This is a genomic window from Streptomyces harbinensis (assembly GCF_900116145.1).
GTDB classification, from domain to species: Bacteria; Actinomycetota; Actinomycetes; order Streptomycetales; family Streptomycetaceae; genus Streptomyces; species Streptomyces carpaticus.
The window spans coordinates 112,426-168,929 of sequence record NZ_FPAB01000009.1; the positions used below are offsets into that span (position 1 = coordinate 112,426).

Below are 56,504 nucleotides of genomic sequence, written 5' to 3' on the forward strand. Positions count from 1 at the left end.
AGCTGTGGAAGGACCTGGTGGACGACGGGTCCGCCTCCCGATCCGTCGTCAACTGGAACCAGCAGGACGTGAACGACCAGTTCGTCTCCGGGCGGGCCGCGATGATGGTGAACGGGCCCTGGCAGGTGCCGGTGCTCAGCGCGCAGGACGCGGTGGACTGGGCGGTGGCCTCCATCCCGGTGCCGCAGGCCGGTCAGGACCCGGTGCCGCCGATCGGCGGCACCGTGATGACGGTGCCCAAGAACAGCGACACCGAGCGCGAGCGCAACGCCGGGGCGATCCTCAACTGCCTCAACTCGCAGGAGAACCAGCTGGCCTGGGGCGAGCGGGTGAACAACGTGCCGACCCGCGCCGAGGCCGCGCAGGCCTACCGCGAGCTGCATCCGAAGCTGGCGCCGTTCGCCGATCTGGTGGCCACGGCCCGCTCGCGGACCGCCGAGGTGGGAACGCGCTGGCCGATGGTGGGCGACGCGCTCGCGGGCGCGTTCCAGTCGGTGCTGACCGGCCGCGCCACCCCGGAACAGGCGCTGAACCGGGCCGCACAGCAGGCCGGGGAGTGAGGCCGTGATGACGACGACGACCGAGACGACCCCGGCGGGCGGGCCGGCCGCGACGGACGCGAGCCCCGTGCGGACCGCGCCCCGTTCGGCCGCCCGGCGGCGCCGGCTGTACCAGTGGCTGTTCGTGGCGCCCGCGGTGCTGTATCTCCTGGCGTTCTTCGGGTTCCCGCTGGTGCGCAACATCCTGATGAGCTTCCAGGAGTTCACGCCGACCACCTATTTCACCGGCGAGGCGCCGTTCAACGGCCTCGACAACTGGCGCGCGGTCTTCTCCAACGAGCTGTTCGGCGACGCGCTGTGGCAGACCGTGCTGTTCACCATCGGTTCGCTGGCCGGGCAGTTCACGATCGGACTGGCGCTCGCGGTGTTCTTCACCCGGCGTTTCCCGCTCTCCGGCGTGGTGCGTGCGGTGCTGCTGCTGCCGTGGCTGGTGCCGATGGTGGTGTCGGCCGTGGTGTGGCGGCGGATCATGGACGAGGACCACGGCGTCCTCAACAGTTTCCTGAAGACGCTGGGGCTCACCGGTGACGGGGTGCCGTGGCTGTCCAGCCCGAGCGTGGCGCTGCTGTCCGCGGTGCTGGTCAACATCTGGATCGGCATCCCCTTCAACATGGTGATCCTCTACGGCGGTCTCCAGGAGATCCCGCGGGAGGTGTACGAGGCGGCGGCGCTGGACGGCGCGGGCCCGTGGCGTACGTTCCGCAGCATCACCCTGCCCATGCTGCGTCCGGTGGTGACGGTGGTGCTGGTGCTGGGCTTCATGTCGACGATCAAGGTGCTGGATCTGATCCTGGCGCTGACCGGCGGCGGCCCGGCGGACTCCACCCAGACGCTGGGCACCATGACGTACCAGCTGTCCTTCATGCAGCTCGACTTCGGTCAGGGCGCCGTGGTGGGCAATGTCCTCATCCTCGTCAGTGCCGTGTTCGCGGTGCTGTATCTGCGGGTCAACCGGGCCCAGTCCGGTCAGGGGAAGTGATCGACGATGACGACGACCGAGACCGCGACGAAGCCGGTACGGATGCAGGCCGCGACGAAGACAGCGGGTGCGAAGCGGAGTTGGCGCTCCACCCTGGTGGCGCTGCTGATCCTGGCCGTGATGCTGTTCCCGGTGTACTGGATGATCTCCACGGCGCTCCAGCCGCACTCCAGCATCGCCGCCACCCAGTTGCTGCCGACCTCGCCCAGCCTGGAGAACTTCCGGGCCGCCTTCGACACCCAGGGCGGTTCCCTGCTGACCAGCCTGGTGGTGTCGCTGGGCGCGGTGGCGGTGTGTCTGGCGCTGGCCGCGCCGGCCGCCTACGGGCTGGCGCAGTTCGGGCTGCGCGGCAGCCGGGGCATCGTGTTCGGCACGCTGATCACCCAGATGGTGCCGGGCATCGTGGTGGCGAACGCCCTGTACAGCGCGTACGCCGAGCTGGGTCTGGTGAACTCCTACGCCGGGCTGATCCTGGCGGACGCCTCGCTGGGCCTGCCGTTCGCGATCGTGCTGCTGCGGGCGTTCATGGTGTCCATCCCGTCCGAGGTGATCGAGGCGGCGATGGTGGACGGTGCGAACCGGTTCACGGCCTTCGTGCGGATCGTGCTGCCGATGAGCCGCAACGCCCTGATCACCTCGGGCCTGTTCGCCTTCCTCTTCGCCTGGGCCGACTTCATCTTCGCGCTGACGCTGAACACCACCGACGACGTGAAGCCGGTGACGCTGGGCATCTATCAGTTCATCGGCGCCCATGTCAGTGACTGGGGCGCGGTGATGGCCACCGCCGTGCTGTCCGCGATCCCGGCCGCCATCCTGCTGGTGGTGGCGCAGAAGTACATCGCCGCCGGGATCTCCGGCGGATCGATCAAGTGAACCGGCCCGCCTCTTCTCTCCGTCCTGTCCGTTGCTCCTCCGTGAGGGATGTGCTCCGCCCATGACCGACACGCCCGCTTTCCCCGCCTTCCCGCCCGGCTTCTTCTTCGGCGCGGCGACCGCCAGCTACCAGATCGAGGGCGCCCACGACGTCGGCGGGCGCGGCCCGTCGATCTGGGACACCTACTCCCGTACCCCCGGCAAGGTCGCGAACGGCGACACCGGTGACGTCGCCTGCGACCACTACCACCGCTACCCGGAGGATGTGGCGCTGTTGAAGGAGCTGGGGGTGGACAGCTACCGCTTCTCCATCGCCTGGCCCCGGATCCAGCCCACCGGCAGCGGCCCGGCCAACGCCGAGGGCCTGGACTTCTACGACCGGCTGGTGGACGAGCTGCTGGCCTCCGGCATCGCGCCGGCCGCCACGCTGTACCACTGGGACCTGCCGCAGGCGCTGGAGGACACCGGCGGCTGGCGGGTGCGCGCGACGGCGGAGCGGTTCGCCGAGTACACGGCGCTGGTGGCGGAGCGGCTGGTGGACCGGGTGCCGCGCTGGATCACCCTGAACGAGCCGTTCTGCAGTGCCTTCGTCGGGTACGCGATCGGCCGGCACGCGCCCGGGGCGCGGGAGGGGGCCGGCGCGCTGGCGGCGGCCCACCATCTGCTGGTCGGCCACGGGCTCGCCGTGCAGGCGCTGCGCGCGGCCGGTGCCGGTGAGGTCGGTATCACGCTCAACCCGGACCGGCTGCTGCCGGCCACCGGCTCGGAGGCGGACGCCGGGGCGGTGCGCCGGGCGGAGACGCTGCACAACGAGGTCTGGTTCGACCCGCTGTTCGCCGGCCGCTACCCGCTGCACGAGGACGAGACGTGGGGGGAGCTGGCGCGGGAGGCCGCGGCGCACCGCCGCGAGGGCGATCTCGATCTCATCGCCGCCCCGCTGGACTTCACCGGCATCAACTACTACCGGCCGATCACGGTGACCGACGCCCCGTTCCGCGACCCGGAGCCGGCGACCAGGACGGCCGTGGACATCCGGGTGGAGGAGACCTGGCGCGACGACGTACGGCACACCACCATGGGCTGGCCGGTGGTGCCGCACACCTTCACCGATCTGCTGGTGGACCTGCGGCGGCGCTACCCCGCGATGCCGCCGCTGATCATCACGGAGAACGGCTCGGCGGAGGCCGACGTGGTCGCCGCGGACGGCCAGGTGCACGACAGCGACCGGGTGGAGTACCTGGCCGGGCACCTGGCGGCGGTGGCGGACGCCGTGGCGGCCGGGGTGGACGTCCGCGGCTACTACGTCTGGTCCCTGCTGGACAACTTCGAGTGGGCGTACGGCTACGAGCAGCGTTTCGGCATCGTCCGGGTCGACTACCAGACGCTGGAGCGGCTGCCGAAGGACAGCTACCACTGGTACCGGCAGCTGATCGCCGCGCACCGGGACCGTACCGCCGGCTGATCGCGCACCGCGCGGTGCGGCGGCACAGCCCCAGTACCACCAGCACCACGAGCACCAGCAATTCGCATTCCAAGGAGCAGGAGACGCAGTGAAGTTCACCGATGGCTACTGGCTGACGCGTGAGGGCGTGAAGCTGTCGTACGCCACCGAGGTCGCCGACGCTACGGTCGCGGACGGCAAGCTCACCCTCTACGCCCCCGTCCGGCAGGTGCGGACCCGGGGGAACACGCTCAACAGCGCGCTGCTGACCGTGGAGTGCTCGTCCCCCGCCGAGGGGGTGATCGCGGTGCGCTCCACCCATCACGCGGGCAAGGCCGAGCACGGGCCCGAGTTCGCGCTGCACGCGGACGAGGCGCGCAGCGCGGCGAAGGTGGCGCGGGACGGCTCGGTGCTGGAGCTGTCCAGCGGGCCGCTGGCCCTGCGGGTGGACACCGAGGGTCCCTGGCAGCTGGACTTCGTCGCCGACGGCCGGGTGCTGACCACGGCGGGCAAGCGCGGTACCGGCTTCGCGGAGCAGGAGGGGCGGCACTTCTCGCTGGGCCAGCTGTCGCTGGGGGTCGGCGAGCTGGTGTACGGGCTGGGTGAGCGGTTTACGCCGTTCACCAAGAACGGCCAGACGGTGGACATCTGGCAGGCGGACGGCGGCACCGCCAGCGAACAGGCGTACAAGAACATCCCGTTCTACCTCACCAACCGGGGCTACGGCGTCTTCGTGCGGCACCCCGGCAACGTCTCCTACGAGATCGCCTCCGAGTCGGTGGGGCAGATCCAGTTCAGCGTCGAGGACCAGTCGATCGAGTACCTGGTGGTGTACGGTCCGACGCCCAAGGAGATCCTGGACCGGTTCACCGCGCTGACCGGCCGCCCGGCGCTGCCGCCGGCCTGGTCGTTCGGGCTGTGGCTGTCGACGTCCTTCACCACCGACTACGACGAGGAGACGGTCAACCGCTTCGTCTCCGGCATGGCGGAGCGCGAGATCCCGCTGAGCGTCTTCCACTTCGACTGCTTCTGGATGAAGGAGTACCAGTGGTGCGACTTCACCTGGGACCCGGACGTCTTCCCGGACCCGGAGGGCATGCTGCGCCGGCTGAAGGAGGACCGGGGGCTGCGGATCTGCGTGTGGATCAACCCGTACATCGGGCAGAAGTCACCGCTGTTCGCCGAGGCCAAGCGGCTGGGCCATCTGGTGCGCACGGCGGGCGGGGACGTGTGGCAGTGGGATCTGTGGCAGGCCGGGATGGGGCTGGTGGACTTCACCAGCCCGGCGGCGCGCGCCTGGTACCAGGACAAGCTGCGCACGCTGCTGGGGCAGGGCGTGGACTGCTTCAAGACGGACTTCGGCGAGCGCATCCCCACCGACGTGGTGTGGCACGACGGCTCGGACCCGCAGCGCATGCACAACTACTACACGCAGCTGTACAACGAGGCCGTCTTCGAGGTGCTGACCGAGGCGCGCGGGGAGGGCGAGGCGGTGCTGTTCGCGCGCTCGGCCACGGCCGGCGGGCAGCAGTTCCCGGTGCACTGGGGCGGCGACTGCGAGTCGACGTTCACCGCGATGGCGGAGTCGCTGCGCGGCGGCCTGTCGCTGGGCCTGTCCGGGTTCGGGTTCTGGAGCCACGACATCGGCGGCTTCGAGGGCACCCCGACGCCGGAGGTCTTCAAGCGGTGGGTGCAGTTCGGGCTGCTGTCCTCGCACAGCCGGCTGCACGGCTCCAACTCCTACCGGGTCCCGTGGGACTACGACGAGGAGGCGGTGACCGTCACCCGCGACTTCACCCGGCTCAAGCACCGGCTGGCGCCGTACCTCTTCGAGGCGGGCCGGCAGGCGCGGCGGCACGGTACGCCGGTGATGCGGGCGATGGTGCTGGAGTTCCCGGAGGACCCGGGCACCCACACCCTGGACCGGCAGTACATGCTGGGCGGCGATCTGCTGGTGGCGCCGGTGTTCGAGACCGGCGGCGAGGTGGAGTACTACGTGCCGGCCGGCACCTGGACGCATCTGCTGAGCGGTGAGCCGGTCCAGGGCCCGGGCTGGCGCCGGGAGCACTTCGGCTTCGACTCGCTGCCGCTGCTGGCCCGGCCGGGCTCGGTGATCCCGCTGGGCGACCCGGAGCAGGCCGCCCAGGGCGTGGAGTACGCCTGGGCCGAGGGCGTCACCCTGCGGGTCCACGCCCCGGTGGACGGGACGGAGACGGTGACGGAGCTGCCGGCTCCGGACGGCTCCACCGCGGTCACCTTCCGTACCCGGCGGGACGGGCAGAGCGTGACGGTGCGCGCCGAGGCCGCGCCGGGCACCGGCCTGGGCGCCTGGCAGGTGCAGCTGGCCGGCCCGGCCGGCTACGCCGAGCCGGTGGCCGCCGACGGGGACACCGTGACGGTGACGCTTCCCGCGGCGGGCTGAGCGGTACGGGCCCCGTGACCCGGTGCGGGTCACGGGGCCCTGGCATGCATGGGCGGGCGCTCGGCGGGCACCCGGGAGCGGTGCGCGGCGCTGCCGCGTGCAGCCCGTGGTGCCGTCGTCGTCCGAGGAGTGGTTCCGGGTGAGTGCGAAGAGGGAAGCGCTGGCGCACGCCGTCGTGGAGCGCTGCGGCCAGACGTACGCGGAGCAGGCCGGTATCCGGCTGCGGGACACCCCGGCGGCGCTGTACCAGGTGCTGGTGCTGGCGCATCTGCTGTCGGCGCGGATCAAGGCGGATGTCGCCGTGGCGGCGGCCCGGGCGCTGTTCGACGCCGGGATGCGGACTCCGGCCAGGATGGCGGAGGCCACCTGGCAGCAGCGGGTGGACGCGCTGGGCGAGGGGCACTACCGGCGCTACGACGAGCGGACCGCGACCCAGCTCGGCGACGGGGCCCAATTGCTGCTCGACCGGTACGGCGGGGATCTGCGGCGGCTGCGCGAGGGCGCGGATCCGGGCGAGGTGGCCGACCGGCTGCGGGAGTTCCCCGGCATCGGGCCGCTGGGGGCGGCGATCTTCCTGCGCGAGGTGCAGGGCGTGTGGCCCCGGTACGCGCCGTACATCGACGGCAAGGCGCTGGACGGTGCGGAGCGGGTGGGGCTGCCGAGGTCGCCGAAGGCACTGGACCGGCTGGTGCGGCGGGGTGAACTGCCGCAGCTGACGGCCGGGTTGGTGCGGGTGGCGCTCGACAAGCGGCTGGCCGAGGATGTGCGCTCACTGGCGCGCGGGTGACCTCGTGCGCCGTCCGGGGGGTTTTCACGCTGAGTCATCCGGGGACAGCTTGCGGGGCATGGATGCCACGGTGTGCTGGAGGATGGATGAGCGGTATCGACACGGGTGAACTGGACCGGCTGTGGGCGGAGTTCCGCGGAGCGGTGAACATGACCTCGCACGAACTGGCCGCCTGGCTGCGTACGGCGGGCAGCGACCCGGCGCAGGACCGTGGCCGCCGGGTCCTGGCCATTCTGCGGAAGCGGCGGATCGATGTGACGGCCGATGACGCGCGGCTGATGCGGGAGGTCCTGGCGACGGTGCGCGCCGCCACCACCGCCCCGGGCGGGGCCACCGCGGGCGAGCGCCGCTACCGGCTGATGTCGCTGGGACACGACCCGCTGCGCTGAGCCGGCCGGGCGAAGGGGCGCGGGGGGGCATCGCGCGGGGGCCGAAGCCCCGGCCGGGACCGGCCGGGCGGGCCCGGCCCGCCGGCCGGACGCGCCGGCCGGGACGCGCGGCGTCCTCGCGGCCGGTGGCGGCGGGCCCGCCGGTGGTCACAGGCCGTACACGCGGGAGGCGGTGCCCCCAAGGACGGCGGCCCGTTCCGCCCGGCTCAGCCCGCCGGTCAGCGTGGCCGCCGTCTCCATCACCCGGCGGTAGCCGGCGGCCAGTGTGCACACCGGCCAGTCCGAGCCGGCCATCAGCCGGCCGGGGCCGAACGCCTCCAGCGCCACCTCCGCGTACGGGCGCAGGTCCGCCACCGTCCAGTGCCGCCAGTCGGCCTCGGTGACCAGCCCGGAGAGCTTGGCGGTGGTGTTCGGCAGCGCCGCGAACCTCCGCAGGTCCCGCGCCCACGGCTCCCGCTGCCCCGCCGCGATCGGCGGCTTGCCCAGATGGTCCAGGACGAAGGTGAGTTCGGGCCGCAGCGCGGCGGCCCGGGTGGCGGCGGGCAACTGGTGCGGCAGGATCACCAGGTCGTACACCAGCCCGGCCGCCGCGACGGCCGCCAGCCCCCGCTGGACGTCGGCGCGCAGCAGCCAGTGCGGGTCCGCCTCGCCCTGCACCTGATGGCGGATGCCGGACAGCCGTGCGCCGCCCGGCAGGGCGCGCAACGCCGCGAGGGTGTCGGCGATCGCCGGGTCCCGCAGCTCCGTCCAGCCGACGACCCCGGCGACCAGTCCCCCGGCCTCGCGTTCGGCCGCCAGCGCGAGCAGTTCCGGGGTCTCCTCCGGCACGGTGACGGTCTGCACCAGTACGGTGCCGTCCACCCCGGCCTCCCGGGCGTGCGGCAGCAGCTCGGCGAGGGCGAACCCGCGCCGGATCGGGGCCAGCTCCGGGGCGTCCAGCCACTCCTGCGGCCGGACGGCGAGGTCCCACACATGGTGGTGGGCGTCGATGACCCTCACCCCGGGGCCGCCTCTCCCCGGGACGGGACCGGTACGTGCGCCGGCAGCAGCCCCTCGGCCCGCAACTCCTCCCACAGGCCGTCCGGTATCGGATGCCGGAACATGGCCACCGCGTCCCGTACCTCGGCCGCCGAGCGGGCCCCGACCAGCACACTGGCGACGGCGGGGTGGCCCAGCGGGAAGCGCAGCGCGGCGGCGCGCAGCGGGACGCCGTGCCGGCCGGCGATCTCCTGGATCCGCAGCGCGCGGCGCACCAGTGGTGCGGGCGCCGGGCGGTAGTCGTAGGAGGCGCCGGGGCGCGGATCGGCGAGCAGCCCGCTGTTGAACACGCCGCCGATGACCACCGCTACGCCCCGCTCGGCGGCCAGCGGCAGCAGCTCGGTCAGTCCGTCCTGGTCCAGCAGCGTGTAGCGGCCGGCCAGCAGCACGGCGTCGATGTCGGTGTCGCGGACGAAGCGGGCGGGCATCGCGGACTGGTTCATGCCGACGCCGATGGCGCCGACCGTGCCCTCGGCGCGCAGCCGCTCCAGCGCGGGATACGCCTCGGTGAGGGCCTGCCGCTCGTGGTCGTCGGGGTCGTGGAGCAGGACGAGATCGGCGCGATCCAGGCCGAGCCGTTCCAGGCTGGATTCCAGCGAGCGGCGCACGCCGTCGGCGCTGAAGTCCCAGACGCGGCGGTGGGTGGCGGGCGCGCCGGGGAAGCCGTGGGCGCCGTCGTGGCCCGCCGCCGGGCCGCCGTCGGTGGGGACGAGCAGCCGGCCGACCTTGGTGGAGAGCGTCCAGTCGGCGCGGGGCCGCTCGGCCAGTGCGGCGCCGAGCCGCTGTTCGGAGAGGCCGAGGCCGTAGTGCGGGGCGGTGTCGAAGCCGCGGATGCCCGCGTCCCAGGCGGCGTCCACGGTCCGCCGGGCCGCCTCCGCGTCGACGGGGGCGCCGAGGCCGGCCAGTGGCGCGCCGCCGAGGGAGAGCGCGCCCAGGGTGACGGTGCTGCGGCCCAGGGTCCGCCGCGGCCACGTCATGCGGGCGGGTCGACGTGCGGTCGGGGCCGCAGACCGGCCATGCCGCCGTCGACGGCGAGCGCGGTGCCGGTGACGGAGGCGGCGGCGGGCGAGGCGAGATAGACGATGGCGGCGGCCACCTCGTCGGCGGTGACCAGGCGGCCCATCGGCTGACGGGCGGTCAGCGCGGCGCGTTCGGTCTCCGGGTCGTCGGCGGCGTCGAGCAGCCGGCCGACCCACGGGGTGTCGGCGGTGCCGGGGTTGACGCAGTTGACGCGGATGCCCTCGCCGAGGTGGTCGGTGGCCATCGCCAGGGTGAGCGACTGGACGGCGCCCTTGCTCGCCGAGTACAGGGCGCGCTGCGGCAGCCCGGCGGTGGCGGCCACCGAGCAGGTGTTGACGATCGCGGCGTGCCGGGAGGCGCGCAGCAGCGGCAGGGCGGCGCGGGTGGTGCGCACGATGCCCAGCACGTTGATGTCCAGGACGCGGTGCCATTCCTCGTCGCTGTTGTCCTCGACGGTGCCGGCGGCGCCGATGCCGGCGTTGTTGACGAGGATGTCGAGGCCGCCGAGTTCCGTGCCGGCGGCGGTGACGGCGGCGCGCACGGCGGCGTCGTCGGCGAGGTCGGCGCGGTGGCCGCGCAGCGGCGGGCCGGCGGACGCCGGGTCGAGGTCGAGTACGGCGACTGCGGCGCCGCGTGCGGCGAGCAGCCGGGCGGTGGCCAGGCCGATGCCGGAGCCGCCACCGGTGACCAGGGCGCGGAGCCCGGCGAGTTCACCGGTGGCGCTCATCGGGCGGCCCGCCGCTCGGTGCCGGGGCGGAGGCGGATACGGGCGGCGCGGGTGCGGGTGCTGGTTGGGGTGCGCGGGGCCGTGGCCTGGGGCATCGGCGGACCTTCCGGGTCGGCGGGGTCGGCTGGACGGGCAGCCGCGCTGAAACCCTAGGAGCCGGTCGGGGCCGGCACAAGATCCCCGGCCGGGGTCAGTCGCCGACCGCCCCGGTCGGCTTCGGCGCCGGGAGGGTGCCGGGGGCCGGGGTGGCCCGGGGCTCGGGCGCGGGTACCGGCGCGGGGCGGGCGATCGTCCGCCACCAGGTGTCGGACGGGGGCGGGGTGGCCGGTTCGAAGGAGGCGCCCGGCCGGGGCACCACCACCCGTACCCCGTCCCGCTCGCAGGCGGCGACGGTGCGCTCGGCCGGTTCGTCCCACGGGTGCAGGGCGAGGTTGAAGGTGCCCCAGTGGATGGGGAGCAGCACGCCGGGCTCGCCGTCCGGGCCGGCCAGGTCCCGGTGGGCCCGTACCCCTTCCTCGGGGGTCATGTGGATGTCCGGCCAGTACTCGCTGCTGTAGGCGCCGATCTGCATCATCGTGGCGTCGAACGGCCCGAGTTCGGCGCCGATGCGCGCGAAGCCGGGGAAGTAGCCGGTGTCGCCGCTGTGGAAGACGCGGTGCCGGGGGCCGGTGACCGCCCAGGAGGCCCACAGGGTGAGCCCGGTGTTGCGCATGCCCCGGCCGCAGAAGTGCTGCCCCGGGGTTGCGGTGAGGGTCAGCTCGCCGGCGGTGGTCGACTCCCACCAGTCGAGTTCGGTGATGCGGTCGGCGGGGACGCCCCAGTGCTCCAGATGGGCGCCCACGCCCAGCGGTACGGCGAAGGGCGCCCCGGTGGCGATCAGCGCCTTGACGGTGGGCATGTCGAGGTGGTCGTAGTGGTCGTGGGAGATGACCACGGCGTCCAGCCGGCCGAGTTCGGTGAGCGGCAGCGGCGCGGGGTGCAGCCGCCGGGGGCCGGCGAAGCCGACGGGCGAGCAGCGCTCGCCCCACACCGGATCGAAGAGCACCCGGTGGCCGTCGATCTCGGCGAGGACGGTGGCGTGCCCGAGCCAGGTCAGCCGCAGCCCGGAGGCGGGCTCCGGGCCGGCCGCGCCGGGGGCGGGGGCGAACGCGGGGCGCTCCAGCGGGGGCGCGGCGGTGGGCCGGCGGCGCAGCCGGTCGGCGCGGCGCAGGAAGTCGCGTGCCATGCGCAGCGGGGAGGTGGGGGTGGCGGCGCCGACGGGGGCCTCGTTGCGGAAGGCACCGTCGCGGAACTGCGGGGAGCGCCGGATTCTGGCGAGGCGTTCGCCGGTGGGGTCGGCGCCGAAGGAGTCGGGCCGCACCCGGCCGGCCAGAGAACCGCTCCCGGCCCCGGGCCCGGAACGGCGGGTGGGGGATGTGTCGGACACGGTGACCTCCTCGGCGAGCCTCCGGCCACTGTAACCCGAACGGGGTGTCGAACCCGTTGCCCTCCGTGGTGGCCGCGGGGGCCGGAAAATCGATCTCCCGGCCGACGGCGGCGACCGGGTGCGACCGTAGGGTGGCCCCCATGGATCGCATCCGGGCTGTGCAGCGCCGCTTTCCGATCAACGCCGATACCGGGTGGGCCGCGTTGCTGCTGCTGCTGTGCGGCTGGCACGTCATGGTGGATCCGGAGCTGCGGGGGGTGGTCGCGGCGGCGACGGCACTGGTGCTGGGGGTGATCATGTCGCTGGCCGTGGCGCTGCGCCGCCGCAGCCCGGAGAAGGTGCTGCTGCTGGCGCTGGTGGTGTGCGTGGCGCAGATCCTGGTGGGCTTCGGCCCGCTGACCACGCTCTTCGCGGTGTTCGCGGCGATAGCGACGGCGGCCAGCCGGGGCGCCCCGTGGGCCGCGCGGCTGGCTCTGCTGGGCGGGCTGGCGACCGCGCTGCTGGCGGCCGTGGTCGGCGCGGTGTCCCAGCCCGATCCGCTGCGGATGGCGATCGGCGCGGCGGTGTGGCTGTCGGTGCCCTTCACGCTGAGCTGGGCGCTGGGCAACCGGGCCCGGTTCCGCCGCCGTTACCGGCGGCAGCTGGACGCGCGCGCCGCCTCCCAGGCCCGGCTCGACGCCACCTGCCGGCGGGCGGCGCAGGTCACCTCGCGGGTGGAGATCTGCCGCGAGATGTACGACATCACCGGGCACCGGCTGGCGGGCATGGTGGTGCAGGCGGACGCGGCGGGGCGGGTACTCGACTCCTCGCCGGAGCGGGCCGGGCAGGCCCTGGAGGCGATAGCGGAGGCGGGCCACGCCGCGGAGGGCGAACTGCGCCAGGTGGGGGTGCTGCTGCGGCGGGCCGAGTGACCCGTGCGGCGCGGGCGGCCGGCCCTTGCGGGACCGGCCGCCGCAGGGGCCGGTCAGCGGGCCGGTGCGGCGGTGCCCAGGCCGTCCCGGGCGGGTTCGGGGCGGTGGACGCCCCGGGGGCGGTAGCCCAGTGCGTCGCAGTGGCCGGTGAGGTCGGCGAGCAGCCAGATGATGGCCAGCCACATCTCGGTGCCCTGGAGGCCCGGGGCCCGGCCGGGGCCGGTGCCGTCCGGGGCGGGTCCGAAGGCGAAGCCGTGGCCGGGGTGCCACCGGTCGAGAGCCGCCTCCAGTTGGCCGGTGGCCCAGCGGCGGATGTCCTCGGCGCGGTGGGTGCTGAGGCGGCCGGCGAGCCACAGCGGGTGGGCCACGTCGAGGACGTTGCAGGCGTTCTCGCGGTCCGCGCCGAAGTACCGGGGGTCGCGGGCGTGGTCGAGCACGGTGTCGATGACCCGTTCCGGGTGCGGTACGGGGACGCCGAACTGGGCGAACGAGCCGCGGGTCAGCCGGTAGTAGCCGTTGACGAGCTGGAGCCGCCCCTCCCGTGCCCGGGCGTCGCCCCACATGCCGGTCCACGGATCGGTGCGGGTGAGCAGCCAGCCGAACAGTGCCTCCAGCGCGCCGGGGCCGGCCGGCTGGCCGCCCAGCCCGAGGTTCCAGTGCGCGGCGGTGGCCACCGCGTCCACCCAGCTGCCGGCGTGCCAGGCGCGCTCGTGCCAGGGCTGGGCGGCCAGCCGGTCCAGGAGTTGCCCGGCGGAGAGACCGGCGACGGCGTGCACCGGGTGGGCGAAGGAGGAGCCGAGCAGGTCGAGCGCGTACCCGACCGACAGGATGTGGTACAGCGCCGCGCCGTCGTCGACGAAGCCGTCGGCGCCCGGTGCGGGCAGCTCCCGGCCGGTTTCGGGCACCAGCCCGGTGGCCGGGTCCTGGAGCGCGCGCAGCCGGGCGATGTGGGTGTCGGCGGGGAGCTGGGCGGGCGCGGTGCCCAGCAGCAGGGCGGCGATCTCGACGGCGTCGCAGTGGGCGCGTACGGTCGGCGCGGCGTCCGGCCGGTCGCGGTAGGCGGTGCCGTCCCAGGCGCGGTCCAGAAGGGCGGGGGCCTCGGCGCGGGCGGTGTCGGCGAAGCGGGCGAGCCGCTGGGCGAGGCCACCGTCCGGCCCCGTGCCGCCGGTGGCCGGGCCGTCCCCGGCGGGGACGGCGGTGCTGCCCTTGCTCTCGCCGCGCGGTGCGCGCCGGTCGCGGATGAAGCGGGCCGGGTTGCCGCCCACCATGGCCCAGTCCGGTACGTCCCGGGTGACCACCGCCCCGGCGCCGATGACGCAGTGGTCGCCGATGGTGACCCCGTCCAGGATCACCACCTGGGAGCCGATCCACACGTCGTCGCCGATGGTGATGCCCCGGCTGCTGGTGGGCTGGCGGTGGATGGGCCGGTCGGGGGCGGTGGAGTGGTTGAAGCCGAGCAGCGAGGTGTGGGCGCCGATGCGCACCGCCTCGCCGAGGGTCACGGTGCCGCGCACGGTGGTGAAGGGGTTGATGGTGCAGTCGGCGCCGGTGGTGACGGTGCCGGTGACGTAGGCGTGGGCGGCGATGTAGGAGCCGTCGCCGAGCCGCAGCCGGTCGGGGTGGACGGCGGCGCGCTCCGAGACGAAGCAGCGTTCGCCGATCTCGGCGGTGCCGGCGGCGGTCAGCCGCCGCTGTCGCTCGCGCTGGGCCGCGCGCTGTTCCCCGGTCGCCTCCGCCTCGAAGAACCAGGGGAGAAAGTCGAGCCTGTCGTCGCCAGTGTGGTCCATGAGGTTGCCTCACCAAGGGGTGCGCGGAGCGGATGAAACGACTCAAACGCTAGGCGCACCCCTCGGGACGGGCAAGAAGCAGCCGGAAAAACGGCCGCCGCGGGCCCTGCTCAGTCGCCGCTGCCGAACGCCGCGTCGAAGGAGGCGGCCGGCGGCGGGTAGTCGTACGCCCGCAGCCTGGCCAGCGCCTCGGGCGCACCGGCCAGCCGGTCCATCCCCGCGTCCTCCCACTCCACCGAGATGGGCCCCTCGTAACCGATGGCGCCCAGCATCCGGAACACGTCCTCCCACGCGACGTCACCGTGCCCGGCCGAGACGAAGTCCCAGCCGCGCCGCGGATCACCCCACGGCAGGTGCGAACCCAGCCGCCCGGTACGGCCGTCCAGCCGCGTGCGGGCCTCCTTGCAGTCCACGTGGTAGATGCGGTCCCGGAAGTCGTACAGGAACCCCGCCGGGTCCAGGTCCTGCCACACGAAGTGGCTCGGGTCGAAATTGAGGCCGAAGGCGGGCCGGTTGCCGATCGCCTCCAGCGTCTGCTTGGTGGTCCAGTAGTCGTAGGCGATCTCGCCCGGGTGCACCTCGTGGGCGAAGCGCACCCCCTCGGCGTCGAAGACGTCCAGGATCGGGTTCCAGCGCTCGGCGAACTCCGCGTAGCCGCGCTCGATCATGCCCGGCGGCACCGGCGGGAACATCGCCACCAGGTGCCAGATGGGCGAGCCGGTGAAGCCGATGACCGTCCGCACCCCGAAGGCGGCGGCGGCCCGCGCGGTGTCCGCGATCTCGGCGGCGGCGCGCTGCCGGACGCCCTCGGGCTCGCCGTCGCCCCAGATCCGGGCGGGCAGGATGTTCTGGTGGCGCTCGTCGATGATGGCGTCCGAGACGGCCTGGCCCACCAGGTGGTTCGATATCGCCCAGCACTTGAGGCCGTACTTGGCCAGCAGGGCGTGCCGGCCCTCGATGTACCCGGGCTCCTTCAGCGCCCGGTCCACCTCGAAGTGGTCGCCCCAGCAGGCGAGTTCCAGACCGTCGTAGCCGAAGTCGCGGGCCAGCGAACAGACCTCCTCCAGCGGGAGATCGGCCCACTGGCCGGTGAACAGGGTGAAGTCACGGGGCATGGTGGTAACTCCTACTCGACAGGGAAGGCGTACGGCGGCTCCGGTACGCCGGTGCGGTCGGCCGGTGGATCACCGGTGGATCGGTGGGGGGGTCGGGGGTCAGTGGGGGGCGGGCGGGTAGCTGAAGAGGTGGTCGCTGATGAGCCGGGCGGCGCCGATGACCCCGGCGACCGCGCCCAGTTCACCCAGCACGATGGGAAGGTTGCCGGTGGCCAGCGGCAGGGACTGCCGGTAGACCTGGGTACGGATGGCGGCCAGCAGGGTGTGGCCGAGCCCGGTCACCCCGCCGCCGATGACGACCAGGGCCGGATTGAAGAAACTCACCAGGGCCGCGATCACATCGCCGGTGCGCAGCCCGCCGAGCCGGATGAGTTCGATGGCGGCGGTGTCCCCCGCGCTCGCCGCCGCGGCCACATCCGCGGCGTCCAGGTGCCCGCGCCGCTCCAGCGCGGCGGCCAGCTCCGGGGAACGGCCGCCCCGGGCGGCGCTCTCGGCGTCCCGGGCGAGCGCGGCGCCGCCGAAGTACGCCTCCAGACAGCCCCGGTTGCCGCACGGGCAGGGCCGCCCGTCCTGCTCGACCTGGATGTGGCCGATGTCGCCGGCGCTGCCGGTGGCGCCGCGGTGCACCCGGCCGTCCACCACGATGCCGCAGCCGATGCCGGTGCCGATCTTGACGCAGATGAAATCCCCGACCGCGTGGGCCACTCCGGCGTGCCGCTCCCCCAGGGCCATCAGGTTCACATCGTTGTCGACCATCACCGGGCAGCCGAGTTCCTGGCCCAGCGCCTCACGGACCGGGAAGCCGTCCCAGCCCGGCATGATCGGCGGGGCCACCGGGGTGCCCTCGGGAAAGCGCACCGGGCCCGGCAGGCCGATCCCCGCGCCGTCGAAGGCCGCGCAGCCGGTGGCGGCGCGCAGTTCGGCGGCCATCGCCAGGATCTGCTCCAGGACGGCCACCGGCCCGTCGCGCACGTCGACCGGCCGGGTGCGGTGCTCCAGGATCTCCAGTTCGGGCCCGGTGACCGCGACATCGACCGAGGTGGCGCCGAGGTCCACACCGAGGAACCGCAATTGTGGGGTCAGCCGCACATTGTGTGAGGGACGGCCGCCCCGGGAGGCGGCGAGCCCGTCGGCTGCCACCAGGCCGGTGGCCAGCAGCCGGTCGAGCTCCACCGCGAGCCGGGAACGGGAGAGTTCCACCCGCTCCCCCAGCTGCGCCCGGGAGGCGGGGCCGCCGTCGCGCAGCAGCCGCAGCAGCCGCGCCTGGTGGGCGTTCGCGGGCCGGGCCGATATACGCCTCACACACCCTCCCGCCAACGCCGGCATCCGGTATCCCGGGCGGCGGCCGGCCGCCGGGCTTCGGTGGGGAACGTAACAGCGTGCCCGCCGCACGGGAAGAAGTCCGGCGAAAATCGGCCGGTCTTTTTCCTGTTTGCGGACAAAGTCGGGGCCCGCTGCCCGCCCCGGCCACCCGAACGGCCGGTACGGAACGCCTAGACTGCCCGTCCGGACCCATCCGAGCGACCCCCCTTTCGTCACATCTCCCGTCGGGACCGCCCCATGCGAAGCAGTACCCAGGTGCTCAAGCGCGCGGCCGGCGCGTGGAAGCGAGAGCCGACCGAGCCCGCCCCGCGCCCGCCGCTGATCCGGGAGCTGCTGCTCCTGACCGTGCTCTACGCGGGGTACAAGCTCGGCAGACGCGCGGCCAACGGTCAGTTCGGCGAGGCATACCGCAACGCGGAGCTGATCTGGGACTTCGAGCGGGCCGTGCGGATGCCCAGCGAGGCATGGGTGCAGGAGGTGATGATGCACTTCGAGCCGGTGATCCGGGCCATCAACATCTACTACGCCACGGTCCACTTCCCGGCCACCGTCGCCTTCATCGCCTGGATGTACTTCCGCCGTCCCGGCTTCTACGTGTGGATCCGCTGGGTCCTGGTGTGGCTCACCGGCGCCGGCCTCGTGCTGCATCTGCTGGTGCCGCTGGCACCGCCGCGGCTGTACAAGGTCACCGGTCTGGTGGACACCAGCGCGGTGTTCGGCCCCTCGGTGTACGCGAGCAAGCCCGACCCCGACTCGCTGGCCAACCAGTTCGCCGCGATGCCCTCGCTGCACGTGGGCTGGTCGATCGTGATCGCGGTGGGGCTGATCGTGGCCACCCGCGGCCGGTGGCGCTGGCTGTGGCTGGCCCATCCGGTCATCACCGTCACCGCGGTGGTGGCCACCGGCCACCACTACTGGATGGACGGCCTAGTGGTCGCCTTCTTCCTCGGCGTCATCCTGCTGGTGCTGCGCCCGCCGCGCGCCGCGGCGGCACGGGCGATCCGCACCCCGCTGACGCTGTGGCGGCCGGCGCCCTCGCCCACGCCCGGTGCGGCCCCGGCGTCCGGGGCCGCACCGGGGGGTCACGCCGGTACGGAGCCCCCCGCTCCGCGTCCGGCGGATCTGGCCCGCCGGGACGGCTGAGACCGCCCCGGCGGAAGCACCGGCGGCGGGTGCGGGGCGTCAGCCCTTGACGCACACCACCTGCCGCAGCCGCGCCACCACCTCGACGAGATCCCGCTGGGCGTCGATGACCTGCTCGATCGGCTTGTAGGCGCCGGGGATCTCGTCCACCACCCCGGCGTCCTTGCGGCACTCCACGCCCCGGGTCTGCTCGGCCAGGTCCCGGGTGGTGAACCGCTTCTTCGCCTGATTGCGGCTCATCCGCCGGCCCGCGCCGTGCGAGGCGGAGCGGAAGGAGTCGGTGTTGCCCAGGCCCTTGACGATGTACGAGCCGGTGCCCATCGATCCGGGGATGATCCCGTACTCGCCGCTGCCGGCCCGGATCGCTCCCTTGCGGGTGACCAGCAGGTCCACCCCCTCGTACCGCTCCTCGGCGACATAGTTGTGGTGGCAGGAGATGACCTCGCCGAAAGTGGGCCTGGCCTTCCCGAACTCCTTGATGATCACATTGCGCAGCAGCCCCATCATCACCTCCCGATTGCGCCGGGCGTATTCCTGCGCCCAGAACAGGTCGTGCCGGTAGGCGGCCATCTGCGGGGTGTCCGCGATGAAGACGGCCAGGTCGCGATCGACCAAGCCCTGATTGTGCGGCAGATTCTGGGCCACTCCGATGTGGAACTCGGCCAGTTCCTTACCGATATTGCGGGACCCCGAGTGCAGCATCAGCCAGACCGCGTCCTCGGTGTCCACGCATACTTCGATGAAATGATTGCCGCCACCCAGGGTTCCCATCTGGAGGCCGGCCCGCTCACGCCGGAAGCGCACCTGCTCCGCGATGCCCCCGAAACCGGACCAGAAGCCGTCCCAGCCGGCGCCCTTCAGGCCGTAGACGCGGGCCGGGTCCACCGGGTCCTTGTGCGTCCGGAAGCCGACCGGGATGGTCTCCTCGATGCGCGAGCGCAGCCGGGACAGGTCACCGGGCAGGTCCGAGGCGGTCAGGGAGGTCCGCACGGCGGTCATGCCGCAGCCGATGTCCACCCCGACGGCGGCCGGGCAGACCGCGCCGCGCATGGCGATCACCGAGCCGACCGTGGCACCTTTTCCGTAGTGCACATCGGGCATGACGGCCAGGCCCTCGACCCACGGAAGCGTCGTCACGTTCCGCAGCTGGCGCATGGCGCCGTCCTCGACGGTCGCGGGGTCCGCCCACATCCGGATCGGTACCCGTGCCCCGGGCACTTCGGTGTATCCCATGATTTCCTCAATCCCCCTGGTGATGATCGGATTTCATTGTGGCGTCAGTGCCCTGTGCGGCGGCAACCGGTTTTGTGGGCCCGAGGGCGGGGCAACAGACTCCCCTTGTGATGTCGGAGAGCGGCCCTCTATGGTTGAGCCGCTACAACCGCCTTGATCAGAAAGTGATCTGACGGCGCGTTTTTCGATCAGCAGGCCAAGGAGGGATCCGCCCATGGCCAGTCATGGACGTCATCGCCGCTACAAGCCCAGCACGGTCTCCCGCGCATCGCTGACGGTCACAGCGAGCGGCGCGGGGCTCGCGCTGCCGCTGATCAGCGTGGCGGGCGCCGAGGCCGCGTCGGTGGAGACCTGGGACAAGGTCGCCGAGTGCGAGAGCAGCGGCCGGTGGGACGTCGACACGGGCAACGGCTACTTCGGCGGTCTGCAGTTCAAGCAGAGCACCTGGGAGGCGTTCGGCGGAACCGCCTACGCGCCGCGGGCCGACCAGGCCACCAAGGACCAGCAGATAGCCGTGGCCGAGGAGGTCCTGGACGCCCAGGGGCCGGACGCCTGGCCCACCTGCTCCGGCCGTGCGGGGCTGACCCGGGACGGCGTCGAGCCGGCGCTCTCCCCGGACGGGGGCGCCGCCGAGCGCGCCGGGGAACGGACCGCGGCCGAGGCCGGGCCCGAGGCCGCCCCGGCCGGTGAGGTCCGCACCCAGGCGGCCGGGCTCACCCGTACCGAGGCGGCCGATCCGTACGAGGTGGTGCGCGGCGACACGCTCTCCGCGATCGCCCGCACCCACGAGGTGACCGGCGGCTGGCAGTCGCTGTACGACCTCAACCGCGAGGTGATCGGCGGCAACCCCGATCTGATCTTCCCGGGCCAGCGGCTCACCCTGGCCGGCGGCGGCGCGACCGACGCGCCCGAACGGGCCAGGGAGACCCCGCCCGCGCAGTCCGCCGACCCCGAGCCCGCACCGGAGCCCGCGCCCGCACCGGCCCCCGATCCGGAGCCGGAGCCGGCCCCCGAGGCGGCCGGCTACTCCGCGCCGGTGGACGCCTCGACCGGTACGGCCTACCGCACCACCGGCAGTCTGTGGTCGCGCGGCTACCACACCGGCGTCGACTTCCCCGTGTCCACCGGTACTTCGGTGAAATCGGTGTCCGCGGGCACGGTGGTTTCGGCCGGCTGGGCGGGGTCCTTCGGTTATGAAGTGATCGTCGAGCACACCGACGGCAAATACAGCCAGTACGCGCATCTGTCGCAGATCTCGGTCTCCGCCGGGCAGCCGGTCAGCGGCGGGCAGCAGGTGGGCCGGGCCGGGTCCACCGGCAATTCCACCGGCCCGCATCTGCACTTCGAGATCCGTACCGGTCAGGGCTTCGGCACCGATATCGATCCGGTGGCCTATCTGCGCGCCAACGGCGTCACCCTCTGAGGCATTCCGCAGGGCGCCGGTGTGTTCTCCCGCACCGGCGCCCTCCTGGAAACCGGACAGATGCTCCACTAACCACCCAGAATGAGGAAGTCACCGTTCCGTTTTCTTCCCTCCGCTGCCACCGGGTCAGTACCCTCGTCACCCCGAGGCCAATTCCGGCATATGCAGGAGACATTGGAGACGTCGATGGAACGACCCGCCTGGGCGCCGCAGGGCATCGATCTGTCCGTGCCGAGTGTTTCCCGCATGTATGACTTCTATCTCGGTGGTTCGCACAACTTCGAGGCGGACCGGATCGCCGCCCGGGCGGCGATCGAGGCGTTTCCAGGACTCCCCAAAATCATGCAGACCAATCGCGCCTTCATGCGCCGCGCCGTACGCCACGCCCGCGCCGCCGGAGTGACCCAGTTCCTCGACATCGGCTCCGGGATACCCACCTTCGGCGCCGTGCACGAGATCGCCCGGGAGGGCGGCGGCGACGCGCGGGTCGTCTACGTCGACAACGACCCGATCGCCGTCGCCCACGGCCGCGCCGTGCTGGAGAGCCAGGAGGGTACGGGGGTGGTCGCCGCCGACTTCCGCGACCCGGCGGCCATCCTGGGCAGCGAGCCGGTGCGCCGGCTGATCGACTTCGGCCGGCCGGTCGCCGTCCTGCTGGTGGCCCTGCTGCACTTCGTCGACGACAGCGACGAGCCGGCCGCGGCCCTGGCCCGGCTGCGCGAGGTGCTGGCCCCGGGCAGCCTGCTCGTGATCAGCCACGCCTCCATCGACACGGGCCCGCGCACCGCCGCCCAGGGCAGCCGGATCTCCGAGGTCTACCGGCGCGGCGGCGCCACCCTGGTGCTGCGCTCGCGCGCGGAGATACTGCCGTTCTTCGACGGGTTCGACCTGCTGGAGCCCGGTCTGGTGGCGCCGCCCGACTGGCGGCCCGAGGAGCCGGTGGACGAGGACGATCCGGTGGTCTACACGGGCCTCGTCGGGGTGGGGCGCGCCGCGTGAGCACCCCGCAGGCCGGTACGCCCGCCACCCCCGAACGCTCCGAGGTGCCCGCCGACGGGCTGCGCAGATTCGCCCGCATCTGGTGCCGGGCCGTCTATCCGGCCACCGCCACCTCGCTCACCCGCCCCGAGTTCGAGGAGTTGCTGCTGGGCCTGGCGGACACCCTGGCCACCGCGCTGCGCGCCCGGCCCTTCGACCCCTCCTCCGGCCGTGGGGTGGGCGAGGCGCTGGTCGCCGCGCACTGCACCGATCCGGACGCGCTGCCGCGGGTGCTGGGCGTGCTGGACGCGTATCTGCTGCTGTACTGCGTGGACGCGGCGGGGCTGCCGGCGGACGAGGCGCGGATCCGCTGCACCCGGCTCCAGCACGCGATGGCGGCCGGGTTCTCCCGGGCGCTGCAGGCGCGTACCCGGCACGAGCAGGAGTCGCTGTCGCGGGCGGCGGTCACCGCGCAGCGGGAGATCGGTGCGGCGCTGCACGAGAGCGAGGCCCGGTTCCGGGCGGTGTTCGCGGAGGCGGGCCTGGGGATCGGCATCGCCGACATGGAGGGCAACATCCTCGATGTCAACAGTGCGCTGGTGCGGATGTTCGGCGGCTCGGAGTACCAGGTGCGCAGCCGTAACGTGCTGGAGCTGGGGCATCCGGAGGACGCCCCCGAGGTGTGGCGGATGCAGGGTGAGCTGATGCGCGGCGAGCGCGAGCAGTACCAGGCGGAGAAGCCGTACCACCGCTCGGACGGCACGGTGCTGTGGACCAATCTGACGGTGTCGCTGCTGCGGGACGCGGAGGGGGAGCCGCAGTACATGCTGGCGATGCTGGAGGACGTGACCGAGCGCCGGCTGTTCCAGTTGCGGCTGCGGTATCAGGCCACCCATGACGCGCTGACGGATCTGCCCAATCGGGCGCTGTTCTTCGAGCGGCTGGAGCAGGCGCTGGCGCCGGGTTCGCCGGTGGGCCGGATCGGGCTGTGCTACCTGGATCTGGACGGGTTCAAGGCGGTGAACGACAGCCTGGGGCACGCGGTGGGCGATCAGCTGCTGATCGCGGTGGCCGAGCGGTTGCAGAGCCGGATCAGCGGCCCGGGGCGGCTGCTGGCGCGGATCGGCGGGGACGAGTTCGTGGCGCTGGTGACCGATCCGCGCTCGCCGGCGGCGGTCACCGAGGTGGCCGAGCAAGCGCTGGCGGCGCTGTCGGTGCCGGTGGAGGTGGCCGGGCGGGAGCTGCTGGTGCGGGCCAGTATCGGGGTGGTGGAGGGGGCCGCGGGTGAGCTGTCGTCCTCCGAGGTGCTGCGCAGCGCGGACATCACCATGTACCGGGCGAAGGCGCAGGGCGGCAACCGGTACGCGCTGGCCGACCCGGACCGGGACGCGCGAGCGATCAGCCGACACCATCTGACGCACCATCTGCCGGCGGCGCTCAAGGGCAGTGAGTTCTTCATCGAGTACCAGCCGCTGATCACGATGAGCGACGGGTCGCTGGAGGGTGCGGAGGCGCTGGTGCGCTGGAGTCATCCGCGGCACGGGGTGCTGGGTCCCGACCGGTTCATTCCGCTGGCGGAGCACACCGGGCTGATCGTGCCGCTGGGGCGCTGGGTGCTCCAGGAGGCGGTGCGGCAGGCGTGCGAGTGGCAGGTGCGGGGTATCGGCGGGCCCCGGCCGCTGCGGGTGAACGTGAATCTGTCGCCGCGTCAGCTGCACCATCCGGAGCTGGTGGAGGACACGGTGGCGGTGCTGGAGGAGGCCGGGCTGCCGCCGAGTTCGCTGTGTCTGGAGGTGACGGAGTCGGCGATGGTCTCGGCGGACGACCAGGAGCTGAAACCGCTGCGGCAGCTGGCGGAGCTGGGGGTGGGCATCGCGCTGGACGACTTCGGCACCGGCTACTCCAACCTGGCCAATCTGCGGTATCTGCCGGCCAGCACGCTGAAGCTGGACCGTTCCTTCACCCAGGGTCTGCAGCAGCAGCCGGCCGATCCGGTGGATCTGAAGATCGTGGAGTCGATCGTCTCGCTGGCGCACACCCTTCAGCTGTCGGTGACCGTGGAGGGCGTGGAGACGCAGGCCCAGGCGCGGCAGCTGCGGGAACTGGGCTGTGATTCGGCGCAGGGCTGGTACTACGCGCGCCCGGGTCCGCCGGAGCGGCTGCCGGAGGCCGTCTGAGGGCCGCCGCGCCCGGCGGGCGGGGCACGGTGCGGTCAGGGCTGTTCGATGATCAGCCTGCGCGGGGCGCCGGGGTGGGGCGGGGGCAGCCGCAGCGGGCCGGCGCCCGGGGTCCAGGAGCCGAGGACGGTGGGTGCGCCGGCTCCGGTGGCCGAGGGCAGGGTGCCGGGGAGGCCGTGGGCGCTGAGGTAGCCGAGGAGCGCGAAGAGGTAGGCCTCCTTGGCCGGGGCGGGCAGGCCGTGGGCGGCGCTGGTGACGACCCGGGCCGGGGCGGCGGCGGCCCGGACGCGGTCCAGGAGGACGGGGTTGCGTACGCCGCCGCCGGAGACGACGAGTTCGGTGAGCCGGTGGGTGCGGCAGGCGGTGCCCACCAGGTGGGCGGTGAGTTCGGTGAGGGTGGCCACCAGGTCGTCCCCGGTGGGGTCGCCGGGGCGCAGCACGGTGTCGAGGTAGCCGGGGTGGAAGAGTTCCTTGCCGGTGGATTTGGGCGGCGGGAGGCGGTAGTACGGTTCGGCGAGCAGCCGTCGCAGCAGTGCGGTGCCGGGCCGGCCGCGCGCGGCGCGTGCCCCGTCGGTGTCCATCCGTTCCGCTCCCCCGCTGGCGGCGGTGACGGCGGCGTCGATCAGCGCGTTCGCGGGGCCGAGGTCGTAGGCGAGGACGTCGCGCGGTGCGGTGCCCGGTCCCGGCACGGTGATGTTGGCGATGCCGCCGAGGTTGAGGGCGCCGCGCCGGGTGCCCTCGCCCAGCAGCCACAGCGCGTCCAGCAGGGAGACCAGCGGGGCGCCCTGGCCGCCGCGGGCGATGTCGGCGGTGCGCAGGTCGGAGAGCACGGGGAGTCCGGTGGCGCGGGCGATCCAGGCGGCGGCGCCCAGTTGCAGGGTGCCGCGGGCCCGGCCGCCGTCCACCCAGTGGTGGACGGTCTGGCCGTGCGAGGCGAGCAGTTCGGCGCGCCGGCCGGTGAGCGCGGTGTCGGCGCGGGCGGCGACGGCGCCGAAGAACTGTCCGAGTTCGGTGTCGAGCCGGCAGACCTCGGCCAACTCCACCCGGGCGGGCGGCAGGGCGGCGGCGATGCGCTCGCGCAGGGCGGCGGGGAAGGGTTCGCTGTGCAGGCCGAGCGGGCGCAGGGCGAGGGTGTGGGGGTCGGTGAAGCGCAGGTGGGCGGCGGCCACGTCGACGGCGTCGTGGGAGGTGCCGCTGAGCATGCCGAGGACGGTCTGCGGCCGGGCGGGGTCCATGGCGGTCATGGTGCCGGAAATCCGGTGCGGAGGGCAGTCCGGCCGTCGGTAGGATTGACGGGCCAAGACGCTCGACTTCGTCACGTTGTGTGACTGATCCACTTCTCACCATTGGAGCATCCGAGGATGACCCGACACCTCATCACCAGTGCGCTGCCGTACATCAACGGGATCAAGCACCTGGGGAACATGGTCGGCTCGATGCTCCCGGCGGATGTGTACGCCCGCTATCTGCGGCAGCGCGGCCACGACGTGCTGTACATCTGCGCCACCGACGAGCACGGCACCCCGGCGGAGCTGGCGGCCAAGGCGGCGGGGCTGCCGGTGGCCGAGTTCTGCGCCCGCGCGCACGACGCGCAGAAGGCGGTGTACGACGGTTTCGGTCTGTCCTTCGACTACTTCGGCCGCACGTCCTCGGCGCAGAACATCGAGATCACCCAGCACTTCGCGCGGCAGCTGAAGGCGAACGGTTTCATCGAGGAGCGCTCCACCCGCCAGGTGTACTCGCTGGCGGACGAGCGGTTCCTGCCCGACCGGTACATCGTGGGCACCTGCCCGTTCTGCGGGTACGAGGCGGCGCGCGGCGACCAGTGCGAGAACTGCACCCGGGTGCTGGACCCGACCGATCTGCTGAACCCGCGCTCGGCGGTCTCCGGCAGCACGGAGCTGGAGGTGCGCGAGACCACGCATCTCTTCCTGCTCCAGTCGAAGCTGGAGGGCGAGGTCGAGGCGTTCGTCGCGGAGGCCGGGAAGGAGTGGCCGGTGCTGGCCTCCTCGATCGCCCGCAAGTGGCTGACCGAGGGGCTGCACGACCGGGCGATCACCCGCGACCTGGAGTGGGGGGTACCGGTGCCGGCCGATGTGTGGCCGGAGCTGGCGGCCGAGGGCAAGGTCTTCTACGTGTGGTTCGACGCCCCGATCGGCTACATCGGCGCCACCAAGGAGTGGGCGGACGCGGCCGGTGCCGGCGAGGAGCGCGACTGGCGGTCGTGGTGGTACGGCACGGACGAGGACGCGGCCGGCGGGGTGCGCTACACGGAGTTCATGGCGAAGGACAACGTGCCCTTCCACACGGTGATGTTCCCGGCCACCGAGCTGGGCACCCGGGAGCCGTGGAAGAAGGTCGACTACGTCAAGGCGTTCAACTGGCTGACGTACTACGGCGGCAAGTTCTCCACCTCGCAGAACCGGGGCATCTTCATCGACGACGCCCTGGAGCTGCTGCCCGCCGACTACTGGCGGTACTTCCTGATGGCCAGCGCCCCGGAGTCGGACGACGCCTCGTTCTCCTGGGAGCACTTCTCGGCGATCGTCAACAAGGACCTGGCGGACACCCTGGGGAACTTCGTCAACCGGGTGCTGACGTTCTCGCGCAAGCGGTTCGGCGACGAGGTGCCGGGCGGGCACGCCGCCGGTGAGGCGGAGGCCCGGCTCGGCGCGGAGGTCGCCCGGCTGCTGGCCGAGTACGAGGAGCACCTGGACGCGCTCCAGTTCCGCAAGGCGGCCTTCGCGCTGCGCGCCCTGTGGAGCGCGGGCAACTCCTATCTGGAGGAGAAGGCCCCGTGGCTGGAGATCAAGAGCGACCCGGAGGCGGCGGCGCTGACGCTGCGCACCGCGATGAATCTGATCCGGCTGTACGCGGTGGTCTCCGAGCCGATCATCCCGGCGACCGCGCAGGTGATGCGGTCGGTGTTCGGCACGGTCGCGGCGGACCGGTGGGTGACCGCCGAGCAGGCGATCGCCCTGGACACGGTGCCGGCGGGGGCGCCGTTCACGGTGCCGCCGGTGCTGTTCGCCAAGATCACCGAGGATGACCTGGTGGCGTACCGCGAGCGGTTCGGCGGCGCCGAGGAGTAAGCAGGAACGCAACCGTGGAGGCCGCCCGCCGGGGTTCCGGCGGGCGGCCTCCGCGCGGTCAGGGGCGGACGGCGGACGGCTTCTGCGGCTGTACGTCGTCCGTCACGGCCGGTCCGGGGGTACGGGTGTCGATCAGATGCTGGATCAGGGTCACCAAAACCTGGGTGCCGGAGGCGGCCTGCCGGGCGTCGCACAGCACGATCGGTACCTGCGGGTTGAGGTCCATGGCGGCGCGGATTTCCGGGACCGGGTAGCGGTGGGCCCCGTCGAACTCGTTGACGGCGACGATGAAACCGACGCCGCGCCGCTCGAAGAAGTCGACGGCGGGGAAGCTCTCCTCCAGCCGCCGGGTGTCGGCCAGCACCACGGCGCCCAGCGCGCCGTGGCACAGTTCGTTCCACATGAACCAGAACCGCTCCTGCCCGGGGGTGCCGAACAGGTACAGCACATGGTCGTTGCCCAGGGTGATGCGCCCGAAGTCCATGGCGACGGTGGTGGAGGTCTTGCGTTCGATGCCCTCCAGGCTGTCGGTGGCGGCGCTCACCTGGGTGAGGATCTCCTCGGTGCTGAGCGGCTCGATCTCGCTGACGGCGCCCACGAAGGTGGTCTTGCCGACTCCGAAACCGCCCGCGATGAGGATCTTCACCGCCGTGGGGAAGGGGTCACAGCCGTTTGCGGAGTCCATGCAGGACCGCCTCCAACAGGTCTTTGTCGGTGGGTTGCTGAGACTGGAAGCCGGGGGCCCGGGTGGTGACCGCGCCGCGTTCCAGCAGGTCGGACAGGAGGACTTTGGTGATGGTGACGGGCAGCCTGATGTGGGCGGCGAGTTCGGCGACCGACACGGGGCCGCGGCACAGGGCGAGCAGCTGATCGTGTTCGGGGACGGCCGGGCCGCGCACGTCCGCGCCGGTGGCCAGCACCAGGGTCAGCAGGTCCAGCCGGGCGGCGGGCCGGGTACGGCCGCCGCTGGCGGTGAAGGGGCGCACCAGGGCGCCGGCGTCGTCGTCGAGCCAGGGCTCCGGCAGGGGTTCTGGCATCGGGTCACTGCCCCGCGGGCTGCCGGGGCGCGGTGTTCAGAGCCGGCCGCACGGTCTTGACCAGGGTGGCCATCGCGTAGCCGAGGACGGCCGGATCGGCCTCGCGGGCGGCGACGACGGCCAGGCAGGCGCCGGGGCCCGCGCTGGAGACGAACAGCAGCGAGCGGTCCAGTTCGACCACGACCTGGCGCACTTCGCCGGGGTCACCGAAGCGGGCGCCGGCGCTGCGGGCGAGCCCGTACAGCCCGGCGGCGAGGGCGGCCAGGTGCTCGGCCCCGGACGACTCCAGGCCGTGGGCGGCGGTCACCAGGCCGTCGATCGACAGCAGCACGGCGCTGCGGGTGTGCGGCACCCCCTCGACGAGTCCGGTCAGCAGCCCGGACAGTTCTGTTCCGGCCTCGCCCGGTGGCACTTCGCTCTCCATGGTCGGGTGGCTCTCCTCGCGGGTCAGTCGGTGTCGTCGGTGTCGTCGGCGAGGCTGGTGCCGCGCCGGAAGGCGGCCATCAGGCCGGGGTCGGGTTCGCTGTCGGGCTCGTGGCGCAAGGTGGGTTCGTGGTCACGGGTCCGGTCGGCCTTGCGGTCGTGGTCCGGGTCGCGCTCGACGGCGAGGGAGGCGGCCAGACCGGGGGCCGGCGGGGTGATGTCGCGCAGCTGCGGGACGAGGTGCTGCTGGCGTCTGCGGCGCGGCAGTTGCGGGCGGACCGGCGGCGCGGAGCACATGGGGGGTGCGGCGCGGGTGGTCACGGTGGCGGGGACCACGGGCTCGGCGGGGATGTGGCGGTGGCGGGGCGGGCCGGGGACGAACTGGCCCTCGGACTCGTCGCCAAGGAGGTCCTCGGGGAGGACGAGCACGGCCTGGACGCCGCCGTAGATGTTGCTCTGCAACTGGACGACGATGTTGTGGCGGCGGGCGAGGGTGGACACGACGAACAGCCCGACCCGGCCGTCCTCCAGGAGTTCGGCGACGTCCATGGGCTCGGCGCCGGCCAGGACGGCGTTCATCCGGCTCTGTTCGGCGTCCGTCATGCCCAGGCCCCGGTCCTCGACCTCGATGGCGAGCCCGGCGGTCACCCGCTGGACCCGCAGCAGTACCCGGGTCTGGGGCGCGGAGTACAGGGTGGCGTTCTCGACGAGTTCGGCGAGCAGGTGGATGACGTCGGCGACGGCGTGGCCGCGCACGGTGCCCTCGATGGGCGGCACCAGCTTGACCCGGGTGTACTGCTCGACCTCGGCGATGCACGAGCGCAGCACCTCGGTGAGGGCGACCGGCCGGGTCCACTGGCGGCGGGAGACGGCGCCGCCCAGGACGGCGAGGTTCTCGGCGTGCCGGCGGATGCGGGTGGCGAGGTGGTCGATGTGGAAGAGGCCCTTGAGCAGGTCGGGGTCCTCGACCTCGTGTTCCAGTTCGTCGAGGTGTTCCAGCTGGCGGTGGACGAAGGTCTGCATGCGGCGGGCGAGGTTGACGAAGACCGCGATCTTCTCGTCGCTGCCGGGGGCGCCGCCCGGAGGCAGGGCACGGGCCCGGGCGACGGCGTCCTCGGCGGCCCGCAGGTGGGTGTCGATCTCGTGGCCGAGGGCGGCGAGGCTGTCGGGGAACGGTTCGGGGGCGGGGGCGGTGCCGCCGGCGGCGGCGCCGCTGTCCCGGCGGCGGGCCGGCCGGGTGGCCAGGGTGGCGAGTTCGGCCCGGTGGCGGGCGAGCCGGCGGCCGAGCGCGGCGTGCCGGGCGGCCTGGAGCCGGGCCTCGCCGGTGGCGACCGCGACGGCGCCGGCCAGCACGGCGGCGGCGCCCAGGGCGGCGGCGATCAGTAACGGCACGGGCTGCGACAGGCGCTGGACGGCCAGCACGGCGGCGACGGCGATGGCGGCGACCAGCGCGGCCGGCAGCACGGCCAGGCGCAGCAGTCGGCCCCGTTCGGGGTGGGGCCGCGGCGGGGCGGCGGCAGCGGTGCGACCGCTGCCGGTCAGCGCCCGTTGGCTGCGGGGTTCGGGCATCGGGGTCCTTCGGATTCTCGTGGGCGGAGGATGGCCACCGCGAACGAGTGGCTCTGGGTGCCGTTGCCCACGCTATGCACCAACTGACCACCTCTGGAGCCCTGTTTGAGCAATCGCCACCCCTCGCCAGCTCCCAACGAGTGAATACCGCGAACACGGAATTGACCCCCGGCGGGTGAGCGGGCGCCGCCCGCGCGCACACGGTGCGCGGCGGGGGCCGGGGGCGCCACCGGGGGCCGGTCGCGGGCCACACGGGCGGGGGCGGGCGGGGGCGGGCGGGGGCGGTCGGACGGGGCCCGGGTCAGGACGCGGGCGACAGCCCGGAGACCCGCAGGGTGATGTTCAGACGCCCGGTCAGGCCGAGCGCGGCGGGCGCGGTCCCGGGTCGGGTGCGGGGCACCCCGTGGTAGGCCAGCCGGGAGGCGGCGCCGAAGACGAACGCGTCGCCGCTGCGCAGTTCCGTGTCGCGCCACGGCCGGCCCCGGCTCTCGGGGGTGCCGAAGCGGAAGACGCAGCTGTCGCCCAGGCTCAGCGACACCACCGGGGCGGGTGAGCGCTCGTCGCTGTCGCGGTGCATACCCATCCGGGCGCCGGCCGGGTAGAAGTTGATGAGCGCGACGTCGTACGGGGCGCCGGCCGGCGGCAGTCCGGCCTCGGCCACCAGCTGCTCGGCGAGGGCGCCCAGTTCGGGCGGGAACGGTTTCACCGGCGCCCCGTCGCCGTCCACCACCGTCCGCGCGTACCCGTAGGGGTACCAGTGCCACCCGAGGCTGAGCTGCCGCACCGACATCGTGCCGCCGCGCGGCATGGTGACGGTACGCAGTCCGGCCGGGGGCAGCGCCCACCGGCGGCAGTCGGCCAGCAACCCGCGCTGCTGCTCGGCCGTGAGCCGGCCGGGCAGATGCACGGCGCCCGGGGCGACCTCGGCCGGCGGCCGGGCGAACAGCTCCGTCACTTCTCCCGGATGACGATGAAGTCGGCGAGCTCCACCAGTTGCTCACGCACCCGGGCCGGCATGTCCAGGCCGTCCAGCGCCCGCAGCGCGGTGTCGTGCTGGCGCCGCGCCTCGTCCGCGGTCCACTGCCGGCCGCCGGCCTCCTCGATCAGGGCGGCGCGGGCGGCGAACTCGGCCTCGTCGAAGTCGGCGAACTCCTCCTGGCTCTTCTTCGCGTCGGCGGTCAGCAGCGCGGTCAGCCGCCGCGCAGCCCCGCCGGAGGCGGCCACGGCCGCGGCGACCGGCAGCGACTTCTTGCGCTGGCGCAGATCGCTCCAGGTCTGCTTGCCGGTGGCGGCCGGGTCGCCCCAGATGCCCAGCAGGTCGTCGACCGCCTGGAAGGCGAGGCCGAGGTGGTGGCCGTAGGTCTCCAGCGCGTCGGCGGCGTCGTCGTCCGCGCCGCCGAGAACGGCGCCGATGGAGGCGGCGCAGGCGAGCAGCGCGCCGGTCTTGTTGCCCTCCATCTCCAGGCATTCCTCGACCGAGACGAACTCCCGGTGTTCGAAGGAGATGTCCTGGGCCTGGCCGTCGATGAGCTTGCGGGAGGCGACGGCCAGCCGGCGCGCCGCACGGGCCGCGCCCGGGCCGCCGGCCTCCAGCAGCACCTCGTGGGAGATGGCGAACAGCGCGTCGCCGACCAGGATCGCCTGGGCGGGGCCGTGCACCTTCCACACCGTGTCGCGGTGCCGGCGCTGCTCGTCGCCGTCCATCAGATCGTCGTGCAGCAGCGAGAAGTTGTGCACCAGCTCGACCGCGACGGCGCCCGGGACACCCGTGTCCGGCGCGGCGCCGGCCGCCTCGGCGGAGAGCAGGGCCAGCGCCGGGCGGACCGCCTTGCCGCCGTCGCTCTCGGACTCGCGGCCGTGCGCGTCGATCCAGCCGAAGTGGTACGCGGCCACCGTGTTCATGGGCGGGGCCAGCCGGTCGACGGCGGCGCGCAGCGCGGGGGTGGTGAGGGTGCGCCCGCGTTCCAGCAGGGCGTTGACCGCGGTCTGACTCATGGGGTTCTGTTCTCCAGTGCTGCGGATATCGCGGGCGGGGCGGTGAGCGGGTCCCAGGTCCTCCTCGGGCCGGCCCCGCGCGGATCGCTCCGCGGTGGTTCCGGCCGGCGGCCGGCGGGCACCCCCCGGTGCAGCCTCGCTCGCCGGGTACCCGGCTTCGAGCGTACCCGGGACCGGCCGGTGGCCGGCCCCGGTCGCCACGGGCCGCTCACACCGCCGCCGCGGCGCGGGCGGCGGCCAGGCCGCTGCGTACCGCGCCCTCCATGGTCGCGGGCCAGCCGGTGGCGGTCCAGGCACCGGCCAGGAACAGGCCGCGGGCGCCGGTGGCGGCGGCCGGGCGCAGCCGGGCGGTGCCGGGGGCCGGGGCGAAGGTGGCGGTGCGTTCGCGGGTGACGAAGAAGTCCCGGACCCGGGCGTGGGCGGCGGCGGGCAGCAGCCGTTCCAGTTCCGGCAGGTAGCGCTTGCGCAGCACCTTGGCCGGGAGGTCGATCTCCGCTCCGGCGGCGGACTGGGACAGCGCCAGGTACTGGCCGCCGCCGGTGAGCCCGGAAGGGGCGGTGCGGTCGAAGACCCACTGCACGGGGCTGCCGAGGGCGGCGAAGAACGGGACACGCAGCACGCGGCGGTCGTAGACGACGTGGAGGTTGAGGATCGGCGCGTCGGCCAGGTCAAGCAGCCGGCCGGGGTCGGGCAGCGCGCCGGGCGGCAGCAGGCCGTGGGCCTCGCGCTGCGGGACGGCGAGGACGACGACGTCCGCGTCCAGGTGGTACGGGGTGTCGTCGCGGCCGGTGAGGTCGGCGCGCCAGCCGCGGCCCCCGGGTCCGGGGTGCAGGGCTCGGGCCTTGGTGGCGAGCAGGGTACGGACACCGGCGCGCTCCAGGGCGGCGGCGGCGAGGGTGTCGTGGAGGTGGCCGAGCGGCACCTCGGGGAGGCCGATGTCCGCGGCCCCGGGGCTGGTGAGCAGTCCGGTGCGGAAGACCTTGGCGGCCAGCGCGAGGGACACCTCGTCCGCGCGGGCGTTGAGGGTGGCGACGCCCACGAGGTCCCACAGCGCGTCGATGGTGGCCCGGTTCTGTCCGTGCCGCTCCAGCCAGTGGCCGAAGCTCTCGGCGTCCAGGGCGGGGTCGGCGGGGTCCAGCCGGCGCAGGGCGAGGGCGGCGCGGCCCACGGAGGCGCGTTCGGCGAGGGTGAGGTGCGGGTAGCGGGCGAGCCCGGCGGTCAGGTGCAGCGGGACGGGGGCCGCGGTGCGGCGCAGCCGGCCGACGCGGCGGGTGCCGGCGTGCAGGACGGGGACGTCCATGCGGCGCTGTACCGGGGCGAGGGCGGCGCCGCCGACGCGGCGCAGAAAGCCCTGGTAGGCGGTGCAGCAGCGCAGGTACACATGCTGGCCGTTGTCGACGGTGAGCGGTCCCGCGGCGCTGTCGCGGCTGAAGGAGAAGGCGAGGCCGCCGAGCCGGGGGCGGGCCTCGGCGAGGGTCACGGCGTGGCCGCGGTCGGCGAGGGCGAGGGCGGCGGTGGTGCCGGCGAGGCCGCCGCCGATGACCAGTGCGCTGGTCACGGGTGGGCCTGCCGGGCGATGCGGCGGGCGTCGAGACCGGTCAGGCCGCGCACGGCGACCAGGACCTTCTCCGGCGCGGGCAGGGCGACCCGGCCGCGCAGGACGGCGGCGGGGTCCTCGGCGATGCGGTCCAGCAGCCGGTGGTAGATGCCGGCCATGGCGGCGACGCAGGCACCGGAGCGGCGGTCGAGCATGGGCAGCAGCTTGAACCCCTCGGCGAACAGTTCGCGGGCGCGCTGGATCTGGAAGCGGACCAGGGCGGTGAAGTCGGCCTCGGCGGGCGGCGGGTAGCGGCGCAGGTCGTCGGCGGTCTCGGGGCAGGCGAATTTGCGCAGGTCCTCGGCGGGCAGGTAGACGCGGCCGTTGCCGGCGTCCTCGCGTACGTCGCGCAGGATGTTGGTGAGCTGGAGGGCGAGTCCGAGGGTGTCCGCGTACTCGGGGGCGCGGGCGGCGCCGCGCACCCCGGGCACGGTGCCGAAGACGCCGAGCGAGAGCCGGCCGATGGCGCCGGCCACGCAGCGGCAGTAGAACCGCAGGTCGTCCCAGTTCTCGTAGGTGTGGCCGCGCACGTCCATGAGGACGCCGTCGATGAGTTCGTCGAGGGCGCCGAGCGGGATGGGGAAGGCGCCCGCGGCGTGGGAGAGGGCGAGGGCGACCGGGTCGGTGGCGTCCTGGGGGACGGTGCCGGTGCGGACCCGCTCCAGCAGGTCGCGGCACTCCAGGAGCCGCTCCCGCTTGGTGTCCGGGTCCAGGGTGCCGTCGCCGATGTCGTCGACGCGGCGGGCGAAGGCGTACAGGGCGGAGAGCGCGCGGCGCTGGCCGGTGGGCAGCAGCCGGATGCCGTAGGCGAAGTTGCGCGCCTGCTGCCCGGTGATGGTCTCGCAGTAATGGTAGGAGGCCAGCACGGCGGAGGGCAGGGGTCGGCTGTTTCTCACGGGGTCTACCCTCACGTCCCTCGTCGCAGTGTCGTTCCCGCCGCGTACAGCAGGCCGCTCTTGGTGGGTTTCGGCGCGGACGCCAGGACGTCGTAGCCGGCGTCGGCGATGGCCTGGGCCGCCGCCCTGCCGCCGCCGACGAATCCGGCGAGCAGCAGCCTCAGCCGCCCGTGGACGCTGCCCACCAGGGGGGCGCCCTCATCGAGCAGCCTACGTGCCCGTTCGGTCGCGCAGGCCACCAGGGTGCGTACCGAGGCGTTCGCGGTGGGGGCGGCGAGGTCGGTCTCGGACACGTGGAAGCGCCGCATGTCCTCCTGCGGGAGGTAGATGCGGTCGCGGGCGAGGTCCTCGGCGACGTCCTGGATGTGCTCGATGAGCTGGAGCGCGGTGCAGACGGCGTCGGAGCGGCGGACGCGTTCGGGGGTGGCGGTGCCGGTGACGGCGAGGACGAGCCGGCCGACGGGGTTGGCGGAATAGGTGCAGTAGCCGAGCAGCTGCTCGTGGTCGGCGTAGCGGGTGACGCGCTGGTCGATCCGGTTGGCCTCGATGAGGTCGAGGAAGGGCCGGGGGGTGAGGGAGCTGCGGCGCACGGTGGGGATGAGGGCGCGCACCAGGGGGTGGCGTGGCGGCGCGCCGCCGTGGGCGCTGGTGAAGACGCGGTGCAGGTCGGCTTCGAGGGCGTCCAGCATGGGCAGCGGCTCGTCGGCCTGCGCCGGGTCGACGCCGAGGGCGCGGGCGTCGGCGCCGCCGGGGGCGAGGTCGCGGTCGCCGATGTCGTCGACGAGGCGGGCGTAGCCGTACAGGGCCATCAGGTCCTCGCGCCAGGCGCGGGGGACGAAGGCGGGGGCCACGGGGAAGTTCTCGCGGGCGGCTTTGGAGAGTACGGCCCCGGTGGGGTCGTCGGTGGCCGGTGCCGTCGTCATATCCGTCTTTCTACCGTGGGGTGCGCACGGGGACGGCCCCGGACACGCGGTCCGGGGCCGTGCCGGGCGTTACTTGCCGGTCTCTTCCTCGTAGGCCTTCATGACCTCTTCGGTGGGACCGTCCATGACGAGTTCGCCCTTCTCCAGCCACAGCACCCGGTCGCAGGTGGACCGGATGGACTTGTTGTTGTGGCTGACGAGGAAGACGGTGCCCGCCTCCTTGCGCAGCTCGCGGATGCGGGCCTCGGAGCGGCGCTGGAACTTCTTGTCACCGGTGGCGAGGGCCTCGTCGATCATCAGGACGTCGTGGTCCTTGGCGGCGGCGATGGAGAACCGCAGCCGGGCGGCCATGCCCGAGGAGTAGGTGCGCATGGGCAGGCTGATGAAGTCGCCCTTGTCGTTGATCCCGGAGAAATCGACGATGCCCTGGTAGCGCTCCTTGATCTGCTCGCGGGACATGCCCATGGCGAGCCCGCCGAGCACGACGTTGCGCTCGCCGGTGAGGTCGTTCATCAGGGCGGCGTTGACACCCAGCAGGGAGGGCTGACCGTCGGTGTACACCTTGCCGCGCTCGGTGGGCAGCAGCCCGGCGATGGCGCGCAGCAGGGTGGACTTGCCGGAGCCGTTGGAGCCGATCAGCCCGATGGCCTCGCCCCGGTAGGCGGTGAAGGTCACGCCGCGCACGGCGTGCACCTCGCGGACCCGGGCGGAGGATTCGCGACGGATGATGCGGCGCAGCGCGGCGGTGGCGTTGCCCTTGCTGCGCCCGCCGTAGACGCGGTAGACGATGTGCACGTCGTCCGCGATGACGGTGGGGACCCGCTCCAGCTCGTCCGCCGGGAGGGGGGATGTCGTCTGCTCAGCCACGGCCATACCGCTCCTCCGCCTTCCAGAAGTACACAAAGCCGCCGATGCCGATCACCAGGGCCCAGCCCAGGGCGTAAGCCCAGGTGAGACCCGGTACGCCACTGTACTGCGGGGTGTCGATCATGGCGTAGCGGATGAGGTCCATGTAGACGGCGGCCGGGTTGGCCTCCAGGACGTCGGCCGCCCACAGCGGCACCGTGTCGTTGTCCTCGATCATGGCGCGCAGCGGGAAGAGCACCCCCGAGGCGTACATCCAGGTGCGCAGCACGAACGGCATCAGCTGGGCCATGTCCGGGGTGTGGCTGCCGAGCCGGGCGAAGATCATGGCCAGGCCGGCGTTGAAGACGAACTGGAGGAGCAGGGCGGGGAAGATCAGCAGCCAGGTCCAGGTCGGGTAGTGCCCGAAGCCGATGGTGATCGCCGCGAGCACGATCATCGAGTAGAGGAGTTGCTGGAGCTGCTGGAGGGAGAAGGCGATCGGAAGGGAGGCCCGGGGGAAGTGCAGTGCGCGGACCATGCCAAGATTGCCCGAGATGGACTTCACGCCCGACATGACCGAACTCTGCGTGAAGGTGAAGACGAAGACACCCGCCACCAGGAACGGAATGTAATCGCCGGTGCTCATGCCGCCACGTGCTTCCAGGATCACGCCGAAGATCAGGAAGTACACCAGGGCGTTCAGCAGGGGCGTGGCCACCTGCCAGAGCTGGCCGAGTTTCGCCTGGCTGTACTGGGCGGCGAGCTTGGCCCGGGAGAAGGCGGTGATGAAATGTCGCCTGGCCCACAGCTGCCGTACGTAGGCGGGCAGGGAGGGCCTGGCGCCGCTGACGGACAGACCGTGTCTGGCCGCCAGTTCTGCCAGCGGAACGGCGCGTGGGGGCGCGCTGGCGCGCGTGGTCTCACTCAACGTTGAAACTTTCGTCCTCGCAGGGCACAGCCGTATGGGTTCCGGGGGTGAGCCGGCCCCTGGATGGTCTCAGACCCGAGCTTGTCAGATGACGGGAGGTCGGCCCAGCCGGGTCAGCCGCCATACCGTACGCCACCGCATCGGGCGGCGGGAGCCCGCGGGGGTGCGCCAGCCCTCGGCGAATCCGCCGAACCATGCCTTGAGCGCGGTCCACGAGGGGCGGCGCAGCAGGGTGAGCAGCATCCAGACCCCGAGGTAGACCGGGATGAGTGGCAGCGGCAGATTGCGCCGGGCCAGCCAGACCCGGTTCCTGGCCACCATCCGGTGGTAGTGCGTGTGCCGGGACGGGGCGGTGGTGGGGTGGTGCATCACCAGGTCGGCGCGGTAGTCGATCTGCCAGCCCGCGTCCAGGGCCCGCCAGGCCAGGTCGGTCTCCTCGTGGGCGTAGAAGAAGTCGTCCGGGAGCCCGCCGACCTGGGCGAAGACCTCGGTGCGCACCGCGTTGGCGCCGCCGAGGAAGGTGGTGACGCGCGAGGAGCGCAGCGGGTCGGAGGCCCGCAGCCGGGGGACGTGGCGCCGCTGGGTGACGCCGGTGTCCGGGTCGGCGATGCGGAAGCTGATGATGCCCAGGCGCGGGTCGGCCGCGAACGCTTCGCGCACCGCCTCGGCGACGCCGGCGTCCGGCAGGTGCCCGTCGTCGTCGAGGAACAGCAGGATGTCCACGTCGCGCCCGCCGGGGCCGAAGGCTTCGATGCCGACGTTGCGCCCGCCGGGGATGCCGAGGTTCTCCGGGAGTTCGACGCTCTCCACGCCCTCGGGCAGTTCCGGGACGGGGGCGCCGTTGCCGACGACCACGGTCCGCACGGCGGCGCCGTCCTGCCGGGCGACCGAGTCGAGGAGGGCGCGCAGTTCGGCGGGCCGGGTGCCCATGGTGATGATCACCGCGCCGACGGTGAGCTGCGCGGTTCCCACGGCGGTCACCGGAGCCTGCTGGAGGCCAGGATGGACACCAGGTGGAGCAGGGTCTGGACGACGGCGATCGCGGCCAGGACGGCCACCCCGAGCCGGGTGAAGAACAGGTCGCCGCGCACCAGGTCGAGGATCGCGACGGCCAGGATGAGCAGCGATGCCTCGACGCCGCCGACCAGCCGGTGGAACTTGAGCGCGGCGGCGGCCTTGCGGGCCAGGGCGAGGCCGGAGGAGCGGGGGGTGGCGGCCTCGTCCTTGACGGCGGGCAGTCCGCTGCGGGCGCGGGCCACGTCCACCAGGTCCGTCTCGGCCTTGATCAGGATGGCGCCGAGGGCGGCGACGGTGCCGATGAAGGCCCACAGCCAGTTGGCGGCCGGGCCCTCGACGGCGAAGACGTCGGCGGCCCGTACCCCGAAGCCGACCAGCAGCGCGGCCTCGGCCAGGTAGTGGCCGACCCGGTCGAGGTAGACGCCGGTGATGGAGGTGGTGGAGCGCCAGCGGGCGACCTCGCCGTCCACGCAGTCCAGCAGCAGGTACAGCTGGATGAGCAGGGCGGCCAGGATCGCCCCGGCGATGCCGGGAACCAGCAGGACGCCGCCGGCGGCGATGCCGGCGAGGACCATGAGGTACGTCAGCTGGTTGGGGGTTATCCGGGTGTTGACCAGGTGCCGGGTCCAGCGCAGCGAGATCTCCCGCATGTACAGGCGCCCGGCCCAGTGCTCCCCGCTGCGCCGGTCCTTGACCCCTGCGGGGTGCACGACCGGGCGGAGTTCAGCTACTGATGGTTTTGACATAGTCGGCGTAACGGTCCCGGATCTCGTCGGTGGTCAGGTCGAGGTGTTCGAGGATGGTGAAGCGGCCCGGCCGGGTCTGCGGAGCGAACTCCACGGCCCGGACGAACTCGTCGGTGCTGAACCCGATCTCGTCGGGGAGGACGGGCAGTCCGTGCCGCCGCAGCACCTCGGCGATCAGCAGGCTCTCCTCGGCGGCGCCGCGCAGGTGCATGGCGAAGGCGGCGCCGAGGCCCACCTGTTCGCCGTGCGGCGCGGACCGGCCGGGATAGAGCAGGTCGAGGGCGTGCGAGATCTCGTGGCAGGCGCCGGAGGAGGGCCGGCTGTGGCCGGCGATCGACATGGCGATGCCGGAGAGCACCAGGCCCTCGGAGAGGACGGTGAGGAAGCCGTCGTCGCCGCAGCCGGCCGGGTGCCGCAGGACGGCCTGCCCGGCCTGCCGGGCCATGGCGGCGGCGAGTCCGTCGATCTGCTCGCCGGTCTCGCGGTGGGCCAGTTCCCAGTCGGCGATGGCGGAGATGTTGGACAGGGCGTCGCCGATGCCGGAGCGTACGAAGCGCACCGGGGCGTCCCGGATGACGTCGAGGTCCACGACGATGGCGATGGGGGTGGGCACCCCGTAGGAGCCGCGTCCCGCGTCGTTGTCGAGCGTGGAGATCGGGGAGCACAGTCCGTCGTGGGCGAGGTTGGTGGCGACCGCCACCATGGGGAGGCCGACCCGGGCGGCGGCGTACTTGGCGGCGTCGATGATCTTGCCGCCGCCGAGTCCGACGACGGCGTCGTAGTGGCCGGCCTTTATGGCGTCGCCCAGCGCCACGGCGGCGTCCAGGGTGCCGCCGGACACCTCGTACCAGTCGGCGCCCGGCAGGTCGGCCTCCAGGCGGGCGCGCAGGGCGGCGCCGGAGCCGCCGCTGATGGCGACCGCGAGCCGTCCGGACGGGGAGACCCGCTGGTCGGCGAGGAGGCCGGCGAGGTTGTCCAGGGCACCGGCCCGGATGTCGACGGAGACGGGCGAGGGGATCAGCCGGGTCAGTAGTGGCATGCGATCTCCCGTCCGCGCGCCAGATCCTCGTGGTTGTCGATCTCGACCCAGCTGACCTCGCCGATGGGCGTGGTGGAGACGGCCAGGCCCCGGTCGGCCAGTTCCTGGTAGCCGTCCTCGTAGTACAGCTGCGGGTCGCGCTCGTAGGTGACGCGCAGGGCGTCGGCGAGGTCGGCGGCGGCCTCCGGCTCGATGAGGGTGACGCCGATGTACTCGCCGGTGGCCTCCTCGGGCGGCATCAGCTTGGTGATGCGGCGCACCGCGCCCGAGGCGTCGGTGACGACCTTCATCTCCTCGTCGGCGAGCTTCTTGACCGTGTCGAGCGCCAGGATGATCCGGCGGCCGTCGCCGCGCGCGGCGAGCAGGGTCTTCTCGACGGAGGCGGGGTGGACGGTGTCGCCGTTGGCGAGGATGACGCCCTCGGCGATGACGTCACGGGCGCACCACAGGGAGTAGGCGTTGTTCCACTCCTCGGCCTTGTCGTTCTCGACGAGGGTGAGCTTGACGCCGTAGCGCCGCTCCAGGGCGGCCCGGCGCTCGACGACGGCTTCCTTGCGGTAGCCGACGACGACGGCGGCGTCGGTGAGGCCGACCTCGGCGAAGTTGGCCAGGGTGAGGTCGAGAACGGATCTGGCCTCGTCCGTGCCGGGCGCGACCACCGGCACCAGGGCCTTGGGGAGGGTGTCGGTGTAGGGGCGAAGACGCCGTCCGGCGCCGGCCGCCAGCACGAGGCCGATCATGCGGGTTCTCCTGTCTCATCGTGTACGGCGGGTGCGGCGGAGGAGATCCAGAAGCGGATACTCTCCGCCAGCACCAGCAGCGCGAGGGCCCCGGCGAGGACCGCGAGCGCGAGGGTGAAGGTGGTGGTGCCGGTGAAGGCGGCGGCTGCCGCGACGACCAGCAGGGTGCGGCCCTCGTGTCCGCCGGCGGCGCGCACCAGGGCGCGTGGGGGTGCTCCTGCGCCGCCGCGCAGCCGGTAGACGGTGTCGTAGTGGTGGTAGGCGACGGCGGCCAGCAGGCCGAAGGCGGCGGGCAGCGCGCCGTCGCTGTCGCTGCGGGCGGCCAGCACGAGGACGGCGCCGTACTCGCCGGCGCGGAACAGCGGCGGCAGCAGCCAGTCCAGCGGGCGGGTGAGGGGGGCGGCGGTGGCCCGGCCGGCGCACAGGGCGTAGAGCGCGGCGGCGCCGAGAGCGGCCCAGCTGCCGGCGACGCCGGGCAGCAGGAGTATGCCGAGCAGGGCGGCGGTGCCGAGCCCGGCCCACAGCGGGGCGGTGAGGGCGCCGGTGCTGCCGGGCAGGGACGGGCGGGCGAGGGCTTCGGCGAGCGGGCCGTTGTCGGTGAGGCCGGCGAGGGCGCGGGCGGCGGCCTCGCCGCCGGTGGCCCGGCGGCGGGAGCGCAGCAGGCGGCCGGCGGTGGTGTAGCAGGCGGCGAAGCCGCCGGCGGCGAGCAGGACGATCAGGGTGATGCGCGGGGTGGTGAGGGCGGTGAGGACGGCGATCAGGGCCCACCGTTCGCCGATGGGCAGCACGATCATCCGTCGGGCCCAGACGGTCCAGCCGATGGTGTCGAGCCGGCCGGAGAGGGCGGCGGCCGGGCTGGAGGCGCTGCCGGAACCGCCGCCGGTGGTGGCGGCGTTGGCCTCGTTGAAGGAGAAGTCGACGATGTGGCGGCAGGTCTGGAGGATCATGGCGGCCAGCGCGAGCGCCCACACGTCCTCGCCGCCGCGGGCCGCGCCGAGGGCGAGTCCGGCGTAGTAGGCGTACTCCTTGGCGCGGTCGAAGGTGGCGTCCAGCCAGGCGCCGAGGGTGGAGTACTTGAGCGCGTAGCGGGCGAGCTGCCCGTCGGTGCAGTCGAGCACGAAGGAGAGCAGCAGCAGCGCGCCGGCGGCGACGAAGCCGCCGCGGGTGCCGGTGGCGGCGCAGCCGGCGGCGATGAGCGCGGTGAACAGCGAGGCGGTGGTGACCTGGTTGGGGGTCAGTCCGCGCCGTGCGCACCAGCGGGCCAGGTAGCGGGAGTAGGGGCTGACGCAGTGGGTGGTGAAGAAGCCGTCGCGGGACTTGACGGCGGAGCGCAGCCGGACGGCTTCCTCGTCGGTGGCGGCGACGGCGGCTTCGGCGGCGGTGCGTTCGGCGTCGGTGCGGGGCACGGCGGCGGTGAGGGTGCCCAGTTCGGGGCGGTGCACGGGGCAGCCGGCCTCGGTGAGCCGTTCGGCGAGGGTGTCGACGAGGATGTCCTGGGCCGCGTCGGTGGCGGCGCCGCCGGTGGTGGCGGGCACCTGGGCCGACGTACGCTCCAGGGCGGCGCCCAGTGCTCCACGGGCGGCGCCGGTGACGGTGAGGGCGCCGGGGACGGCGGCGGCGGCGAAGCGGGGGTCGGTGAGGGCCAGCCGCAGGCTGTGCCGGTGTCCGGTGAAGCGGGGGTCGACGAGGGCGACGCGTTCACCGGGCGGGAGGCCGGCGAGGACGGCGCCGAGCGCGGTGGGGCTGCCGGCCACTGTGACGGTGAATCCCAGGGCGGTCAGGTCGGCTCCGAGCACAGACCCGGGAACGGGCGGACCGGTGAGGATCGCGGTCGACAGCTGAACTCACTCCTTGAGGGGGCAGAACCCGCTTGCGTACGGGCTGCACGAGGGCAGAGATTATCCGATCGCCATCGTGCGGCAAGCATGGCGTCGTGGTCAGGAAACCCCGAGTTCATCCTGGAGGCAAAACCGGCGCCGGTGATGACATTACGCGACGGCGCGGCTACGGTGCGCACGCCGGGTGGCCGACGGTTAGGCTGGCGATCATGACCTGGCTGATCACCGGCGGAGCCGGTTACATCGGGGCGCATGTGGTGCACGCCATGACGGCGGCGGGCGAGCGGGTGGTGGTGCTCGACGACTTCTCCACGGGAGCGGACGACCGGCTGCCGAAGGGGGTGCCGGTGGGCCGGGGTTCGGTGCTGGACCGGTCGCTGCTGGACCGGGTGCTGGCCGATTACGGGGTCACCGGGGTGGTGCACCTGGCGGCGCGCAAGCAGCCCGGGGAGTCGGTCGAGCAGCCGCTGGGTTACTACCGCGACAATGTGTACGGGCTGACGGTGCTGCTGGAGGCGGTGGCGGCGGCCGGGGTCGGGCGGTTCGTGTTCTCGTCGTCGGCGGCGGTGTACGGCACCCCGGATGTGGACCTGGTGACGGAGGACACTCCGTGCGTGCCGGTGAACCCGTACGGGGAGACGAAGCTGGCCGGTGAGTGGCTGGTGCGGGCGGCGGGGCGGGCCCACGGCATCGCGACGGCCTGTCTGCGGTACTTCAACGTGGCCGGGGCGCGGGAGCCGGCGCTGGCGGACACCGGGGAGTTCAACATCATCCCGATGTTCTTCGGGCGGCTGACGCGCGGCGAGCCGCCCTTGATCTTCGGCGACGACTATCCGACGCCGGACGGGACGGGGGTGCGGGACTACGTCCATGTCGCGGATCTGGCCGACGCGCATCTGGCGGCGGCGCGGGCGCTGACGGTTCCGGGCCGGGATCTGACGGTCAACATCGGTACCGGGGTGGGGGCGTCGGTGCGGGAGATCGCCGATCTGGTGGTGGAGGTGACCGGGTTGACGAAGCCGGCGCCGAAGGTGGTGGAGCGGCGGCCGGGTGATCCGGCGCGGGTGGTGGCGTCGGTGGAGCGGGCCCGTGAGCTGCTGGGTTTCTCCGCGACGCACGCGCTGCCGGAGATGGTGTCCTCCGCGTGGCAGGGCTGGCGCTTCCACCATCCGCAGTCGTAGGAGAAAACCGCAGGTCACAGCACATGACAACGGTGTTCACCGTCGCGTTGCGCATACCCCCCTCCCGTAGTTCACTTGGCGCCTGGACGCCGGTACAGCGGTAGCCCGCGGGGCTGCCCCGGGAGTTTTTCGGAGGGTCTGTTCTATGGGCGCGGGGCACAGTCACGGGGGCCCGTCCGGGCACGGTCACGGGCACGGGACGGCGGGGGCCGCGCACCGGGGCCGGCTGCGGATCGCGCTGCTGATCGCGCTGGTGCTGCTGGTCGCCGAGCTGGTGGGGGCCTGGCTGACCGGGTCGCTGGCGCTGCTGGCGGACGCCGGGCACGTGGCGACGGACGCGGTGGGCATCGGCCTCGCGCTGCTGGCCATCCATGTGGCGAACCGGCCCACCAGCGAGCGCCGCACCTTCGGGCTCGCCCGGGTGGAGATCCTGGCGGCGCTGGCGAACTGTGTGCTGCTGCTGGGGGTGGGCGGCTACATCCTGGTCGAGGCGGTGCACCGGCTGCGGGAGCCGGCCGAGGTGCCGGGCGGGCTGACGATCGTCTTCGGTGTGGTGGGCCTGCTGCTGAACCTGGTGTCGCTCTCGCTGCTGATGCACGGGCAGCGGGAGTCGCTGAACGTGCGCGGCGCGTTCCTGGAGGTGCTGGCGGACACGCTGGGTTCGGTCGCGGTGGTGATCGCGGCGCTGGTGATCCTCACCACCGGCTGGCAGCGGGCGGACACGGTGGCCTCGCTGGCCATCGCGCTGATGATCGTGCCCAGGACGGTACGGCTGGCCAGGGAGGCGCTGGAGGTGCTGCTGGAGGCGGCGCCGCGGGATGTGGACATCGCGGCGGTGCGGCGGCACATCACGGATCTGCCGGGGGTGACGGATGTGCACGATCTGCATGTGTGGACGATCACCTCGGGCCTGCCGGTGCTGTCGGCGCACGTGGTGGTGGAGCAGGAGACGCTGGACGCGGTGGGGCACGAGCGGATGCTGCACGAGCTCCAGGGGTGCCTGGGTGAGCACTTCGCCGTGGAGCACTGCACGTTCCAGCTGGAACCGCACGGGCATGCGGCTCACGAGCCCCGTCTGTGCCACTGATTCCGGGCGCCGTGGCCGCCCGGGATAACCTCGCAGACGTACGCGATGAGCCCGACAAGGTGGCCGTGCCCGACAGCGAGGACGTAGTGGTGGATCCGATCATGCTGGAGCTGGTCGACGAGGCGGGCCGGACCGTCGGTACGGCCGAGAAGCTCGCCGCCCATCAGCCGCCGGGGCAGTTGCACCGGGCGTTCTCGGTGTTCCTCTTCGATCCGCGGGGGCGGCTGCTGCTCCAGCGCCGGGCGCTGGGGAAGTACCACTCCCCCGGTGTGTGGTCCAACACCTGCTGCGGCCATCCGCTGCCCGGGGAGCCGCCGTTCGTCGCGGCGGCCCGGCGCACGGCGGAGGAGCTGGGGGTGGCGCCGGCGCTGCTGCGGGAGGCGGGCACGGTGCGCTACAACCATCCCGACCCGCTGTCGGGTCTGGTGGAGCAGGAGTTCAACCACCTGTTCGCCGGGGTGGTGGAGCAGGAGGTGCGGCCCGATCCGGCAGAGGTGGCGGAGACGGCCCTGGTGACGCCGCAGGAGCTGGCGCAGCGGCATGAGCGGCTGCCGTTCTCGGCGTGGTTCATGACGGTGCTGGACGCGGCGCGTCCGGCGATCCGGGAGGTCACGGGGCCGGCAGCGGGCTGGTGAGCGGCGGGGTCAGTGGCGGTCGCAGGGCAGTTCGGCCCAGACGATCTTTCCGCCGGCGGCGGTGGAGTCGACGCCGCAGCGGCCACCGGCCTCCCGTGTGACGATCTTCACCAGCAGGAGTCCGCGTCCGCTGGTGTGCTCGGCCCCGGTTTCGAGGGCTTTGGGCCGGTACGGGTGGCCGTCCTCCACCGCGACGCGCACCCGCCCGGGGGCGAGGGTGACCTCGACGCCGATCTGCGGGGTGAGCAGGACGGCGTGCCGTACCGCGTTGGTGACCAGTTCGGACACGATCAGCAGCAGGGAGCCGAGCCGGTCGGGGCTCACCGGGGCCTGCCGGCGGTGCAGCAGGTCGCGTACGGCGTGCCTGACCAGTGGTACGGAGGCGTCCACCGGGGCGGCGGTGAGGCGCCAGGTACCCGGAACACCTGGCGCGGCGGGGGCGGTGGGGTGCGGCGGCGCACCTGATCGGCTGTCCACCCTTCTGAGTGTTGGCATGTGCCAGGGCGGCATGACCGGATGACCGCAATTCATAGGGTTTCCTGCTCAGTTTGACCGCTTCTCTTCAGCTGAGATTGCTTTATGACAAAACCACTCCGTCACCCGACCAGCCGGGCGCATCGTTGCGCAAAGACCCCAATGAAATACCCCAAAACACCAGCAAAGTGACCAAGAGCGCTTGCCATCACAATTTCGGCGACTGTTCGACGCTCAAGGAGGGCAAGGTCCCCGCGACCCATTCCCCCTGGCTTTTGGAGGGCTGCTTACATGGCTCTGCCGCAAGGCCCCCTGGAGCACCGTTATCGGGGAGAGCACCCCGTACGGACCCTCGCCTATCTGTTCCGCGACGACCGGGTCCGGCTGCTGGTCGCCGTGCTCGCGTTCGGCGTCAAGCACTCACCGGTCTGGCTGCTGCCGCTGGTCACCGCGAACATCATCGACATCGTGGTGGAGCAGCGCCCGATCTCCGATCTGGCCACCAACATCGCCGTCCTGACCGTGGTCCTGGCCCTCAACTATCCGATGCACCTGCTGTACATCCGCTGCCTGTACGGCAGCGTCCGGCGCACCGGGACCCGGCTGCGCTCCGCCCTGTGCCGGCGCATGCAGGAACTGTCCATCGGCTACCACTCCCGGGTGAGCGCCAGCGCCCTGCAGACCAAGGTCATCCGCGACGTGGAGAACATCGAGACCTCCGTCCAGCAGAGTTCGGACAACGGTCTCAACGCCATCATGACGCTGGCGGGCGGACTCGCCGTCATCGGGCTGCGGGTGCCGGCCGCGCTGCCCGCCTTCCTCATCGTCGTACCGGCCGCCGCGCTGCTGGTACGCCGGCTCCGCTCCCGGCTGCGCAGCCACAACGAGCAGTTCCGCCGCGAGGTGGAACAACTCTCCTCCCGGGTCGGTGAGATGACCTCACTGATCCCGGTCACCCGGGCGCACGGCCTGGAGCGCACGGCGGTGGCCCGGGTGGACGGCTCACTGCGCCAGGTGCTCACCGCCGGGCTCCGGCTGGACATGCTCAACGGCCACTTCGGCGCGCTGGCCTGGATCCTGCTCCAGGCGCTCGGCATCGGCTGTCTGGCGATGGCGGCGCTGGTCGCGTACTACGCCTGGCTGCCGATCTCGGCGGGCGACGTGGTGATGCTCAGCACCTTCTTCACCACCCTCACCGCCTCCATGACGGTGCTGATGGGCCTGGCCCCGATCATCACCAAGGGACTCGAATCGGTGCGCTCGCTCGGCGAGGTGCTCCAGGACCCCGACCTGGAGGTCAACGACGGCAAGGAGCAGGTCGCCGGCGTCGGCGGCCGGATCGCCTTCGAGCGGGTGGGCTTCCGCTACGACACGGAGGGGCAGGCCGCGGTCACCGGCTTCAACCTGTCCGTGGCACCGGGCGAGACCATCGCACTGGTGGGCGCCTCCGGAGCGGGCAAGTCCACCATCCTCAATCTGCTGATCGGCTTCATCCGGCCGGTCTCCGGACGCATCATGCTGGACGGCCGGGACATGGCGACCCTGGATCTGCGCAGCTACCGGCGTTTCCTGTCGGTGGTGCCGCAGGAGTCGGTGCTCTTCGAGGGCACCATCCGGGAGAACGTCGGCTACGGGCTTGACCCGGTCGACGACGAGCGGGTGCGCCGGGCGCTGCGGGACGCCAACGCGCTGGAGTTCGTGGACCGGCTGCCCGGCGGTCTGGACACCGTCGTCGGCGAGCGCGGCGCGCGGCTCTCCGGCGGCCAGCGGCAGCGGCTGGCGATCGCCAGGGCGCTGATCCGCGATCCGCGCATCCTGGTGCTCGACGAGGCCACCTCCGCCCTGGACACCCGCTCCGAGGCGCTGGTGCAGGAGGCCATGGCGCGGCTGATGCGCGGGCGCACCGTCTTCGTGGTGGCCCACCGGCTGTCCACCATCCGCGGTGCGGACCGGATCGTGGTGATGGACCGGGGCAAGGTGCTGGAGATCGGCGGCCACGACGAACTCATGCGCCGTGGCGGGGCGTACGCGCGGCTGCAGAAGAACCAGCTCGGCTGAGTGGCGGACCGGCCGGGGCGGTGGAGGCACCGCCCCGGCCGCCGCATGTGCGGCCCCGGCGTTCCCCCTGGCGCTGCTCGATCCCCACCCCCGAGGGCCGGCCCGCCGCGTGTCAGTTCTCGCGGCGGGCGGCCTGGCGGGCGAGCCGGGCGGCGAGGCGCTCGTCGAACTTGCGGGCCTCGCTGTCCAGGCCGTTCATGAACATACCGATCTCCTCCTGGGCGCGCTGTCCCTCCGGGCCGAGCCCGGGCACGTCCATGACCTTGAGGAAGCGCAGCACCGGCTGGAGCACGTCGTCGTGGTGGATGCGCATGTTGTAGATGCCGCCGAGCGCCATCCGGGCGGCGGCGCGCTCGAAGCCGGGGATCCCGTGGCCGGGCATCCGGAAGTTGACCACCACGTCGCGGACCGCGCACATGGTGCGGTCCGGCGCCAGCTCGAAGGCGGCCCGCAGCAGGTTGCGGTAGAAGACCATGTGCAGGTTCTCGTCGGTGGCGATCCTGGCCAGCATCCGGTCGCACACCGGGTCGCCGGAGTGGTGGCCGGTGTTGCGGTGCGAGATGCGGGTGGCCAGCTCCTGGAAGGCGACATAGGACACCGAGTGGAGCATCGAGTCGGGGTGGTCGAACTCGAAGCCCTCGGACATGTGCCGCATCCGGAAGTTCTCCAGCTCCACCGGGTCCACGGCGCGGGTGGTCAGGAGGTAGTCGCGCATCACGATGCCGTGCCGGCCCTCCTCGGCGGTCCAGCGGTGCACCCAGGTGCCCCAGGCGCCGTCGCGGCCGAACAAGGTCGCTATCTCGTGGTGGTAGCTGGGGAGGTTGTCCTCGGTGAGCAGGTTGACCACCAGGGCAATGCGCCCGACGTCGGTGACCTTCGACTGCTCGGGGGCCCACGGCTCGCCGCCCAGCGGGCCGTCGAAGTTCCGGCCCTCGCTCCAGGGCACGTACTCGTGGGGCATCCAGTCCTTGGCCACCGCGAGATGGCGGTTGAGCTCCTTCTCGACGACTTCCTCCAGGGCGAACAGCAGGCGGGCGTCGGTCCACGTGTCCTTGACGGAGGTGTGGTCGGGGCTCAGCGTCACAGGGGCTCCAGAGCGGCGAAATCACAGGGGTACCTACGAGACCGTAGGTTACGGCACCGTAAGTTATTCTCCTCCGCTCTGACAAGCTCGGTTACCAGACGTGCCTATCGGGTGACTTATCGACGAAAAGGGGCGAGGGCCCGGGGGATGCCCCGGGCCCTCGCCCTGTGCGGCGCCGTCGCGCGGCGGTCAGCGTCCGCGGCCGGCCCGGCCGGAACCGCCGCCGGAACCGTTGCCGCCGCCGAGCAGCCCGGCCCGGCGCAGCGCGTCGGCCATGGCACCGTTCGCGGGCTGCCGGCCAGCGCGCTCGTCCCGGGCCGGACGGCCGCCGCCGCCCTGGCGCCCGCCGCGCTGGTCGCCCTGACCGCCGCGCCGGTCCCGCTGGCGCGGCGCGCCGCCCCGGTCCCGCTCGCCGCGCTCGCCCCGGGCGCCACCGGCCGGCCGCTCCTCGTCCAGCCGCAGGGTGAGCGAGATCCGCTGCCGCTTCACGTCCACGTCCAGCACCTTCACCCGGACGATGTCCCCGGGCTTGACCACCTCGCGCGGATCGGAGACGAACTTGGCGGACATCGCCGAGACATGCACCAGGCCGTCCTGGTGCACGCCGATGTCGACGAAGGCGCCGAAGGCGGCGACGTTGGAGACCACGCCCTCCAGGAGCATCCCCGGCTCCAGGTCGCCGATCTTCTCCACGCCCTCCTTGAAGCGGGCGGCCCGGAACTCCGGGCGCGGGTCACGGCCCGGCTTCTCCAACTCGCCGATGATGTCGGTGACGGTGGGGAGGCCGAAGGTGTCGTCCACGTAGTCGGCGGGCTTCAGCGCGCGCAGCGCGGCGCTGTCGCCGATCAGCGCGGTGACCTCCTTGCCGGTCTCGCGCACGATGCGCCGCACCACCGGGTACGCCTCGGGGTGCACCGCCGAGGCGTCCAGCGGGTCGGCGGCGCCGGGGATGCGCAGGAAGCCCGCGCACTGCTCGAACGCCTTGGGGCCCAGCCGGGGCACGTCCTTGAGCGCCCGGCGGCTGTGGAAGGGGCCGTTGCTGTCGCGGTGCGCGACGATCAGTTTGGCCAGGCTCCCGGAGATGCCGGAGACGCGGGAGAGCAGCGGCACCGAGGCGGTGTTGACGTCCACCCCGACCCCGTTCACGCAGTCCTCGACCACGGCGTCCAGCGAGCGGGAGAGCTTCACCTCGGACAGGTCGTGCTGGTACTGGCCGACGCCGATGGAGCGCGGGTCGATCTTCACCAGTTCGGCCAGCGGGTCCTGGAGCCGGCGGGCGATGGAGACGGCGCCGCGCAGCGACACGTCCAGGTCCGGCAGTTCCTCGCCGGCGTAGGCGGAGGCGGAGTAGACCGAGGCGCCGGCCTCGGAGACCACCATCTTGGTGGGCTGCTTCCCCGGGGCGAGGGCTGCGATCAGCTCGGCGGCGAGCTTGTCGGTCTCGCGCGAGGCGGTGCCGTTGCCGATGGCGATGAGTTCCACGCCGTGCTCGGTGACCAGGGCGCCGAGCCGGGCCAGCGCCCCGCTCCAGTCGCGGCGCGGGGCGTGCGGGTAGACGGTGTCGGTGGCGGCGACCTTGCCCGTGGCGTCCACGACGGCGACCTTCACGCCGGTGCGCAGCCCCGGGTCCAGGCCCATGGTGGGGCGGGTGCCGGCCGGGGCGGCGAGCAGCAGGTCGCGCAGGTTGGCGGCGAAGACGTCGACCGCCTCGTCCTCGGCGGCGGTGCGCAGCCGGGTGCGCAGATCGATGCCGAGGTGCACCAGGATGCGGGTGCGCCAGGCCCAGCGCACGGTCTCGGTGAGCCAGGCATCGGCCGGGCGGCCCCGGTCGCTGATGCCGAACCGGTGCGCGATGGCCCGCTCGTAGCCGCTGGGGCCCTCGGGGGTCTCGCCGGCGTCGGCGGGCTCCGGGTCCAGGGTGAGGTCGAGGATCTCCTCCTTCTCCCCGCGCAGCATGGCCAGGATCCGGTGGGAGGGCAGCTTGGTGAACGGCTCGGCGAAGTCGAAGTAGTCGGCGAACTTGGCGCCGGCCTCCTCCTTGCCCTCGCGGACCCGGGCGGCCAGCCGGCCGGTGGTCCACATCTTCTCGCGCAGGTCGCCGAGGAGGTCGGCGTCCTCGCCGAAGCGCTCGGTGAGGATGGCCCGGGCGCCGGTGAGGGCAGCGGCGGCGTCCGGGACGCCCTTGGCCTCGTCGGTGAACGCCGCGGCGGCGGCCTGCGGATCGACGGTCGGGTCGGCGAGCAGGCCGTCGGCCAGCGGCTCCAGACCGGCCTCGCGGGCGATCTGGGCCTTGGTGCGGCGCTTGGGCTTGTAGGGGAGGTAGATGTCCTCCAGCCTGGCCTTGGTCTCGGCGGCGTTGATCCGCTGTTCCAGGGCCTCGTCCAGCTTGCCCTGGCTCCTGATGGACTCCAGGACGGCCGTGCGGCGCTCCTGGAGCTCACGCAGATAGCGCAGCCGCTCCTCCAGGGCGCGCAGCTGGGCGTCGTCCAGCATGCCGGTGGCCTCTTTGCGGTAGCGGGCGATGAACGGCACGGTGGAGCCGCCGTCCAGCAGCCCCACGGCGGCCGTCACCTGCCCCTCGCGCACGCCGAGTTCCTCGGCGATCCGGCTCTCGATGGACCTGCCCGCTGCCGACTGTGTCACGTCTCATGCTCCGCTTCCCCGGCGCGCTCTGCGCCGCGCTGTGCATTGTGACAGGCGGCACCGACACTCGGGCCGCCTGCCACGCGCGCGCCGCTGAACCGTTTTACGGGACGGCGCTCTCCCGGGTGCGGGGCTCGGTGTCCGGGCCGGCCAGGCGCTGTTGCAGCTTCTCGCCCTCCACGTCCACATCCGGCAGGATCCGGTCCAGCCAGCCGGGCAGCCACCAGGCGGAGCGGCCCAGCAGGCCGAGGACGGCCGGTACGAGGGTCATCCGGACGACGAAGGCGTCGAAGAAGACGGCGATGGCCAGGCCGAGTCCGATCATCTTGATCATGGGTTCGTCGGAGCCGACGAACCCGGCGAAGACGCTGATCATGATGATGGCGGCGGCGGTGACCACCCGGGCCCCGTGCCGGAATCCGGTGACCACCGCCTGCTCGGGCGGCAGGCCGTGGACGTACGCCTCGCGCATCCGGGTGACCAGGAACACCTCGTAGTCCATGGCGAGTCCGAAGACGACACCGACCAGGAAGATGGGCATCAGGCTCATCACCGGGCCGGTCTCCTCCACGCCGAACAGCCCGCCGAGCCAGCCCCATTGGAAGACCGCGACCACGGCGCCGAGTGCGGCCAGCACGGAGAGCAGGAAGCCGAGGGCGGCCTTGAGCGGGACGAGGAGGGAGCGGAAGACGAGGATCAGCAGCAGGAAGGCGAGGCCGACGACGAGCGCCAGATACGGCAGGAGGGCGTCGTCGAGCTTCTGGGAGACGTCGATGCCCATGGCGGTCTGTCCGGTGACCAGCAGCGTGGCGCCGGTGTCGGTGTGCAGCGCGGCGGCGGAGTCCCGGATGGCGCCGACCAGGTCCTCGGTCTCGGTGCTCAGCGGCTTGGTGGCGGGGATGACGGTGAGGATGGCGGTGGAGCCGTCCTCGCTGGGCATCGGCTCGGTGACCACGGCGACGTCGTCGAGGCCGGCGATCCGGTCGCGGGCCCGTTCGGCCGCCGCGGTGGCGCCGTCCGCCGCGTCCCGGCCGTCGACGACCACCATCAGGGGTCCGTTGAAGCCGGCGCCGAAGGATTCGGCGAGCAGGTCGTAGGCGCGGCGCGGGGTGGTGTCGGTGGGCTTGCTGCCGTCGTCGGGCAGGCCGAGTTCCAGGTCGGCGGCGGGCAGTGCGAGGGCACCGAGTCCGACGGCGCCCACCAGCAGGACGGCCAGCGGGCGGCGCAGCACCCAGCGGGCCCAGCGGGTGCCCAGGTTGGGTCGCCCGGACGCCCCGGTGCTGCCGTCGGCGGTTCCGGCCGGGCTCGCGTCGCCGGTGGTGCGGGCGGCCGGCACGGCGGGGCCGGCGTCCCGGGCGCGGCGGGCCGCGCGGGGCAGGATGCGGTCGCCGGCGAAGCCGAGCAGCGCGGGGATCATGGTGAGGGCGATGAGGACCGCCACGGCCACCGAACCAGCGGCGGCCAGGCCCATCTTGGTCAGGATGGGGATGTTGACGACGGCGAGCCCGGCCAGGGCGATGATCACGGTGAGGCCGGCGAAGACGACGGCGGATCCGGCGGTGCCCAGCGCGCGTCCGGCGGCTTCCCGGTGCGGGTGTCCTTCGGCGAGTTCGGCGCGGTAGCGGGAGACGATGAACAGCGCGTAGTCGATGCCCACGGCGAGTCCCAGCATCATGGCCAGGATGGGGGTGGTGCTGTCCAGGTCGAGGGTGGCGGTGAGCGCGGTGATGGTGGCGACGGCGACACCGACGCCGATGAGCGCGGTGAGCAGCGGGAGTCCCGCGGCGACCAGCGAGCCGAGGGTGACGACCAGGGCGACGGCGGCCACGGCCACCCCGATGACCTCGGTGATGCCGGTCGCCGGGATCTCCAGCAGCGCGTCGCCGCCCATCTCCACGGTGAGTCCGGTGGCGCGCCCGGCGTCGACCGCGGCTTCGAGTGCGTCGCGGTCGGCTTCCTCCAGTTCCAGGCCCTTGACCAGGTAGGAGACCTGGGCGTAGGCGGTGGTCCCGTCCTGGCTGACGGCCTGGGTCTCGTAGGGGTCGGCGACCTGGGCGACCTTGTCGGATCCGGTGCGCAGGTCCTCGACCAGGTCCTGGACGGCGGCCCGGTGGGCGGGGTCGGTGATCAGTTCGCCCTCGGGGGCGCGGACCACGACGCGGGCGGTGGCGCCGTCCGCGCCGGAGCCGGGGTAGCGCTCATTGAGCAGGTCGAAGGCGCGCTGGGCCTCGGTCCCGGGGATGGTGAACTCGGCCGAGCCGGGCTCGGAGTTGGCGGCGGCGCCGGCGCCGGCGAGGCCGAGCAGCACCACCCACAGCAGGACCACCAGGCGCCGCCGCACAAAGGAGAGGCGTCCGAGTCTGTAGAGGAATGTCGCCATTGAGGGGGTCTCCTGATCAAGCGTGGGGCGTGATGAGGGTGTCGGGCGAGCGGCGCCGTCCCGGCCGTCGTGGGGGATGCCGGGCGGAGGGTGCGGGGACGGGCGGGACGGTTGGGTGGCGGGGTCGGGTCAGTCGTGCGCGGGGGCGGGCCGGCCGAGCAGGGCGGGCAGGACGACGGAGTCCAGGAAGTGCTCCAGGTACGGGCCGTCGGCGTAGTCGTCCTCGATCAGCGGGCGGGCGATCAGGGCGCCGAGGAGTGCGGGGATGACGTAGCCGAGTGCGGGATTGTCCGGGTGGACCTCCCCGCGCTCGACGCCGCGCCGCAGGGCGCGGTCCAGCACCGCGCCCTCCGGGCGGATCAGCAACTCCCGCATGGCCAGCCGCAGGTCCTCGTCCTGGCGGGCGGCGACGGTGATGCCCTGGAGGAGTTCGGTGTCCTCGCAGGCGGCCCGTCCGGTCCGGCGGGCCATCTCCCGCAGGTCACCGGCGAGGGTTCCGGTGTCGATGTCGTCGATGTCGAAGGGTTTGCCGTGCCGCAGGGCGGCGATGACGAGCTGGCCCTTGCTGCCCCACTGGCGATAGAGGGTGGCCTTGCTGGACCGGGTCCTGGCGGCGACGGCGTCCATGGTGAGGGCGTCGTAGCCGCGCTCGCGCAGCAGTTCGAGCACGGCCTCGTAGAGTTCGGCCTCGCGCTCGGGGGTGATCTTGGTGCGGGAGGTCCGCCGCAGGGCTGCGTCGGTGGGCTGATCCGCCATGACGGTCCCCGTCCATCGAAACGGCATCGTACGCAAGGAGCGTAGGACGGCGGCTCAGCGAAACGCAAGCGGATCGATACGTGTCCGTTTTCATGCACATTTCAAAGACGTACGATGCCGGGCATGGGACGCGACATCACCGGACCGGGCGTGCGCGAGAGCCGCAGACTGCGCACCCGGCACGAGTTGCTGCACTACGGACTCGCCCTCTTCGAGGACCAGGGGTACGGCGGGACGACGATCGGGGACATCGCCCGCCGGGCCGGGGTCTCGGAACGGACGTTCTTCCGCTACTTCGCCAGCAAGGAGGAACTGGTCCTGCAGCCGCTCCAGGAACTGACCGAACTCTTTCTCGCCGAGGCCGAACGCCGACCGGCGCACGAGCCCCCGCTCACCGCGCTGCACGAGGCGGGCCGCCGGGTCATGGAACGGGCCGCCGAGGGGCCGCTGGAGACGCTGCTGGCCAGCCTGCGGCTGATCTGCGCCGAGCCCGAGCTGCGGGCCGCCCAGCTGGTGCGGCACGCCGAGGGCCACCAGCGGCTGGCCACCGTCCTGGCCCGCCGGGAGCGCACCGGCCCCGGGGACCTGCGCCCCGGGCTGCTGGTCGGCGCGTACGCGATGGCCTCCATCCTGGCCACCCAGTCCTGGAACCGGCACAGCGACGGCTCCCTGGCGGCGCTCCTGCGCTGCACCGACGACCATCTGCGGCAGATGCCCGCCGCCCTGGCGGGCCACTGGGCCGGCTGAGTCAGCGCGCGGCGGCGGCGCGGGCCCGGTCGTACCGCTCCTGCCCCTCCTGCACCTCGGGCAGCCGCCGCTCCACCCAGCGGGCCAGCTGCCACACATGAGCGGCGGCCTCCCGGCCGAGATCGGTGAGCGAGTAGTCCACCCGGGGCGGGATCACGGCCTGTGCGGCGCGGTGCACGAAGCCGTCCCGCTCCAGGGTCTGGAGGGTCTGGGCCAGCATCTTCTCGCTGATGCCGGAGATCGTCCGGCGCAGTTCGCTGAACCGCAGGGACTCCTCGTCCAGCAGGAGGGCCAGCACCAGGACACCCCAGCGGCTGGTGACATGTTCCAGCACCGCGCGGGAGGGGCACTCGGCGGCATTGACGCTGTGCGGCTGACGTACGTCCATGCCAGTAGCTTACGTCAAGGTGGGTACTTTCCCTGGGTTAGTAACCGGCCTACCGTGGACGACGCACCGAACAAGAACCACCCCCGAGGGAGAACGCGCATGTGGGTAGTCACCGGAGCCACCGGTCAGCTGGGACGGCTGGTCATCGACAGCCTGCTGGAATCGGTACCGGCGGAACAGGTCGTGGCGGTGGTGCGGGACGAGGACAAGGCGGCCGGCCTCGCGGCGCGCGGGGTCCGGCTGCGGATCGCCGACTACGACGACCCCGCCACGCTGCGCGGCGCCTTCGCCGCCGGTGACCGGGTGCTGCTGATCTCCGGCAGCGAGGTCGGCCGGCGCCTGCCCCAGCACACCGCCGTCATCGACGCCGCGAAGGAGGCGGGCGTCGCCCTGCTGGCCTACACCGGCGTCCTGGGCGGCCCGGCCGCCGACTTCGCGCTGGCCGACGAGCACAAGGCCACCGAGGAGGCGGTGCTCGCCTCCGGGCTGCCGTACGTCTTCCTGCGCAACGGCTGGTACCACGAGAACTACACCGCCCAGCTGGGCCCGGTGATCGAGGTCGGCCGCGTGGTCGCCGCCGCGGGCGAGGGCCGGGTCGCCTCCGCCTCCCGCGCCGACTACGCCGCGGCGGCG

Annotated in this window: 50 protein-coding genes (2 of these 50 only partly in view); 19 read left to right on the forward strand and 31 right to left on the reverse strand. The window is 73.1% G+C overall.

The window, feature by feature from the left end; translation table 11 throughout:
• The 7 genes from BM385_RS22270 to BM385_RS22300 all read left to right on the forward strand — a co-directional run.
• Positions 1–560, forward strand: the final stretch of a protein-coding gene (locus BM385_RS22270; RefSeq protein ID WP_093844179.1) for a sugar ABC transporter substrate-binding protein. 673 nt of this gene lie to the left of the window's left edge; only the last 560 of its 1,233 coding nucleotides appear in the window; the start codon falls outside the window, past its left edge; the stop codon is at positions 558–560.
• 7 nt (positions 561–567) lie between these two features.
• Positions 568–1,539, forward strand: a complete 972-nt coding sequence (locus tag BM385_RS22275) for a carbohydrate ABC transporter permease (RefSeq protein WP_093844180.1) — start codon at positions 568–570, stop codon at positions 1,537–1,539.
• Between the two features lie 42 nt (positions 1,540–1,581).
• Positions 1,582–2,412: a carbohydrate ABC transporter permease gene (locus BM385_RS22280; protein WP_026047222.1), complete on the forward strand. Its 831-nt coding sequence runs from the start codon at positions 1,582–1,584 to the stop codon at positions 2,410–2,412.
• A 61-nt stretch (positions 2,413–2,473) separates the two neighbouring features.
• Positions 2,474–3,874 carry a GH1 family beta-glucosidase gene (locus tag BM385_RS22285; RefSeq protein WP_093844181.1) on the forward strand — a complete coding sequence of 467 codons (1,401 nt, stop codon included), beginning with the start codon at positions 2,474–2,476 and terminating at the stop codon, positions 3,872–3,874.
• A gap of 88 nt (positions 3,875–3,962) precedes the next feature.
• Positions 3,963–6,275, forward strand: a complete 2,313-nt coding sequence (yicI, locus tag BM385_RS22290; RefSeq protein ID WP_093844182.1) for an alpha-xylosidase — start codon at positions 3,963–3,965, stop codon at positions 6,273–6,275.
• Positions 6,276–6,414: 139 nt separating this feature from the next.
• Entirely contained in the window at positions 6,415–7,062 is a 648-nt protein-coding gene (locus BM385_RS22295) for an HhH-GDP family DNA glycosylase (protein ID WP_026047223.1), read from the forward strand.
• Between the two features lie 86 nt (positions 7,063–7,148).
• The gene (locus BM385_RS22300) at positions 7,149–7,451 is read left to right on the forward strand and encodes a DUF3140 domain-containing protein (protein WP_019432653.1); all 303 of its coding nucleotides are present in this window, start codon (positions 7,149–7,151) and stop codon (positions 7,449–7,451) included.
• Positions 7,452–7,598: 147 nt separating this feature from the next.
• Here the strand turns inward: BM385_RS22300 and BM385_RS22305 are convergent, their stop codons facing one another.
• The 4 genes from BM385_RS22305 to BM385_RS22320 all read right to left on the reverse strand — a co-directional run bounded on the left by BM385_RS22305 (position 7,599) and on the right by BM385_RS22320 (position 11,662).
• Positions 7,599–8,450 (reverse strand): amidohydrolase family protein, encoded by an 852-nt coding sequence (locus tag BM385_RS22305; RefSeq protein ID WP_093844183.1) that lies wholly within the window; start codon positions 8,448–8,450, stop codon positions 7,599–7,601.
• Positions 8,447–9,466 (reverse strand): aldo/keto reductase, encoded by a 1,020-nt coding sequence (locus BM385_RS22310; RefSeq protein WP_093844184.1) that lies wholly within the window; start codon positions 9,464–9,466, stop codon positions 8,447–8,449. The genes BM385_RS22305 and BM385_RS22310 overlap by 4 nt, the downstream gene beginning before the upstream one ends.
• The gene (locus BM385_RS22315) at positions 9,463–10,236 is read right to left on the reverse strand and encodes an SDR family NAD(P)-dependent oxidoreductase (RefSeq protein WP_019432656.1); all 774 of its coding nucleotides are present in this window, start codon (positions 10,234–10,236) and stop codon (positions 9,463–9,465) included. The genes BM385_RS22310 and BM385_RS22315 overlap by 4 nt, the downstream gene beginning before the upstream one ends.
• Before the next feature lie 190 nt (positions 10,237–10,426).
• Positions 10,427–11,662 carry an MBL fold metallo-hydrolase gene (locus BM385_RS22320; protein ID WP_175543083.1) on the reverse strand — a complete coding sequence of 412 codons (1,236 nt, stop codon included), beginning with the start codon at positions 11,660–11,662 and terminating at the stop codon, positions 10,427–10,429.
• Between the two features lie 140 nt (positions 11,663–11,802).
• Here BM385_RS22320 and BM385_RS22325 point away from each other — a divergent pair, with 140 nt between their 5' ends.
• Positions 11,803–12,573, forward strand: a complete 771-nt coding sequence (locus tag BM385_RS22325; protein ID WP_019432658.1) for a DUF7134 domain-containing protein — start codon at positions 11,803–11,805, stop codon at positions 12,571–12,573.
• Between the two features lie 53 nt (positions 12,574–12,626).
• On the opposite strand, the gene BM385_RS22330 is transcribed toward BM385_RS22325, so the two are convergent.
• From BM385_RS22330 to BM385_RS22340, 3 genes are all read right to left on the reverse strand, one after another.
• Positions 12,627–14,360, reverse strand: coding sequence for an acyltransferase (locus BM385_RS22330; RefSeq protein WP_093844185.1), 1,734 nt, complete (start codon positions 14,358–14,360; stop codon positions 12,627–12,629).
• Positions 14,361–14,470: 110 nt separating this feature from the next.
• Positions 14,471–15,475, reverse strand: a complete 1,005-nt coding sequence (locus BM385_RS22335; RefSeq protein WP_019432661.1) for a sugar phosphate isomerase/epimerase family protein — start codon at positions 15,473–15,475, stop codon at positions 14,471–14,473.
• A 99-nt stretch (positions 15,476–15,574) separates the two neighbouring features.
• Positions 15,575–16,768: an ROK family transcriptional regulator gene (locus BM385_RS22340; RefSeq protein ID WP_093844219.1), complete on the reverse strand. Its 1,194-nt coding sequence runs from the start codon at positions 16,766–16,768 to the stop codon at positions 15,575–15,577.
• Positions 16,769–17,035: 267 nt separating this feature from the next.
• Here BM385_RS22340 and BM385_RS22345 point away from each other — a divergent pair, with 267 nt between their 5' ends.
• Positions 17,036–17,941: a phosphatase PAP2 family protein gene (locus BM385_RS22345; RefSeq protein ID WP_093844186.1), complete on the forward strand. Its 906-nt coding sequence runs from the start codon at positions 17,036–17,038 to the stop codon at positions 17,939–17,941.
• Between the two features lie 39 nt (positions 17,942–17,980).
• Here BM385_RS22345 and BM385_RS22350 read toward each other — a convergent pair whose 3' ends face one another.
• A complete protein-coding gene (locus BM385_RS22350) occupies positions 17,981–19,174 on the reverse strand; it encodes an RtcB family protein (protein WP_093844187.1) in 1,194 nt (397 codons plus the stop codon).
• A gap of 214 nt (positions 19,175–19,388) precedes the next feature.
• Between BM385_RS22350 and BM385_RS22355 the strand changes: the two genes are divergently transcribed.
• The 3 genes from BM385_RS22355 to BM385_RS22365 all read left to right on the forward strand — a co-directional run bounded on the left by BM385_RS22355 (position 19,389) and on the right by BM385_RS22365 (position 23,752).
• Positions 19,389–20,597 carry a transglycosylase family protein gene (locus tag BM385_RS22355; RefSeq protein ID WP_019432665.1) on the forward strand — a complete coding sequence of 403 codons (1,209 nt, stop codon included), beginning with the start codon at positions 19,389–19,391 and terminating at the stop codon, positions 20,595–20,597.
• Between the two features lie 186 nt (positions 20,598–20,783).
• Positions 20,784–21,596, forward strand: a complete 813-nt coding sequence (locus tag BM385_RS22360; RefSeq protein ID WP_093844188.1) for an SAM-dependent methyltransferase — start codon at positions 20,784–20,786, stop codon at positions 21,594–21,596.
• Positions 21,593–23,752: a putative bifunctional diguanylate cyclase/phosphodiesterase gene (locus BM385_RS22365; protein ID WP_093844189.1), complete on the forward strand. Its 2,160-nt coding sequence runs from the start codon at positions 21,593–21,595 to the stop codon at positions 23,750–23,752. Before BM385_RS22360 ends, BM385_RS22365 begins: the two co-directional genes overlap by 4 nt.
• Positions 23,753–23,787: 35 nt before the next feature.
• Here BM385_RS22365 and BM385_RS22370 read toward each other — a convergent pair whose 3' ends face one another.
• The gene (locus BM385_RS22370) at positions 23,788–24,996 is read right to left on the reverse strand and encodes an anhydro-N-acetylmuramic acid kinase (protein WP_093844190.1); all 1,209 of its coding nucleotides are present in this window, start codon (positions 24,994–24,996) and stop codon (positions 23,788–23,790) included.
• Between the two features lie 117 nt (positions 24,997–25,113).
• Between BM385_RS22370 and metG the strand changes: the two genes are divergently transcribed.
• A complete protein-coding gene (gene metG / locus BM385_RS22375; protein ID WP_019432669.1) occupies positions 25,114–26,844 on the forward strand; it encodes a methionine--tRNA ligase in 1,731 nt (576 codons plus the stop codon).
• A gap of 58 nt (positions 26,845–26,902) precedes the next feature.
• On the opposite strand, the gene BM385_RS22380 is transcribed toward metG, so the two are convergent.
• From BM385_RS22380 to BM385_RS22455, 16 genes are all read right to left on the reverse strand, one after another.
• Positions 26,903–27,529: a GTP-binding protein gene (locus BM385_RS22380; protein WP_051131060.1), complete on the reverse strand. Its 627-nt coding sequence runs from the start codon at positions 27,527–27,529 to the stop codon at positions 26,903–26,905.
• On the reverse strand, positions 27,507–27,881 hold the full coding sequence (locus BM385_RS22385) for a DUF742 domain-containing protein (RefSeq protein ID WP_093844191.1): 375 nt from the start codon (positions 27,879–27,881) through the stop codon (positions 27,507–27,509). The genes BM385_RS22380 and BM385_RS22385 overlap by 23 nt, the downstream gene beginning before the upstream one ends.
• A gap of 4 nt (positions 27,882–27,885) precedes the next feature.
• Positions 27,886–28,305 (reverse strand): roadblock/LC7 domain-containing protein, encoded by a 420-nt coding sequence (locus tag BM385_RS22390; RefSeq protein ID WP_093844192.1) that lies wholly within the window; start codon positions 28,303–28,305, stop codon positions 27,886–27,888.
• Between the two features lie 23 nt (positions 28,306–28,328).
• Complete coding sequence (locus BM385_RS22395; RefSeq protein WP_093844193.1) at positions 28,329–29,873, reverse strand: sensor histidine kinase; 1,545 nt, start codon at positions 29,871–29,873, stop codon at positions 28,329–28,331.
• A gap of 301 nt (positions 29,874–30,174) precedes the next feature.
• Entirely contained in the window at positions 30,175–30,828 is a 654-nt protein-coding gene (locus tag BM385_RS22400; RefSeq protein ID WP_019432673.1) for an alpha-ketoglutarate-dependent dioxygenase AlkB family protein, read from the reverse strand.
• Positions 30,825–31,868: a polyprenyl synthetase family protein gene (locus BM385_RS22405; RefSeq protein ID WP_019432674.1), complete on the reverse strand. Its 1,044-nt coding sequence runs from the start codon at positions 31,866–31,868 to the stop codon at positions 30,825–30,827. The genes BM385_RS22400 and BM385_RS22405 overlap by 4 nt, the downstream gene beginning before the upstream one ends.
• Before the next feature lie 208 nt (positions 31,869–32,076).
• Positions 32,077–33,426, reverse strand: coding sequence for a hydroxysqualene dehydroxylase HpnE (gene hpnE, locus BM385_RS22410; protein ID WP_019432675.1), 1,350 nt, complete (start codon positions 33,424–33,426; stop codon positions 32,077–32,079).
• A complete protein-coding gene (gene hpnD / locus BM385_RS28025) occupies positions 33,423–34,361 on the reverse strand; it encodes a presqualene diphosphate synthase HpnD (protein WP_093844194.1) in 939 nt (312 codons plus the stop codon). Before hpnD ends, hpnE begins: the two co-directional genes overlap by 4 nt.
• A gap of 11 nt (positions 34,362–34,372) precedes the next feature.
• Entirely contained in the window at positions 34,373–35,284 is a 912-nt protein-coding gene (gene hpnC / locus BM385_RS22420) for a squalene synthase HpnC (protein WP_019432677.1), read from the reverse strand.
• A 69-nt stretch (positions 35,285–35,353) separates the two neighbouring features.
• Positions 35,354–36,157, reverse strand: a complete 804-nt coding sequence (locus tag BM385_RS22425) for an ABC transporter ATP-binding protein (RefSeq protein WP_093844195.1) — start codon at positions 36,155–36,157, stop codon at positions 35,354–35,356.
• On the reverse strand, positions 36,144–37,058 hold the full coding sequence (locus BM385_RS22430) for an ABC transporter permease (protein WP_019432679.1): 915 nt from the start codon (positions 37,056–37,058) through the stop codon (positions 36,144–36,146). Before BM385_RS22430 ends, BM385_RS22425 begins: the two co-directional genes overlap by 14 nt.
• Before the next feature lie 84 nt (positions 37,059–37,142).
• Positions 37,143–37,988: a glycosyltransferase family 2 protein gene (locus BM385_RS22435; RefSeq protein ID WP_051131067.1), complete on the reverse strand. Its 846-nt coding sequence runs from the start codon at positions 37,986–37,988 to the stop codon at positions 37,143–37,145.
• Positions 37,989–38,035: 47 nt separating this feature from the next.
• On the reverse strand, positions 38,036–38,821 hold the full coding sequence (locus tag BM385_RS22440) for a CDP-alcohol phosphatidyltransferase family protein (RefSeq protein ID WP_093844196.1): 786 nt from the start codon (positions 38,819–38,821) through the stop codon (positions 38,036–38,038).
• Entirely contained in the window at positions 38,799–39,860 is a 1,062-nt protein-coding gene (locus BM385_RS22445; RefSeq protein WP_093844197.1) for an iron-containing alcohol dehydrogenase family protein, read from the reverse strand. The genes BM385_RS22440 and BM385_RS22445 overlap by 23 nt, the downstream gene beginning before the upstream one ends.
• Complete coding sequence (locus BM385_RS22450; RefSeq protein WP_093844198.1) at positions 39,848–40,600, reverse strand: phosphocholine cytidylyltransferase family protein; 753 nt, start codon at positions 40,598–40,600, stop codon at positions 39,848–39,850. Before BM385_RS22450 ends, BM385_RS22445 begins: the two co-directional genes overlap by 13 nt.
• Positions 40,597–42,438, reverse strand: coding sequence for a DUF5941 domain-containing protein (locus tag BM385_RS22455; protein WP_026047227.1), 1,842 nt, complete (start codon positions 42,436–42,438; stop codon positions 40,597–40,599). The genes BM385_RS22450 and BM385_RS22455 overlap by 4 nt, the downstream gene beginning before the upstream one ends.
• Before the next feature lie 209 nt (positions 42,439–42,647).
• Between BM385_RS22455 and galE the strand changes: the two genes are divergently transcribed.
• From galE to idi, 3 genes are all read left to right on the forward strand, one after another.
• Positions 42,648–43,619 carry a UDP-glucose 4-epimerase GalE gene (gene galE / locus BM385_RS22460; protein WP_019432685.1) on the forward strand — a complete coding sequence of 324 codons (972 nt, stop codon included), beginning with the start codon at positions 42,648–42,650 and terminating at the stop codon, positions 43,617–43,619.
• Positions 43,620–43,764: 145 nt separating this feature from the next.
• Positions 43,765–44,706, forward strand: coding sequence for a cation diffusion facilitator family transporter (locus BM385_RS22465; protein WP_093844199.1), 942 nt, complete (start codon positions 43,765–43,767; stop codon positions 44,704–44,706).
• Positions 44,707–44,807: 101 nt separating this feature from the next.
• The gene (gene idi, locus BM385_RS22470; RefSeq protein ID WP_078575882.1) at positions 44,808–45,341 is read left to right on the forward strand and encodes an isopentenyl-diphosphate Delta-isomerase; all 534 of its coding nucleotides are present in this window, start codon (positions 44,808–44,810) and stop codon (positions 45,339–45,341) included.
• Positions 45,342–45,350: 9 nt separating this feature from the next.
• Here the strand turns inward: idi and BM385_RS22475 are convergent, their stop codons facing one another.
• A complete protein-coding gene (locus BM385_RS22475) occupies positions 45,351–45,836 on the reverse strand; it encodes an ATP-binding protein (RefSeq protein ID WP_093844220.1) in 486 nt (161 codons plus the stop codon).
• Between the two features lie 270 nt (positions 45,837–46,106).
• Here BM385_RS22475 and BM385_RS22480 point away from each other — a divergent pair, with 270 nt between their 5' ends.
• A complete protein-coding gene (locus BM385_RS22480) occupies positions 46,107–47,873 on the forward strand; it encodes an ABC transporter ATP-binding protein (protein WP_019432689.1) in 1,767 nt (588 codons plus the stop codon).
• Between the two features lie 112 nt (positions 47,874–47,985).
• Here BM385_RS22480 and BM385_RS22485 read toward each other — a convergent pair whose 3' ends face one another.
• The 4 genes from BM385_RS22485 to BM385_RS22500 form a co-directional block, all read right to left on the reverse strand.
• Complete coding sequence (locus BM385_RS22485) at positions 47,986–48,957, reverse strand: acyl-ACP desaturase (RefSeq protein WP_019432690.1); 972 nt, start codon at positions 48,955–48,957, stop codon at positions 47,986–47,988.
• A gap of 189 nt (positions 48,958–49,146) precedes the next feature.
• Positions 49,147–51,600: a Tex family protein gene (locus tag BM385_RS22490; protein ID WP_093844200.1), complete on the reverse strand. Its 2,454-nt coding sequence runs from the start codon at positions 51,598–51,600 to the stop codon at positions 49,147–49,149.
• Between the two features lie 103 nt (positions 51,601–51,703).
• Positions 51,704–53,980 (reverse strand): MMPL family transporter, encoded by a 2,277-nt coding sequence (locus BM385_RS22495; protein ID WP_019432692.1) that lies wholly within the window; start codon positions 53,978–53,980, stop codon positions 51,704–51,706.
• Positions 53,981–54,109: 129 nt separating this feature from the next.
• Entirely contained in the window at positions 54,110–54,736 is a 627-nt protein-coding gene (locus BM385_RS22500) for a TetR/AcrR family transcriptional regulator (RefSeq protein ID WP_093844201.1), read from the reverse strand.
• Positions 54,737–54,859: 123 nt separating this feature from the next.
• Here BM385_RS22500 and BM385_RS22505 point away from each other — a divergent pair, with 123 nt between their 5' ends.
• On the forward strand, positions 54,860–55,483 hold the full coding sequence (locus BM385_RS22505) for a TetR/AcrR family transcriptional regulator (RefSeq protein ID WP_175543084.1): 624 nt from the start codon (positions 54,860–54,862) through the stop codon (positions 55,481–55,483).
• A 1-nt stretch (position 55,484) separates the two neighbouring features.
• Here BM385_RS22505 and BM385_RS22510 read toward each other — a convergent pair whose 3' ends face one another.
• Positions 55,485–55,871, reverse strand: a complete 387-nt coding sequence (locus BM385_RS22510; RefSeq protein ID WP_093844203.1) for a winged helix-turn-helix transcriptional regulator — start codon at positions 55,869–55,871, stop codon at positions 55,485–55,487.
• Between the two features lie 99 nt (positions 55,872–55,970).
• On the opposite strand from BM385_RS22510, the gene BM385_RS22515 reads away from it, so the two are divergent.
• Positions 55,971–56,504 carry the 5' portion of an SDR family oxidoreductase gene (locus BM385_RS22515; RefSeq protein ID WP_093844204.1) on the forward strand. It continues 321 nt past the right edge of the window, so only the first 534 of its 855 coding nucleotides appear in the window; its start codon is at positions 55,971–55,973; its stop codon lies beyond the right edge, outside the window.

Bases quoted from the DNA above. Each gene is read 5' to 3' on its own strand.
- BM385_RS22275 (WP_093844180.1), top strand. From the start codon at position 568: ATGACGACGACGACCGAGACGACCCCGGCGGGCGGGCCGGCCGCGACG.
- BM385_RS22280 (WP_026047222.1), top strand. From the start codon at position 1,582: ATGCAGGCCGCGACGAAGACAGCGGGTGCGAAGCGGAGTTGGCGCTCC.
- BM385_RS22285 (WP_093844181.1), top strand. From the start codon at position 2,474: ATGACCGACACGCCCGCTTTCCCCGCCTTCCCGCCCGGCTTCTTCTTC.
- BM385_RS22300 (WP_019432653.1), top strand. From the start codon at position 7,149: ATGAGCGGTATCGACACGGGTGAACTGGACCGGCTGTGGGCGGAGTTC.
- BM385_RS22310 (WP_093844184.1), bottom strand. From the start codon at position 9,466: ATGACGTGGCCGCGGCGGACCCTGGGCCGCAGCACCGTCACCCTGGGC.
- BM385_RS22315 (WP_019432656.1), bottom strand. From the start codon at position 10,236: ATGAGCGCCACCGGTGAACTCGCCGGGCTCCGCGCCCTGGTCACCGGT.
- BM385_RS22325 (WP_019432658.1), top strand. From the start codon at position 11,803: ATGGATCGCATCCGGGCTGTGCAGCGCCGCTTTCCGATCAACGCCGAT.
- BM385_RS22330 (WP_093844185.1), bottom strand. From the start codon at position 14,360: ATGGACCACACTGGCGACGACAGGCTCGACTTTCTCCCCTGGTTCTTC.
- BM385_RS22335 (WP_019432661.1), bottom strand. From the start codon at position 15,475: ATGCCCCGTGACTTCACCCTGTTCACCGGCCAGTGGGCCGATCTCCCG.
- BM385_RS22345 (WP_093844186.1), top strand. From the start codon at position 17,036: ATGCGAAGCAGTACCCAGGTGCTCAAGCGCGCGGCCGGCGCGTGGAAG.
- BM385_RS22350 (WP_093844187.1), bottom strand. From the start codon at position 19,174: ATGGGATACACCGAAGTGCCCGGGGCACGGGTACCGATCCGGATGTGG.
- BM385_RS22355 (WP_019432665.1), top strand. From the start codon at position 19,389: ATGGCCAGTCATGGACGTCATCGCCGCTACAAGCCCAGCACGGTCTCC.
- BM385_RS22360 (WP_093844188.1), top strand. From the start codon at position 20,784: ATGGAACGACCCGCCTGGGCGCCGCAGGGCATCGATCTGTCCGTGCCG.
- BM385_RS22370 (WP_093844190.1), bottom strand. From the start codon at position 24,996: ATGACCGCCATGGACCCCGCCCGGCCGCAGACCGTCCTCGGCATGCTC.
- metG (WP_019432669.1), top strand. From the start codon at position 25,114: ATGACCCGACACCTCATCACCAGTGCGCTGCCGTACATCAACGGGATC.
- BM385_RS22380 (WP_051131060.1), bottom strand. From the start codon at position 27,529: ATGGACTCCGCAAACGGCTGTGACCCCTTCCCCACGGCGGTGAAGATC.
- BM385_RS22385 (WP_093844191.1), bottom strand. From the start codon at position 27,881: ATGCCAGAACCCCTGCCGGAGCCCTGGCTCGACGACGACGCCGGCGCC.
- BM385_RS22390 (WP_093844192.1), bottom strand. From the start codon at position 28,305: ATGGAGAGCGAAGTGCCACCGGGCGAGGCCGGAACAGAACTGTCCGGG.
- BM385_RS22395 (WP_093844193.1), bottom strand. From the start codon at position 29,873: ATGCCCGAACCCCGCAGCCAACGGGCGCTGACCGGCAGCGGTCGCACC.
- BM385_RS22405 (WP_019432674.1), bottom strand. From the start codon at position 31,868: ATGAGTCAGACCGCGGTCAACGCCCTGCTGGAACGCGGGCGCACCCTC.
- hpnC (WP_019432677.1), bottom strand. From the start codon at position 35,284: ATGACGACGGCACCGGCCACCGACGACCCCACCGGGGCCGTACTCTCC.
- BM385_RS22425 (WP_093844195.1), bottom strand. From the start codon at position 36,157: ATGGCCGTGGCTGAGCAGACGACATCCCCCCTCCCGGCGGACGAGCTG.
- BM385_RS22435 (WP_051131067.1), bottom strand. From the start codon at position 37,988: ATGGGCACCCGGCCCGCCGAACTGCGCGCCCTCCTCGACTCGGTCGCC.
- BM385_RS22440 (WP_093844196.1), bottom strand. From the start codon at position 38,821: ATGTCAAAACCATCAGTAGCTGAACTCCGCCCGGTCGTGCACCCCGCA.
- BM385_RS22445 (WP_093844197.1), bottom strand. From the start codon at position 39,860: ATGCCACTACTGACCCGGCTGATCCCCTCGCCCGTCTCCGTCGACATC.
- BM385_RS22450 (WP_093844198.1), bottom strand. From the start codon at position 40,600: ATGATCGGCCTCGTGCTGGCGGCCGGCGCCGGACGGCGTCTTCGCCCC.
- galE (WP_019432685.1), top strand. From the start codon at position 42,648: ATGACCTGGCTGATCACCGGCGGAGCCGGTTACATCGGGGCGCATGTG.
- BM385_RS22465 (WP_093844199.1), top strand. From the start codon at position 43,765: ATGGGCGCGGGGCACAGTCACGGGGGCCCGTCCGGGCACGGTCACGGG.
- idi (WP_078575882.1), top strand. From the start codon at position 44,808: ATGCTGGAGCTGGTCGACGAGGCGGGCCGGACCGTCGGTACGGCCGAG.
- BM385_RS22475 (WP_093844220.1), bottom strand. From the start codon at position 45,836: ATGCCAACACTCAGAAGGGTGGACAGCCGATCAGGTGCGCCGCCGCAC.
- BM385_RS22480 (WP_019432689.1), top strand. From the start codon at position 46,107: ATGGCTCTGCCGCAAGGCCCCCTGGAGCACCGTTATCGGGGAGAGCAC.
- BM385_RS22495 (WP_019432692.1), bottom strand. From the start codon at position 53,980: ATGGCGACATTCCTCTACAGACTCGGACGCCTCTCCTTTGTGCGGCGG.
- BM385_RS22500 (WP_093844201.1), bottom strand. From the start codon at position 54,736: ATGGCGGATCAGCCCACCGACGCAGCCCTGCGGCGGACCTCCCGCACC.
- BM385_RS22505 (WP_175543084.1), top strand. From the start codon at position 54,860: ATGGGACGCGACATCACCGGACCGGGCGTGCGCGAGAGCCGCAGACTG.
- BM385_RS22510 (WP_093844203.1), bottom strand. From the start codon at position 55,871: ATGGACGTACGTCAGCCGCACAGCGTCAATGCCGCCGAGTGCCCCTCC.